The sequence below is a fragment of the Myxococcus dinghuensis genome (assembly GCF_024198235.1).
GTDB lineage: Bacteria > Myxococcota > Myxococcia > Myxococcales > Myxococcaceae > Myxococcus > Myxococcus dinghuensis.
Map to the genome: position 1 here is coordinate 1 of NZ_JAKCFB010000054.1, position 53,550 is coordinate 53,550.

The window sequence follows — 53,550 nt, forward strand, 5'->3', positions numbered from 1 at the left end:
CTCACGCGCGGGCGGTGTCGCTCCTCGTGACCGCGAGGAGCGTGGGTTGAAACTTCGTCGTCTCCGCCGCCAGCGCGGAGTTCGCCTGTCGCTCCTCGTGACCGCGAGGAGCGTGGGTTGAAACCACTGGTGGTTGTAGACCTCCAGCCACGGATAGAGGTCGCTCCTCGTGACCGCGAGGAGCGTGGGTTGAAACCGTGTGCCTGGTTCTCGGCTTCCGCTTGCGCGCGGGTCGCTCCTCGTGACCGCGAGGAGCGTGGGTTGAAACAATTCGCGGGCCGGCCCCCCCCGGCGAAAAGGTCGCTCCTCGTGACCGCGAGGAGCGTGGGTTGAAACGCCACCGTGTCGCGGGTGCGACGCGAGGACGGCGTCGCTCCTCGTGACTGCGAGGAGCGTGGGTTGAAACGCTCGCGTGGGTCGTCGTGGCGTGGGCACGGCGCGTGGTCGCTCCTCGTGACCGCGAGGAGCGTGGGTTGAAACGCCACGAAAAGGCCCCGCCCCGGCTGGCGCGGGGTGGGTCGCTCCTCGTGACCGCGAGGAGCGTGGGTTGAAACGCCTCCGCGATGATGCCCCTGGGGCGCGGAGGGCTCCTCGTAAACGCACTGATGCTGCATTGCCTTGACGACGGAGCTGGCTAGCATCGCGAGGGAACTCGTCAGGAAGGGCAGCAAGTTACGGGGCCTCATCACCAAATGAAGCGCTACTTCGACCTCAGCATCGACGTGTATGTTCCGGGGCGCTGGTATCTCGGCGCCCCTGTCCATCAAGACGGGCGGGAGATCGACGATCTCTGGCGGTTCTCCGCCGGTCGCCCGGTCGAAGTCCCTGGGCGGCTTCGCATCCCCATCTACCGCGCAGGCGTTCCATTGGACTTCTCCACCGCAGGGCCAGGTCAGGCCCCTGTGGTCAGCGAGCGGGTGGCATCCCTCCTTCGAGAGCTGGCACCCGATGACGTGCAACTGTTCCCCGTGGCCGTGGAGGGCGAGACGCAGCCCTTCTTCTTGCTCAACGTCGCGCGGGAGATTCGCTGTATCGACGATGAGGCGAGCGAGGAGGTGCAGTACTTCACCGAGGCCGATGGCCTGCCAGACAAGGTCGGTCGCTATCGTTCCGTCATCGGCCTGCGAATCGACAAGAGCAAGGTGGGTGCTGCCCGTGTCTTCCGGCTCTGGGGAAACTTCATCCCCATCGTCGTCGACGAGGACATCAAGGATGCCCTCGAAGCGAACGGCATCCGCGGAGGGCAGTTCGAGGAGGTCTGACGCCTCAACCACGAATGTGACGAGCTATGCCCCCCAGGGCCGCAAGAACGCCTCCGACTCCGACAGGATGCGCGGCAAGGACGCGGTCAGCTCGTGCCCGTCCTCCACCTCCACCAACTTCACATACCGCCGACCCTCCGCCCATTGCCTCGAGTAGCGGATGTCGCACGTGTCGTCCGAGCGCCCATGGATGAGCAGCGTGGGCACACGGACGTCGGGCCAACCTCCCAGCCGGGCATCCATCTCCTCCGCGTCATCGATGAAGCCCGAATGGATGCGCACCTTCCGCTTCTCCGCGAAGTCGTCCGTCTCGATCCACCCAGACGTCCGCCAGTGGTTCCACCCCGCCTCGCCCATCCGTCGGCGGAGCTGGCTCACCACGTGGAACGCCGGCGCGAGCAGCACCAGCGCGCCCACCCGCGCGTCCTCCGCCGCGAGCCTCGCCGCCGTCAGCCCTCCCAGGCTGGAGCCGAGCAGCACCGCCCGGTCCTCCGGTCCTCCCAGCGCCTTCCGCGTCGTCTCCAGGATCGCGCTCAGCCGCAGCTGCTCCAACGTCGGCACCCGCAGGTTCAACCGCTCGACGTGGATGCCCTGCTGCTCGAAGTGCCGTGACACCGCCACGCCCTTCGTCGAATCCGGACCCGAGGCGAAGCCGTGCAGATACAACCAACGAGGACCCACGGGCGGGGGAGGGGGCGACACAGTGCTCATGCCGCGCACTGTACCCGCCCGCCTGCTCCGCCGCCGTCACGACCCGCGACGTTTGCGCCCGCGTGACAACTTCTCCGCATGCTCGGGATTCAGCATCTTCACGTAGGCCAACATCCCGTCGATGTACGCGCTCCGCTCCGCGTCCCCACCGTCCCGGCCCTCCTGGTGGATCATCGCCCGCAGCCGCCGCCGCTCCTCCCGTGACAACCCGAGCCCCGCGTTCACCGTGACCCCCGTGACACGCTGGGCTCCTCCCCGGCGCTGCACCCGCGTCTTCTCGCGGTTCACCGTGAAGCCCTCCTCCTGGATGTACCTCGCCGCCAGCGCCCGGACCCGCTCCAGCGCCCCCAGGTCGTCCCCCGAGAACGTCAGGTCATCCGCGTACCGCGTGTACGCATAGCCATACCGCCTCGCCAATCCCGCCAGGCGCCGGTCCAGCCGCAGCAACACCGCGTTGCACACCCCCGGACTCGTCGGCGCCCCCTGCACGCAGACGCGCGCCGACACCGGGACGTGGAACACCACCCCCTCCACCTCCACCGGCTGCCGGTCCGCCTCCGTCATCAACAGCGCCAACGTCGCCGCCACCGGATAGCCATACCCCAGCGCCACCAGCAGCCCACGCACCCGCGCCATCGTCACCGTGGGAAAGAAGTCCTTCAAATCCAGCTTCAACACCACCCGCCGACCCACGTGCGGCGCCGCACCCGTCTTCACCGAGCGCCCCGTCACGAACCCGTGCGCGTGCGCACTCACCGGCAGCTTCGCCACCAGCTCCGTCAACAGCCGCCGCTGCATCGACTTGAGCCGCCGCTTCGGCGCATGCACCCACCGCACCCCGCCCGAGCGCTTCGGCACCGTGAACGTCACGTAGTGCCGCACCCGCTCCCTCGGACGGTGCGACGCGTAGTGCCGCAACTGCCCCACCGTCACCCCCAACACCCCCGCCACGTCCGCCTCGTTCCGCCACACCGGCAGCCCGTACCGCGCCAACTGCGCCTCGTCCGGCAGCAGGTCCTGCACGTCCCGGTCGCGCGTGAGCATCGACCGCGAGAAGAAGCGCCGCGCCTCCCCAGCCTCCATCCACCGCCTGCGATTGCGCGTGTAGACCCGCTGGCCCTTCGGCAGCAGCCTCGGGTCCCGGTGTATCTGCCGCAGGTGCCCGGGCTTCAACGGCCCGGACAGACGCACCGTCTCCGACACGACGTCCACCGGACGTCCGTCCGCTCCCGTGGGCGCGCTCAACCCGGACACGTCGCGTGTCACCGGCTTCGCGGTGACCCAGCGCTTGAACCAGGCGAGCGTCGAATCGAACCAGCTCATGGTGCACCGGGAGGGGCCAGGGGACGACCTGCGAGGCACTGGACCCGGGGCTCCCTGCGTTTCGTACGCTGGGACCCTGGCGAAGAAGTGGAGACAGAACACCGCCGCGGCGAAACACCACGGCACCGATGGCTCATCCGCGAGCCCCGGCCCTTCCCGGTTGCACTAGCCGTTATCGTCATCGCCGCCATCCTCGTCAAGCGCACCCTCCGCCTCGCGCCCGCGCGCCAACGCCTCCTCCGTCGCGGGCGTCGACGTGGCCAGCTCCCGCCGCCGCGCCCTCGCCACCTTCGACAGCGCCAGCAGGTGCGCGCACGGCCCCTGGTTCAACAGGTGCTCCCGGAAGAACTCACAGCCACACTTCCCGAACAGCAGCCGGTCCTCGTCGTTCAGCACCAGCTCCACCGCCGCCTGCGCCCCCACCGCCCCCTTCACCACCCAGTCGCGATACACCACCTCGCGCAACACCGACCCCTCGGGCGACGGCAGCTTGCGCACCTTGCGCGTCTCCCTCGGCAGCTCCGACTCCACCCGCACCTCGCCCGCCGCCTCCAGCCGCTCGGCCTCCTCGCGCCGCGCGTCCGGCGGGTACAACCGCCCCAGGTCCACTGGCTCCGCGAACAGCTCCCGGTGCCGCCACCGCCGCGCCTCCACGTCGAACATCACCCGCCCCGCCGCGCACTGCCCCGCCAGCGCCCCCGCCGCGCTCGCCACCGTCACGCCCAGCTCCCGCGCCACCTCCTCCGTGGACACGTGGAACCGCTCGCGCAGCACGCCGAGCACCCGCTCCCCCAACGCCGCGTCCCGCTCCGGCTCCAACAGCAGGTCCAGGCCCGCCGTCCCCGTCCACCGGTTCTCCGTCCAGCCCGACAGCCCCAACACGAAGCGCACGCCACCGCCCAGGTGCGCCACGTAGAAGTGGGGCAACGCGCGGCCCTTCAAATAGACGTCCACCGTCTCCGCATACGGCAGCAGCGGCGCCAGCAGCTTCAGCCTCCGCCGGCCCCACGTGCGAATCACTCGCCGCTCGGTGGCGCCATGCGCCGCGCCCCGCAGCTTCACCGCGTGCTCCCACGGCTCCAACACCAGCCGCGCGTCCTCGTCCGGCGTCAGCTCGTAGCGCAGCGCCCGGGGCGACAGCCTCGCCTGGGTGAAGGTCAGGAAGCGCACCGCCGCGAGCAGGTCCACCGGCTTCACCGTCAGCCGCGTACCCGGCAACGCCATGCCGCCCTGGAGCTGGAGGAAGCCGCGCACCCACGCGTCCGGCACCTCCACCTTCTCCTCGAAGCGCCCGCCCGCGCCCTCCGTGCGGACCTCGAAGCCCTCCGCGCCGATGCGCAGGTGCGTGTCCCGACTCGAGCGCATCTCCCCCAGCGCCGCCCACAACCACGCGGTGAAGTCCACGTTGGTCGTGCCGCAGCGGACCTCCCCCTCGGTCGCGAAGCACTCGCGGTCCACGATGACCAGGCCGTACGCGCTCTGGTCCTGGCTGAACGCCTCGAAGAACACGCGGTCCGGATGCACGGTGATGATGGGGTCCAGCAATCCCCCCAGCTCCTCCGGATTCCACTCGTCCGAGTGCCAGATGAGCTGCCCGAGCGCCTGGAGCGCCAGCCGGATGGGCAGCACGTCCCGCGCCACCTTCGCGTGGAAGCGCACCGGCCGCCGCTGGTCCACCGACAGCCCCAGCAGCGCGCCGTCGCGCGTGGACTCGAAGACGGACGGCGTCGCGAACGTGAAGGCCAGGGTCGTCATGCGCGCACCGCCTCATGCGACACGGTGAAGACGCGCGGTTGCTCGGACGTGGTCCTCAACGCCGGCCAGCGTCCCAGCACCTTCGCCAGCAGCTCCACCAGCGCGTCCTTCGGATAGCGCGTGTCCGGCAGCACGAAGGCGTCCCGCAGGCGCGGCATCAGCCGCCTCGCGGTGTCCTCGTCGTGCGCCGCCGCGTTGGCCACCGCCCGGAACGCGGCCAGCCGCGTGCGCCGGTGCAGGGGCCGCAGGAGCGTCGCCTGGAGCAGGTCCACGTTCGCCGCCGCCAGCGCGCGCGCCCTCGGCGTGTCACGCCCGAGCACCCGGAACGCGAGCGCCTGCGCGTGGATCTCCGGCGCCTCCAGCAGGTCCCTCACCGCGCGCGGCTCCTCCAGGTAGTGGTCGTCCGAGCGCACGAAGAACAGCCGCGCGAGCCGGTTCACCGGCAGCAGCTTGTCGACGCTCCCCACCGCGTACGCGGGGATGGCGCTCAGCGCCCCCGCGGCGCGTCGGGCGAAGCCGCCGCCCTCCCGAGGCAGGGACTCGAAGTGCGCCGCCAGCGTGTCCAACACCTGCTCCCATTCCTTCGCCGTCGCCGAGTAGGTCGGGACCACGGTGAGGGCCCGGCTGGTGAGGAAGTCCAGGAGCGTCTCGTCGCCTGTCTTCAGGAGCCGGTCGATGAGGCGCGGATAGGCCGTCCCCCGGGCGGAGGCGCCCAGGTGGAGGCGGAACGGGCCCCGCGCCAGGTCCGGGAAGCGCGCGTGCAGCGCCACCGCCACCTCGTCCGTCAGGGGGATGACCCGCGTGAGCCCGAAGCCGGGCACGTTCCACTCCGCGCCCGCGCCCGTCATCCGCCGCAACCAGCGCCGCGACGTGGCCTCGTCCCGGTCCGCCTCCCCGAGCCAGCGCTGGACCTCCGCGTTGAAGGTCTCCTCGGTCGAGCACGTGCGCACCGCCGTGCCCCACACGTCGTCCCAGCCGCGGATGCGCGCCAGTTGCAGCAGGTCCTTCAGCCCCTTCGTGTCCTGGGCCTTCCTCCCCCAGCCCCCGGCGCCCGGGAACACCGCGCGGAGGTGGCGCAGCAGATAGGGCACGACGTCGCGACCGCGGAGGTCGACCAGCTCCACGAACAGCGCCGCCGAATCCGAGGGACCCAGGCCCGGGTGACGCGCCTCCAACTCCTGGACGAGGACGTCCGCGGACAGCGTGGACCTGGCGAGCGCCAGCGCGTCCTTCCGCCACGTCTTCGCGTCCACCAACCTGCGATACATCGTCCAGGTCAGCTCCGCGTCCCCGCGCGCGAGCGCCCGCTCCTGGAGCGTGGTCCACATGGCCACGGCGGGCTCGCGGTCGTCCTGGCGGCTCCAGCGGAAGGGCAGGTGCTGGAGGATGAAGTCTCGCGAGGCCTCCGCGTCCACCGCGTCCAGCGCGAGCGCCGTCGCCTCGTCGAGGAAGGCCCCCGCCAGGTCCACCTTGGCCAGCGCCGTGAAGCGCGCCGCCCGCGTGGGCGCGGCCTGGAACCGCTGGACGACGTCCGCGCACCACTGCCGGGTGGTCTTCCAGGTCAGCGACCCGAGCCGCCACCCATACAGCCGCCGGAACACCTCCACGTCGTCGGCGCGGTCGGCGTCCTCCAGCCACGTCGTGAGCGCGGCGGCGTTCTCGCCCTTCCACGGGTCCACCGGCACGCCCTTCGCCGTGAGGCCGCCGGGCATGAAGCTGGACAGGATGAGCGGGCGGAAGAGCACCCGGTCCTTCACGTGGAGCGCCGGGCCCCACAGCCAGGTGTAGGAGCCGAAGCAGGGCCGCCGCGACAGCGTCTCCATCGCGGCGCGTAGCTCCGCGTCGGACTGCCGGCGGGCGAGGGTGCTCCGGAGGGCGCCGTCCATCTCCCTCGCTTCACGTAGGAAACGCTTCCGCCAGCTCTCGCTCACCCGCTGGTTTCTACACCGGCGCCCGCTCGGGTGGACTCAGAAGCGTACGACCGGCCCGACGATGACGGACTGAATCAGCTTGGCGCACTCGTTGATGGAGTCCTGGTTGAGCTTCACGTCGCAGAACTGGAAGGCCGTGGCCACCGAGATGCCCCACCGGTCGCTCAGCCACCCGTCCACGCCCACGCGGAAGGCCATGCTCGTCGTGTCGACCTCGCGCCGCAGGAAGTTGCCCAGCTCGTCCGGCGTGAGCGTGCTCCCCCAGCTCTTCGACAGGCGCGCGCCCACCCACGGGTTGATGGGCTTGTCCTGGAAGAAGCGCAGCCGCGCCTCGATGCCCACCGCCTTGTAATCGAGTTGCGTGCGCTCCAGCCGGTTCTCCTTCGCCGCGTCGCGCAGCTCGGTGCCCCAGGTCTCGGACACCTCCGCCAGCAGGCCCAGGGACAGCCCCGGAGGGGCTTCCACTCCCAGGTAGCCGTGCAGCGCCGGCCCCTTGGCGCGGAAGTCGCTCAGGTGGTCCAGGGAGATGCCCGCGCCCAGCGAGGCATAGCCATGCCAGCCCTCCGCCATCGCCTGGGTGCCCACACACAGCACGCCCGCCAGCGCCACCCACTTCGACCGCTTTTCCATGCGTGGCAGTCTATGCCTGAGTCGTGGCCTCGAGGCCACGCCCGACGCGGGAAGGATGTCGGGTGCCTTCGCCTGGATGGATTCGAGCGGCTAGGTTGCGCGCAGGTCCGTTACCTTCGCAACGGCGGTCTCCTCCATCCGGGCCGCGCTGTCCGAGGCGGGCAGGGGGCTGGTCGAGCGCGAGGCCATGGTGGAGCTGGTGGCCCTGTTCCTGGGGCGGTACACGGAGCCCTCGGAGCTGGTCGGCCCCGTGGACCTGCGCAAGCTGCGCGAGGGCGTGGTGGAGACGCAGACGTCCGGGATGCTGCCGGAGGCGGACGTGGCGTTCCTCGACCGAGGTGTTCCTCGGCTCCTCCGCCATCCTCAACACGCCGCTGGGCCTGCTCAACGAGCGCGTCTTCCGCCGAGGCCACACGCGGCTGCGCTGCCCCCTGCGCGTCTGCGTGGGCGCCACCAACACGCTGCCCACGGACGACGCGCTGGCCGCCTTCGCGGACCGCTTCCTCACCCGTGTCTTCGTCGGCCCCGTGCCGGACGCGCTGCTGGAGGACCTGCTCGCCGGCGGCGCGGCGCTGGCTCGCGAGGGCGAGGCGCGCACCGCGTCCCTGGAGGCGCTGGACGTGCTGGCCCAGGCGGCGAGCGCGGCGGACCTCGCCCCCGTGCGCCCCCACCTGGCCCAGGCGCTTCGCCTGCTGCGCTCCGCGGGCATCCCGTTCTCCGACCGGCGCGCGGTGAAGGTGCAGAAGCTGGTCGCCGCCGCCGTGCTGGCGGGCCGGAGCGCACCCGGGGTCGCCGACCTGTGGCCGCTCGTCTACGCGGTGCCCACGCAGGAGTCGCAGGCGCTCGCGCGCGACGTGCTGCGGGACCTGCTCGCGAGCACGGAGAACGCCTCCCTCTCCGCCGCCGCGCTGGAGGCCAGCGCCGGACCGCTCGCCCGCGCGCTGGGCTCGGCGCAGCGACGTGCCCGCGCTCCAGGTCACCGCCGGCCGCTCGGGGCCGGGGATGCTCGAGGTCCACGACGCGGTGGCGTTGCCGAACGGGCGACTGCTGGTCGCGGCGGGGGACGCGGGCGTGCTGCTGTTGGGGAAGGGCGACCGGAGGCTGGCGCATTTCGACGTGCCGACGCACGCCCTGGTGCCCTCCCTCCATGGCGACCGCGCCCATGCATGGCAGGAGGGCTCGTTCACCCGGTGGGCCCCCATCCACGCCGCCGGAGCTGACGTCGGAGGTCTGGGGCTACGAGCTGTCGGAGGGGCCCACGCTGCGCGAGCGCCTGGCGCTCCGCGAGCAGGCGGTGTTCCCCGCGGGAGACCTGCCGCTCCCCCGAGGCGTCAGCGAGAGCCGCGCCAGCCTCGGGGGCGCGGGTGGGGTGCGGGTCTGCCGCGACGTCCTGGGGCGCGTGCAGTGCGACGTCCCTGGCGAGAGGCTTCGTCCCGTCCTCACCTGCGAGAACGCCGAGCGGCTGGGGCTGTCGCCCCCGGCGGACGGATACGGCGGGTGGACGCTGATGTCGCTGAGCCACTCGAAGCGGTGGCGGGCGGAGGTGTGGGCGCGCGGCGCGTGGCAGGTTCGACTGCTCGACACTTCGCCCCCCGTCCTCGTGCGCGCGGTGTTCTCCTTCGAGGGCCGGGCGGAGCCTCGCATCCGCTTCTGTGGCGACGCGATGCTGGTGTTCGACACCCAGGGGCGGCTGTTCCTCCTGGACCTGGAGCACGGCGCCGTGCGCGACGTGCGGGTGGCCTGAGGTCGCCCGCCGCTCAGGAGCGCTCGAGCACGCCCGGGGGCACGTCGATGGTGCTCGCGGTGAGGGTGCGCGCCTCGTCGTCGACGTCCAGCACCACGCGCACGCCGTCCACCGTCACCAGCAGCGCGGGAGGCACGCCCGGCAGGGCCATGAGCCAGGTGGAGGCCATGGGCAGCTCCGTGCCCACCAGCTCCGCGGCGTGCAAGAGGTGCATGCGCAGGCCATGGGCGCGCGCGGCCGGCAGCATGCGCAGCGCCAGGGACACACCTTCGTCCAGTCGCAGCGCGTAGGCGCCGCCGGGCTCCCGCGTCGCTCCCGGGGAGAGCTGGCGCAGGCGCGCGCGCAGGGCGGACAGCATCGCCTCCGGGGTGTGGGGCTTGCGCAGATATCCCACCACGCCGCCCAGGGGCAGCTCCTGGCCGTGCAGGGCCTCGGAGAACATCAGCACGTTCAGGTGGCGCAGGCGCGCGTCCGTGCGGAGCCGTCCATACAGCTCCCAGCCATCCATCCTCGGCATCAGCAGGTCCAGGAGGATGAGGTCCGGGTGCCCTGCGCGCGGACGGGTGCGCAGCCAATCCAACGCCTCCATGCCGTCGGAGGCATGGGTGACGGCGAGCCCCTCGGCTCGCGCGGCGTCGGCCAGGCGCCCCCGCCAGGAGGCGTCGTCCTCGACGAGGAGGAGATGACGGAGGGAGTGAGGCATGGCCGAGGGAGACGGGCGGAACCCCGTCCCAGATATCGTCAGCGAGTGTTTCGCGCGCGGGTGTACCGGGGGCTCGCGTTGGCTGGTGGACAGCCCATGCCGCGGCGCGAAACGGCGGGGAGGGCAGTAACGGGTGACCCAGGCGTCGGAAGCGAACGAGTGTCTTGGACCTCTGGCACGTCTTGCCCCGGAGGGCCGAGGTGGCCAACCTGCGAGGGACCATGGCTCTGCGTCTCCAGCTCTCGCCGCCCGCGCTCCGCACGCTCGACGACTGTCCGGCGCCGGTGCGGCAGCAGCTCCAGGCGGAGCTGGCCGCGCTGGCCGCGGGGCTGCGGCTCGACGGGCCGCTCGCGCCGGAGCAGGCCGGGCTGGTGGTGCTCACCTCCGGCTTCCAGGTCCGCTACCGGCTGGAGCAGGAGCACGGCCTCTTGCGGCTGACGGACGTCATGGCCCCCGCCGCCCACTGAGGCGAAGTGTGGGCTGGACGTCGCAACCCGCATCCCCGGTTGTCCGGGCGCCAGGGCTGACCTAGACCCGTCTCGCCGTCACCCCGCGCCGGGCCGTCTCCGAGAGCCTCCCTTGCCCATCCCCCTGGCTGACTTCCTCCTCCAGAACCGCGACGCCATCATGGGCGCATGGGAGGTGGAGGTGCGCTCCATCCCCGCCGCCCGCGCGCTGGTGAGCCCCGCGCTGCGCGACGGCCTGCCCCGGCTGCTGGAGGTCGTGGCGGCGATGATGCGCCGTCAGCCGGGCTCCATGGGCTCCGACGCGCGCCTGGACGCCATCAGCGACCACCACGCGCTGGAGCGCCTGGGCGAGGGCTTCGACCTGCGCCAGGTCGTCGCCGAGTACCGGCTCCTGCGCGGCTGCGTGCTGCGCCTGTGGAACACGCGTGGCGGCGCCACGCCCCGTCCGGAGGAGGAGCTCATCTTCCACGAGGCCATGGACGAGGCCGTCGCCGCGTCCGTCAGCCGCTACACCCGCGCCCGCGAGCGCACCGTCCAGGCGCTGGACCGCATCAGCGCCGCCGCGCTGGGCAGCCCCGACGTGGCCAGCTTCCTGCCCCGCCTGTTGCAGGTGCTGCGCGAGACGGTCGCCTCCGTGGACGTGGCCGTCGTCCTGCTGCGCGACGGAGACTTCCTGCGTGTGGAGGCGGCGGCGGGCGAGGGCGTGGAGACCCGGGGCCGCGTGGCCATCGGTCGGGGGTTCGCGGGCGACGTCGCGGCCACGCGCGAGCCGGTGCTGGTGCGCGACGCCCGCTCGGACCCGCGCGCCCACTCGGACGTGGTGAGCACCTCCGACGTGCGCGCGCTGTATGGCGTGCCCCTCCTGCTCGACAATGTGCTGATGGGCGTGGCCCTGATGGGCAGCCGCTCGAGCGGGGAGCTGTCCGAGGAGGACCAGCTGCTCTTCCGCGCCATGGCCTCGCGGGCCACCGCGCTGCTCGCGCAGGCGCAGTCCCACGCCCGTGAGCGCGAGGCGCGCGCGGAGGCCGAGGCGTCGCTCGAGCGGCTGCGCGAGAGCGAGGCGGGGCTGCGGCGCTGGGAGGAGGTCTTCACGCGCATGGGCGTGGGCGTGGCGGTGGTGGACGCCGCCAACGACGTCCTGCTCGACGTCAATCCCGCCTTCGCGCGCATGCACGGGGCCATGCCCGGGGAGCTCATCGGCCAGCACCAGGAGGTGACGCTCGCCCCGGAGGCGCGAGGCATGCTGCCGCGCCACACCTCCGTCGCGCACGCCAAACCGTCGCACGAGTACGAGTCGCTCCACGTGCGCAAGGACGGCAGCCGCTTCCCCGTCTTCACCCACATCACCGCGCTGCGCGACCACCTGGGCCGCGTGGTGCGGCACGTGGTCACCGCGCTGGACATCACCCAGCGGCGCGCGGTGGAGGCGGACCGGCAGCGGCTCCTGTCGGACATCGAGGCGGAGCGCGCGCGCCTGGCGGCGGTGCTCGAGCAGCTGCCCGCCGGGGTCCTCATCGCCGAGGCCCCCAGCGGCCGGCTCGTCATGGCCAACCGCCACGTCGCGGTGCTCACCGGCCGGCCCTTCCAGCCCATGTCCACGGTGGAGGAGTCCACGCGCATCTACGCCGCGTGCCACACGGACGGGCAGCCCTACGCCCCGGCGGAGTGGCCGCTGACGCGCACCCTGCGCTCGGGCGAGGTGGTGCAGAACGAGGAGGTGCTGCTGCGGCACGAGGACGGCCGGACGCTCACGGTGCTCGTCTCCAGCGCGCCCATCCGCGACCGGGACGGGGACATCATCGCCGGCGTGGCCACGCTGGCGGACGTGACGGAGCGGCGGCGCGCGCAGGAGGCCGCGCTCCAGGCGGCGCGCTTCGGCGAGCGGCTCATCGCCATCGTCAGCCACGACCTGCGCAACCCCCTCAACGCCATCCACCTGTCCACCACGCAGCTGCTGCACAGCGAGGCGATGCCGGAGCGCGAGCGGCGGCTCGCCACGCGCATCGCCCGCTCCAGCGCGCGCATGACGCGGATGATTTCGGAGCTGCTCGACTTCACGCGCGGCCGGCTGGGCGGCGGCATCCCCATCCAGCGCGTCGCGGGGGATTTGCGCGGCGTGGTGCGCCAGGCCGTGGAGGAGCTGGAGGCGGCGTGGCCGGAGCGCACGCTGCGGCTGAACGTGGCGCAGGGGCGCTACGAGGGGCAGTGGGACAGCGACCGGCTGCTCCAGGTGGTGAGCAACCTGGGTGGCAACGCGCTCCAGTACAGCCCCTCCGACGCGCCCATCACCCTCACCCTGTCGGACGAGGGCGAGGCGGTGCGGCTGGAGGTCCACAACGCGGGCGAGCCCATCTCCGGGGACGCGCTGCCCCACCTCTTCGACCCGTTCCGTCGCGGCTCGAACACAACGCACCAGGGCAGCGGCGGCGGCCTGGGCCTGGGCCTCTACATCGTCGAGCAGGTGGTGAAGGGCCACGGCGGCCACATCGACGTCCGCTCCACCGCGGAGGCGGGCACCGCCTTCCGCGTGACGCTCCCGCGCGTCCTGGCGTCCACCCCGGCGCGCTGACGCGCTCAGCCCGCGGCCACCACCCGGGCCAGCGTCGCGCGCAGCTCGCCCAGGTCCACCGGCTTGGGCACGGTGGCGAGCACGCCCTCGGGCAGGGGCTGCGAGCTGCCCGCGCCGGACACCACCACCACGGGCAGCTCGCGCAACCGCGCGTCCTCCCGCACGTGGCGCATCAGCTCCCAGCCGCTCATCACCGGCATCATCAGGTCCAGCAGCACCGCGTCCGGACAGGGCGGCCGGCGCAGCCGCTCCCACGCGGACTGCCCGTTGCCCGCCGTCTCCACGGTGAAGCCCTCCAGCGTGAGGAACTCCTCCAGGAGCTCCCGGCTGTCGACGTGGTCTTCCACCAGCAGGACGAGGCTTGGCGTACCCATGGGCGTCAGCCTCGTACCGGCGCCCCGGAGCGGCCACTCGCGCCGCGCCGCTCCGTCCAGTCGTGGACGCATGGGGCGTCCACTGCCGCACGCTTCCCGCCCGGGCGGTGGCAGGACCTCAGCTCGCCGGGTCGTCGTCCGGCAGCAGCCTGTCCTCCAGCACCTCCTCCGGGGACTCGCCGCCCTGCACGCGCAGCGCGGCGTAGCGCAGGGCCGTCACCTCCGCGAGCGCCTCCGGACGGCCGAAGGCGTGCCCCTGGCGGCGCGCGTAGACCCGCAGCGCCCGGGCCAGCTCCGCGCCGGAGGCGAAGCGCGCCTCCCGGTCCGGCGCGAGCATCCCCAGGAGGAGGGGCCGCAGCAGCGCGGGCGCGCCGCGCAGCGCGTCCTCCAGCTCCGCGTGGTCGTACTCGAGGATGCGCCGGCCCAGCTCCCGCGCGGCGGATTGCCGGACGGCCTCCTTCAGGGCCGCGTCCAGCCCGGGCTCCAGGGGCGCTCCGGGCGCGCGCCGCCGCCGCGAGCGGTGCTCGGCCTCGAAGCGCTCCGCGCCCTCGAAGAGGTGTCGCCCGGTGAGCAGTTGCAGCAGCACGATGCCCAGGCCGAACAGGTCCGCGCGGCCGTCCAGCGCCTTGCGCGCCACGTGCTCGGGCGCCGCGTACGCCAGGCCCCCGGGAGGCTCCAGGCCCTCGTCGTCGTCGTCCCCCGCGAGCGTGGAGGCCGCGGCGCCGAAGTCGAGCAGCTTCACCGCGCCGTGCTCGGTGAGCAGGATGTTGTGCGGCCCCACGTCGCGGTGCACGACGCGCAGCGGGCGGCCGCGCTCGTCGGAGAGCGTGTGCGCGTGGTGCAGCGCCTCCGCGACCTCCGCGACGGCGTACAGCGCGAACCCCTCCGACACGGGCAGCCGCGCGCGCTCGGACGCCTCCAGCAGCGTGTCCAGCCGGTGGCCGGGCGTGTACTCGAGCACGAGCACCGGCGCGTCGTCCGGCCCCTCCAGGTCGTGCACGCTGGTGACGTTGGGGTGGCGCAGGAGCGCCGTCAGCCGGCCCTCCTCCAGCAGCCGGTGCGCCGCCTGGGGGCCGGCGCGCGAGGGCCGCTTGAGGACGACGAAGCCCCCGAAGCCGCGGCCGAAGCGCCGGCGCGCCAGGACGAGCTCGCCATGGTGCGCCAGCCCCAGCGGCCGGACGAACTCATACGAGGCGCGCCCGGAGCGCAGCAGCACGCGCTCCGGAGCCGTGGCTTCGGACAAGGGGGAGGACATGGCGACTCGACTCTCCTCGGATGGAAGGGACCCGTGGGGCCCACGCGCTCACCCGGAAAGTATGGTCGCCCCCAGGCCCGAAGTCACCTGTTGGGTAGTGTGCGCCACGACCTCCTGGCGCGGAGGGAACAGTCACGTCCCCGTGGCGGGCTCCAGCAGTCCGTCCTGCCGCGCGTGCGCGTGGACCTGCTCCACCTCGTCGAGGATGCGCAGGGAGTCCGGGAAGACCTTGCGCGCCCGCTCGGCCAGCCGCAGCGCCTTCTCCAGCGACTCCTTCGTGCGCTCGTCGGCCCACGCCCGGAGCATCCCCGCCCACGCCTGCTCCAGCGTCTTCAGCGACTGCTGCGCCGCCTCGTCCCAGAGCGCGAGCGCGTCGTCCTCCCGCCCACGGATGACGTCCAGGAAGTAGCCCAGCTCCACCAGCGCGGGCGCGCCCCGGCGCGACAACCGCACCGCCTGCTCCAACAGCCGCTGCACCTCCGTGAACGACGCCTCCGCCTCCACCCCGGGCTCGTCCGCCAGTTGCAGCAGCCGCGCCAGCTCCAGCATCGCGGGCGTGAAGGCCGGACTGTCGTGGATCAACTCCCGCAGCAGCCGCAGCTGCGTGGGGCTGGCGTGCTGCGAATCTCCCGCTTCCCGTGCCGCGAGGAAGCGCTTCAACACGTCTTCGGGGCTCAGCGGTGCCATGGCGTGTTCGCTCCTGGAGCCCGCGCCCCCCGGCCGGCCCGCGCGCATGGCGGACCCGCGAGGTGCAAAGGCTTCCTCCGTTCAACAGATTTGGGGCGGTGTCTTGATTTTCTGCTTTTGAGATGGGAGGTGTCAAGCATTGGACCGGGTCGTCCCGACCTGGGGGGATGGGTTCATGCGCCATGGAAGGTCCTGTGCCTGGTATTGAACCTTCCGCGTCCAGTGCCACCACCCGGTTGCCGCGAGCGCGGACGGGGGCGGGGGCCGGGCGGAGCCGACGTCAGGCGTCGGCCCCGAAGAAGCATGTAGGTCCGAGTGGGGAGGCCCGCCGCCCGAGCGAGGGACGGCGGGGGGGACCTCGCGCGTCGGGTGGCGTGAAGCGCAGGCGGGAGGGCGCCTGGGGGATGTTGACTACCCACCATATCGGTATTTCGCCAGAAGACGTGGCGGGTTATAAGCCCGCATGGACACGCGTCCGGGGCAGGCCTGTGGCTGCGCAGGTCGGGGCCTCGGCCCGCACTCACAAGGTTGACGCGGTGAAGACCCACCCTGAAGGTTCTGCTTCCCGACGCAGGCGGCCCCGCAAGCGCAGCGCGAGCGACCGGGCCCGGGCCTCGCGCCAGCAATTGGAGCGGCGGCTGGCGGTGAGCGTGGGCGAGGCGGCGCGCACGGCGCGGATGCGCGCGGGGCTGACGCAGGCGGACGTGGCCGAGCGCATCGGCATCGCGTCGGAGGTGTACGGGCGGATGGAGCGGGGGCGGATGATGCCCAGCGTGCCCACGCTGTTCCGGCTGTGCGTGGCGCTGCAGTTGTCCGCGGACGTGGGGCTGGGGCTCGTCACGGCGGCGTCGGTGGGGGCGGGGCTGTGGGAGGAGGACTCGCGCGACAAGGACCACCTGCCGGAGATGCGCCGGCTGCTGCGCACGCTGCGCCGGATGTCGCGCGGCCAGCTCAAGCTGGTCAACCAGGTCGCCGCGTCCATCCTGCCGCAGCGCTGAGGGCGCGCCCTCAGCGCCCGCGCGGTGGGCAGGGACAGCCGCCGCCGGTGGGGCTCGCGGCGTCTGCGCCTTCGCCGTGCTCGTGCGCCGCGGCGTCCTCCGCGGAGTCCCCGGCGAGCGCGGACGGCACCAGGCTCAGCGCCATGGCCGCCAGCAGCAACAACAGCAGTTGGAGCATCCGCCCTCGCACCACGTCGAGCGTCGGCGGAGCAATCATGGGACGCACTCCGGATGGGGCGGGGGCGACGCGCGGGACGGCACACCGGAGGCCACGCGCCCCCGCAACGACGAGACGGATGGCGCGACGGCGGCCATCCGGCACCAGGGACAGGGCGGGGCGAGGCGCATCAGGTGGGGCTCCGAACTGCGGGGGAAGGTGGGGCGCTCGCGCGTCCCTGTCCTCCCGCCTCCAGGGATGAGGCCCCTGTCGCCTCCGCGACGCGCCCCGGGCCCGCCGTCCGCCCGCGAACGGACCCGGGTTCACGAGGTTGCCCGGAGCGCTTACCGCGAGGCGTGGGTGGCCGGGGTGCTTGTCTCGCCGTCGCCTCCCTGGCGTCATGGATGGGGGCTGGGGTCATTGGAGCCACGTTGAGGGACATGCCTCGGGGACCGCGGTGGGGAGGGGGTCGCCTCCGTCCACTCCTGACGATGCTGGTGTGGGTGCTCCTCGCGCCGGCGCGAGCCATGGCCGTCCCCCCGTCCGCCCCCGCGCGGGGCGACCCCGCCGACGCGGGCGTGGCCCGGGAGGAGGACGCGCTGCGCACCGACGCGGGCTGGACGGTGGAGGGCCCGGCGGACGCGGGGCCGGTGCTGTTGCCCCCGGCGCTGCTCGGGGACTCGCCCGCCCCCTATCCCCCCGCGTTGGCGGGGGAGCGCGTGGAGGGGGTGGTCCGGCTGGAGCTGCTGGTGGACGCCGCGGGGGAGGTGGAGTCCGCCACGCTGGTGGACGGCGTGCATCCGCTGCTGGACCGCGCCGCGCTGCACGCCGCGCCGGGCCTGCGCTTCACGCCCGCCACGCTGGACGGCGTCCCCGTGGCGGTGCGGGTGTTCTTCGAGTACCGCTTCGAGGCGCCGCTCACCGCGGACGAGCGCCGCGAGCTGGCGTCGCGGCCCGTCACCCTGCGCGGGCAGGTGCGCACCAAGGGGAACCGGCGCCCCATCGTCGGCGCCACGTTGATTTCGGAGGGGGCGCCGGACGTGCCGGTGCAGACGGACGTGGAGGGCCGCTTCGAGGCGCGCTGGCCCGCGGGGGAGCACCGCGTGCGCGTGTCCTCTCCCGGACACAAGCCGGGCCACTTCCGCGAGACGCTGGAGGACGGCGAGGCGCTGGAGGTGGTGTACGGGCTGGAGCCGCTCGTCATCAACCCGTACGAGACGGTGGTGCGCGGGGACCGCGAGCGCACGGAGGTCAGCCGCGTCACGCTGCACGACGCGGAGCTGCGCGAGGTGCCGGGCACCATGGGGGACCCGTTCCGCGTCGTCATGCTGCTGCCGGGCGTGGGCAGCATGCTGTCCGGCGTGGCCTACCCGGTGGTGCGCGGCAGCCAGCCGTCCTCCACCGGCTACTTCCTGGACGGCATCCGCGTCCCGCTCCTCTTCCACCTCTTCCTCGGCCCCGCGGTCATCCACCCGGACTTCATCGACGCCATCGACTTCTTCCCGGGCTCGCCGCCGCCGCAGTACGGCCGCCTGCTGGGGGGCGCCATCGAGGGCCGGCTGACGCGCCCGCGCGACGACCGCGTGCACGGCAGCGCCTACGCGGACCTCATCAACGCGGGCTTCTTCCTGGAGACGCCGGTGAAGTCCACCGGCACCAACGTCAGCGTCGCGGGCCGCTACTCCTATACGCCGTGGCTCATCGCGCTGGCGGCCAACCGGTTGCAAGACCCGCCCGCGCCCGGACGGCTCAACCCGAAGGTGGTGCTCGACTTCTGGGACTACCAGCTCCGGGTGGAGCAGGACGTGGGGAAGGGCAAGCTGCGGCTGTTCGCGTTCGGCTCGTCGGACACCTTCGGGTCGGAGGCGCAGGACGCCTTCGCCGACACCGCGATGCAGTCCATCTCCTTCCACCGCGTGGACCTGCGCCACCGCCACCCGGTGGGCCCGGGCGAGCTGGAGCTGGCGGCCACGTGGGGGCTGGACCGCTTCGGCGTCGTGAACAGCAACCCGCCGGACGACGCGACGGAAATCTTCATCGACCAGTCCATGTGGGCCGCGCGCGCCGGCTACTCGCTGCCGCTGGGGAAGGACGTGGGCCTGCGGGCGGGCGCGGACGTGGACCACAAGCGCGCCATCGTCGACCTGTTCGAGAAGAACCCCGACGCGCAGCAGGGCGAGGTCACCCCGGTGGCGCTGGCGACGTTCGCGGGGGCGTGGGCGGAGATGGTGTGGCGGCCCGACCCCAGGTGGTCCCTGGTGCCGGGCCTGCGCGTGGACAACTACCACCTGTCGCCCGGCATCGACCGGCGCGTGGTGGAGCCGCGGCTCACCGTGCGCCACCAGCTCAACGACCGGCTCGTCCTCAAGGGCGGCATGGGGCTGTTCCACCAGCCGCCCACGTCGCTCATCAGCCTGCCGGTGGTGGACGTGGGCAGCCTGTTCCTGGGGCTCCAGCAGAGCGCCCAGTTCTCCATGGGCGCGGAGTGGAAGGCGTGGCGCCAGCTGGACGTGGGCGTGGACGTCTACTTCAACCCCATGGTGCGCACCATCGAGCTGACGCCCTTCTCGGACGAGAGCATCGGCGACGACGTGGAGGTGGACCCGCAGCTCCCCAAGCCCGGGCCCCGCCGCCGCGGGCCCCAGGTCCTGGAGGACGACGACCTGGGCATCCCCGGCCGCGACGACCTGGACCTGCCGGACTTCAAGAGCCACGGCGTGGCGTACGGCCTGGAGCTGCTCATCCGCCACCCGCTGGGGGACAACTGGTTCGGGTGGCTGTCGTACACGCTCCAGCGCAGCACGCGGCGCACGCGCTTCCACCGCTACGACGCGGAGGGCAACGTCGTGGGCGAGGCGGCGGCGGACCTGCCCTTCACCTTCGACCAGACGCACATCCTCAACCTGGTCCTCAGCTACAAGTTCTCCAACAGCGTCACCCTGGGCGGCGTGCTGCACTTCAACACCGGCCGCCCGGAGTACGGCACGCTGGGCACCCAGACGCACCGCGAGGGCATGGACAGCTCCGGCCGCCCGTCGTGGGTGAAGGTGGACCGCGACCGCGTGGACCGCCTCCCGCCCTTCCTGCGGCTGGACCTGCGGCTGTCCAAGTCGTGGGTGTACGACACCTTCAACCTGGAGGCGTACCTGGACATGCTCAACGTCACCATCAGCCAGGAGACGGTGAGCTTCGAGTACGACGGCGGCGGCGGCAGGCCCCTCTCCAAGAAGCCGGTGTCGCTGCCCATCGTCCTGCCCATCCTGGGAGTGAAGGGCCGATATTGAACCTGGCGAGTGATGGATAGCGCACGCTTGCGGGGCACCTGGCTCCTCGGTTCTCACCAGCCGATTGCCGGCACGGTGTAATCCGACCCGCGAAGCGGATGTCAGGGGGCCCTCGAGTCCCATGGACAGGCCTTCGCGCTCGACGGTGGACCGCCCGACCTCCAGGTGCACGCGACATGTTCCACGAAGGGATTGAGACGATGGCGGACAGGTCTCCGCGGCCCGGCGCCCGGCCCCGCGCGGCGGTGGGCGCGCCCCAGGCCGCCAGCCTCCTGCCGCCTCCGGAGACCGCGCCGGAGGGCGCGGCGTCGACGGGCGCGCACGTGCCCGGGGTGCTGCTGGTGGACGACAACCCGGCGAACCTGGTGTCGCTGGAGGCCATCCTCGGGCCGCTGGGCGTGCGGCTGACGAAGGCGCAGTCCGGGGAGCAGGCGCTGCGCTTCCTCCTGCGCGAGGACTACGCCGTCATCCTGCTGGACGTGCGCATGGCGGGGATGAGCGGCTTCGAGACGGCGTCGCTCATCAAGCAGCGCGAGCGCACGCGCAACGTGCCCATCATCTTCCTGACGGCCTACGGGCGCGACGACACGGAGCTGGTCAACGGCTACTCCACCGGCGCGGTGGACTTCCTGCAGAAGCCCTTCCCGCCGGAGGTGCTGCGCTCCAAGGTGTCCGTCTTCGTGGAGCTGTTCCGCGCGCAGCACCAGGTACGGCAGCAGGCGGAGCTGCTGCGGCAGAAGGAGGCGGAGGCGCGGGAGCTGGCGCAGCGCGCGGCGGGCCACATCGACCGGCTGCGCGACTTCACCGCGCGCCTGTCGGAGGCGGGCACGGTGGAGCAGGTGTGCCGCGCGCTCTTCGAGCAGGGGCTGGTGGCCGCGGGCGCGAAGGCGGGCGCGGTCAACCTGCTCGACGACGCGGGCGAGGCGCTCGAAATCGTGGACGCGGTGGGCTACCCGGAGGCGGTGCTGTCGCGCTGGCGGCGCATCCCCCTGTCCAACCCGGTGCCGCTCACGGAGGCGGTGCGCGAGCAGCGCCCCATCTGGCTGGGGTCGCTCGAGGAGTGGAGCGGGCGCTACCCGCACCTCAACGCGCACGGCATCCACGAGTCCGCCATCGCCCTGCCGCTGTTGGTGAAGGGGCGGGCGCTGGGGGCCATCGGGTTGTCGTTCGCGCGGGCGCGGCCCTTCACGGAGATGGACCGGGCCTTCTTCTCCGCGCTGGCGCACGCGTGCGCGCAGGCGCTGGAGCGGGTGCGGCTGGTCACCGAGGAGCGGCGCGTGCACGAGGAGCTGCGGCGGCGCTCGGAGTTCGAACAGCAGCTGGTGGGCATCGTCTCCCATGATTTGCGCAACCCGCTGGCGGCCATCTCCATGTCCGTGGGCCTGCTGGAGAAGAAGGGCGACCTGTCCGACGGGCAGCGCCGCGCGGTGCAGCGGATCGGCCAGGCCTCCGAGCGCGCGGCGCGGATGATTCGCGACCTGCTCGACTTCACCAAGGCGCGGCTGGGGGGCGGCATCGCGCTGCACCGCCAGCCCACGGACCTGAAGGACGTGGTGCAGCAGGTGCTGGACGAGGTGCAGCTGGCGCACCCGGGGCGCCACGTGCAGGTGGAGGTGTCCGAGGCCCGGGGGGAGTGGGACCCGGACCGCATCGCGCAGGTGGTGTCCAACCTGGTGGCCAACGCGGTGGCGTACAGCCCCCCGGACGCGCCGGTGCGGGTGCGCGCCTTCGCGGAGGGGCCCTCCGCCGTGCTGGCCGTCTACAACGGCGGCGAGCCCATCCCCGCGCAGCTGATGTCCCGCCTGTTCGAGCCCATGACGCGCGGGGCGCTGCGCGAGGGCCAGTCCACGCGCAGCATCGGCCTGGGGCTCTACATCGTCCGCGACATCATCCGGGGACACGGGGGGCGCGTGGACGTGGTGTCCTCGCGCGAGGACGGCACCACCTTCACGGTGTACCTGCCGCGCCCGCGGGAGGGCTGACGACGGGTGGGTGCCAGGCCTTCCTGCCCCAAAGGGTAGTGGCGAGGTGTCGGCCCGCGTGCTTTTCCTGGATCGTGGCAGGCGGAAGGGGGCCGCGGCCGAGGGCAGGGACACAGGGCCGCGGGGTGCGTCGTGCTCGCCGCGCAGTGCTTACGGGTGAGCACTGCGGATTTGGCTGTACCCGAGGACGAGTTCGCGACACCTCGGACATGGCACTCTCCACCAGCTCGCGTTTCCGTGCCCCGGTCGGTGCACAGGACTGGTGGGGCGCAGTTCGCCGGGGGGAAGTCGATGGTGAGCCTGTCGTCTTTGCCAGGGGCTTCCCTGGCACGGTCGCTCCATGCCGCAAATCCCGCGCCGTGCATCCGCTTCGAGCCCCTGCGGGGGCCGGTGGGAGACGTATTCGACTTCGAATGGACGTCGCTCAACGCGGCGGCGGAGCACCTCGTCCACGACTGGGATGTGCCCCCGCGTGTGTCCCGCTGGGAGGCGCAGGGCCCCCGGGGGTTGGACCTGGAGGCCTGCGTGCGCACGTGGGCCACGGGCGTACCCCTGTCCGTGCCGCTGCGGCTCTCGCGCGACGGGTTGGAGGCGCGCTTCCAGGCGGTGGGGGTGAAGGAGGGAGAGGGGCTGGCGCTGTGGTTGCTGGAGCCCTCCACGGAGGACGCGCCCGCGCTGCGCGACGCGCTGGAGCGGGAGCGGGAGGCGCGCCGGCGCGCGGAAGGGGCGCTGGAGGGCTCGCGGGACCTGCAGGCCCGCGAGGAGCTGCTGCGGCTGGCCCTGTCCAAGGCGCGCATGGTGGCGTGGGAGTGGACGGAGTCGCGCCGGGCGGTGACCTGGTCGCAGGAGGCGGACGTCTTCTTCGGCCAGCCGCCGGGGGCGCTGGGCGGGTCCTTGCCCAGCTTCCTGACGTGCGTGGTGGTGGAGGACCGCCCCCGGGTGGCGCGCGGCATCGAGCAGGCGCTGGCCGCGGACGGGGCGTACGCGCTGAAGTTCCGGTGTCGACACGCGGACGGCTCCACGCACTGGTACGAGGCGGTGGGGCAGAGCTTCCACGAGGGCGAGCGGCCCCACCGCGTGGTGGGCGTGGTGATGGACTGCACCGAGCGCGAGCTGGCGGAGGCCGCGCTGCGCGAGGCGGAGGAGCGCTACCGGCTGGCCATGCGCGCCACCCACGACGTGCTGTGGGACTGTGAGCTTTCGAGCGGTCGCGTGCGCTGGGAGGCGGGGCAGGAGGAGCTGTTCGGCTACGGCCGCGAGGCGGCGGAGCACGACCTGGACTGGTGGACCGCGCGGCTGCACCCCGACGAGCGCGAGCAGGTGGCGGAGGGGCTGCGCGAGTTCGTCACGTCCTCGCGCGACGCGTGGCAGGCCGAGTACCGCTTCCTGCGGGCGGACGGCTCCTGGGCGCACGTGCTGGACCGGGGCGTGCTGGCGCGGGACGGGGCCGGGCGGCCGGCGCGGATGATTGGCTCGATGATGGACATCACCGAGCGCAAGCGCGCGCTGGAGCGGATGGTGGAGGAGGCGGAGTTCCGCGAGCGCTTCATCGGCATCCTCGGCCACGACCTGCGCAACCCCCTCAACGCGATAACGCTGTCCGCGCGGGCGTTGCGCCGCCGCAGCGCCATCAGCTCCGCCCAGCAGCAGCTGGCCCAGCGCATCGAGGCGAGCGCGGAGCGGATGGGGACGATGATTTCGGACATCCTCGACCTCACCCGGGCCCGGCTGTCCGGGGGCATCCCCCTCCAGGTGGCGCCCGCCAACCTCACCACCGTGTGCCGGCAGGTGGTGGAGGAGCTGTCCGCGGTGCACCCGGACCGCTACATCGCGTTCGACGTGGACGGTCGCGCGGACGGACTGTGGGACGCGGACCGGCTGGCGCAGGTGCTCAGCAACCTGGTGGGCAACGCGCTGGAGCACGGCGCCCAGGACGCGCCCGTGCTGCTGCGCTGCCTGGACTTCGACACGCGCCAGGTGGTGGAGGTGCACAACCCCGGCGCGCCCATCCCCGCGCCCCAGCTGGCCACGCTGTTCGACCCCTTCCGTCAGGCGGGCACCGCCTCCGGCAAGGGCGGGCGCCGGCGCGGCGGCCTGGGGCTGGGGCTGTTCATCGTGCGGGAAATCGTCCACGCCCATGGCGGGAGCGTGGACGTGCGCTCCTCCGAACTCGACGGCACCACCTTCACCGTGACGCTGCCCCGCGACGCCCGCCGCGCGGCCCGGTGAAATGTTTCATGGCCGTCTCGCGGTGTGTCATCGCCGCGAAAGACAGTCCACCGTGAGTCGATACAGCGCGCGAGCGTTTGGCGTCTCACGGTGTCCGTGTTTTCCGCAGGACCCCCTCGGGGAAATCGGACGAAGGGACACCTGTCACAGCGAGCCGCAGGAACTACCCGTTGTCGTGACCGCGGAATTTTCGCGGTTACCCCCAACGCGGAGGCAGTTCCATGCCCCAGTCGCTCGCTGCTCGTTCGCCGTCCCGTCGCTCCTCTCTCTCCTCTGTCCTCTCCCGCCTGGCGCTGCCTGTGCTGCTCTCCGGGGCCATCGGTTGTGGCCCGGCGGACATCGGCGGCGTCGACCCGCACGAGTCGGTGGACACCCATGCGGGAGGTCTCGTGTCGGCCAATGGATTGTCGACGAATGGCCTGAGCACGAACGGGCTGAGCACGAACGGGCTCTCCACCAATGGATTGTCGACGAACGGCTTGAGCACGAATGGGCTCTCCACCAATGGTTTCAAGACATGGTTCGGCACCAACCCGGCGCAGTCGGAGATGGTGATGCGCTACGTGGTCCGCTGCGCGATGGCGGAGGGGCAGTCGCTGACCTTCACGTACGCGGGGACGACGTACACGTGGCAGGGCGCGCTGGGGTTGGCGCCGGGCTGGTCCGGGCTCGGCGGGACGGCGGTGCCGCCGACGTTGGACGAGCAGCAGGCGGTGTCCGCGTGCCTGGCGGCGCACGCGAACAAGTACGGGGTGCACGTGAACATCTCCGTGCTGGGCAAGGACGCCGCGGGCACGGCCATCCCCACCACGGCGGAGGAGCTGGCGACGTACAGCCAGAAGGAGGCGTGCTTCTTCGGGAACATCTTCAACAACCAGGGCCTCTTCGCGGCGAACGACACCAGCTACCTGTCCTATGACCAGAGCACGGTGCGCACCTGCGGCCTCTCCTCGTGGAGCGGCGACGCGGCGTGCGCGCCCACCATCGTCCACGTGGGGGCGTGCCTGGACCACTGCTCGCCGGATTCCAGCAAGCAGTTCTACGCGTATTGCACCTACAACGGCGTGAAGTACACGCGGCCCATCGTGACGCGCATCCGTCCCCAGGACATCTACCGGTGCGGCGACGGCGTCTGCCAGGTGTCGGAGAAGTGCGGCACGGGCACCACGCCGGACAGTTGCGCCGCGGACTGCGGCGCCTGCCAGTAGGCCCGCGCGCGTCAGCCTCCTCCTCGCGGCTCCCCTCGCCGCGCGGCCCGAGCCGGAGCGCGCCCCCGCGCCTTCCTGTCTCCGCATGACCCCCGCGGCTGCTCGCCCAGACTCCGAGCGGTCGTGCGCCTGACGGTGACGTCCGTGGTCCCCCGAGTCCCGTGAGGCCCCTTCCGAGCGCGCAGGTCCCGACCGGGGTGTCGCCCCGCGCCAGCCAGCGGCTCCGAGCCGGAGCGTCCCTCACGCCCGAGGTCCTCTCGCACCACCCGACAGTGGGGTGGGCTGGTCGACGTGTGTCCTCGGTGCGTGGGGCGCGATATGTGCGGGGCGTGGCGGCGTTCACGCGAGGGTCGCCAGGGGCGCGGCGGGGCTTCCCGCCGCGACAACATGCCACACGCGGGAGTCCCCCCGGCGCTGGTACCCCTGGTCCTGTCAGGGTGTACTGCCCGCACCCACCGTGTGGAGGTCGAGCCGATGAACGCCGTCTGGAAGTCCGCGAGCCTGCTGGTCCCTTGTGCCCTGCTCTCCCTGGGCTGCGGTGGGGAGGACGGTGGGGACGAAGTCGCCACGAAGACCTATACGGTCCGCTTCAGCCCCCAGGTGCGGGGGGAGGCGCTCCTCTGCGGGACGAGCTACCCCGACATCGGGACGTCGCGCGGCGTCATCGAGCTGGTGGACTTCAAGATGTTCGTGCGCGACGTGACGCTGATTCGCGCCAACGGCGAGCGCCAGGCGCTGAAGCTGGAGCAGGGGACCCATCAGTTGGAGAGCCTGGCGCTGCTGGACTTCGAGGACGCCACGGGCCTGTGCCGCGGCGGGAACGCGGCGACGCGCCGCGAGGTGGTGGGCACCGCGCCCGCGCACGACGACTACACGCGGCTGGAGTTCAAGCTGGGCGTGCCCCCGGAGGTGAACCACCTGGACGCGGAGCTGGCGGCGCCGCCCTTGAGCAACACGTCGATGTGGTGGACGTGGCAGACGGGCTACAAGTTCCTGAAGCTGGACCTCCGCTCGCAGGAGAACGAGACCTTCTTCTTCCACCTGGGCGCGGTGGGGTGCACGGGGTCGGTGGGGTCGGGCTACTCGTGCACGACGGAGAGCCAGACGACCATCACCCTGACGGACTTCGACCCGGAGCAGAGCCAGGTGGTGCTGGACGTGGCGGGGCTGCTGTCGCAGACGGACGTCAACCGCGTGCCGGACGGGCGCACGGACATGATGCCCGGCTGCATGTCCAGCGCGAGCGACCCGGAGTGCCCGGCGCTCTTCTCGCAGGTGGGGCTCTCCGTGGACGGCAGTCCGCTGACGGTGCCCACGACGTTCTTCCGCGTCCGGTGACGACGAGGTGATGGCGATGCTCCGCGCATGGAAGGCGACGGCCCTCGGGGGCGTGCTGCTGGTGGCCGGCTGTGGGGGTGGGGACGGGGAGGGCACGAAGCCTCCTCCGGCCTATGCGTGGAGCCTGCCTCCGGGGTTCCCGGAGCCCTACGTGCCCGAGGACAACCCCATGTCCGCGGAGAAGGTGGAGCTGGGGCGCCACCTCTTCTACGACAAGCGCCTGTCGGGCAACGGCACCATGGGGTGTGTCTCCTGCCACGAGCAGGCGCGGGCCTTCTCGGACGGGAAGGCCACGCCGCTGGGCTCCACGGGCGACCCCGTCGCGCGCAACGCGCCGGGGCTGGCGAACGTGGCCTACCTGGGCACGTACACCTGGGCCAACCCGCTGCTGGACACGCTGGAGGCGCAGGTGCTGGTGCCGCTGTTCAACGAGCACCCCACGGAGCTGGGCGCGCTCGAGCTGGACGGGGTGCTCCAGCGGCTGCGCGACGACGCGAAGTACCCCGCGCTGTTCCGCGCCGCCTTCCCCGGCGAGGCGGACCCGGTGGGCAAGGCGTCCGTCGTGAAGGCGCTGGCGTCGTTCCAGCGCACGCTCCTGTCCGGGAGCGCGCCCTACGACCGCTACCTCCAGGGCGACAACACGGCGCTCTCCGCCTCGGCGAAGCGGGGCATGGAGCTGTTCTTCGGGGAGCGGGCGGAGTGCTACCACTGTCACAGCGGGCGGCACCTGTCGAACTCGTTCCGGTCGAAGGACTCGACCTTCCCGAACATGCAGTTCTTCAACACGGGCCTGTATGACCTGGACGGGCGCGGCGCGTACCCGCCGGACAACACGGGCCTGTTCGAGTTCACGCAGCTCGCGGTGGACCAGGGGCGCTTCCGCGTCCCGCCGCTGCGCAACGTGGAGCTGACGCCGCCGTACATGCACGACGGCAGCATCGCCACGCTGGAGGCGGTCATCGACCACTACATGGCCGGCGGGCGCAACGTGGTGGAGGGGCCGCTGTCGGGGGACGGGCGCGCCAACCCCAACAAGGACCCGCTGGTGCGGCCGTTCGAGTTGGCGGAGTCGGAGCGCGCGGACCTGGTCGCGTTCCTGAAGAGCCTGACGGACGTGGAGTTCACGCGGGACCCGCGCTTCGCCAACCCCTGGCCGTGAGCCGGGCCCCTGCGGGCTCGTCTCGCGGGGCGAGGGGACGCACCGCCTTCTCGGAAGTTGGCCTCGGACAGCGGCGGTGGAGGGTGCCCGACACGGGCTCGTCTCGCGGGGCGGGGTGAGCGTCCATCAGCGCGCCCCGCCTCGCCGCGCGGGTGGGCCGCGGACGGGCTTTCCCTTATCTCCGGAGTGAACGCGATACCGGCGGGAGGCCTCTCGCGATGGGGAGGAGCCCGCACGGGGGCCTCTTCGGGGGTGTCGCCATGAGCCGGAGCCGTCCGCATGAGCGCGCTGATGACGTGGGGCATGAGGGGGGTGGGGCTCGTCCTGCTCTCCGAGCTGCTGACCTGCGGTGACGTGGGACGGCTGACGGGCCCGACGGTGGAGGAGGCGGCGCTGTGGCCCCGGCCCACGGAGCGGTTGTTGCTCACGTGCTCGAGCGGCGAGGCGGAGGCGCGCTACGAGCGGGGCGTGCGGAACACGCCGGGGGACAGCGTGGTGTCGTTCTCCGCGCGGATGAGCGACTGCGTGGCGGTGCTGGGCTCGGCGGTGAAGTCCGCGACGCTGGGGTCGGGAGGGCCGAGCATGGCGCGCGGCATCTCCTGCGCGGACCTGGCGCGCGCGGGCGTGGGGCGGCAGGTGGTGACGTGGAACACGGCGGAGACCTCGACGTTGTTGATGGGGCGCTCGCGGGTCTCCATCGAGGGGGCGGTGACGGTCGTCACCCAGACGGGCACGGTGCTGTCGGGCAAGTACGAGGGCGCCACCGCCGTGCGCACCGCCACCTTCCCGCGCGGCGACATCGAGGCGGGCTGTCTGTCCGAGCAGGGCCTCACCCGGCTGCGCGGGCAGGTGACCCTGAGCATGACCTATCCCTGACGCGGGACTGTCTGGAAAGGGATTGAGGAGGCGCGGTAGGTTCCCGCGCGCATGCGAAAATCCTTCGTGCTGTTGGTGTCGGTGTTGGCGTGGACCACGGGGTGTGCCCATTCCTGGGTGCCCTCGCTTCCGGCGGGGCACGGGCAGCTCTCCCGTGCGTTCGGGCATCATCTGGACCCGGAGGCGGAGCCTCGGGAGGCCTTCCAGCCAGTTCCTCCGACGCTGTTCAATCCCAAGGCGGGTGGAGGCGTGACCCAGGAGGCGGCCCGCGCCGGCTTCGAGTCGGCGGTGGCCCTGTTGAAGGGCGCGCCGACGGAGGCCCAGGTGCGGCAGGCGTCGGTGTCGCTCTCGGTCGCTTGTGTCGCGGACGTGTTCGAGGCCTGCGCGTACCTGCGCGCGAACTTCCAGAAGCCGCAGCGTATCGAGGGGCCGCGTCCCGTGGATCCTCCCCGGGAGATGTTCATGACCCGGGAGCCGCAGGTGGCCGTCATCCAGGGGCGCGTCGACACGGATGGCTTCGCGCGCGACCTCCGCGTGCTCGAGTCCCCCGTCACGGGGTATGCGGAGGCGGTCGCGAAGCAGTTGTCTGAGACGCGGTTCCAACCCGCGACGCTCGCGGGCCATCCCATTGCGTACACCTATTCGTTCCACCTCTTCCTGCGGTTCCAGCTCGACGGCATGACGACGGAAAAGGAGCTGGCGCTGGCGCGGAGGCGGGCAGACCAGTTCACGGAGAGCACCGTCGCGTGGACGCATCTGGCGAGGATGCTCGCGGACCAGACGCCGGAGGGGCCGGACTACGTGGAGGCCCTGCGCCGGCTGAACGTGTTGCTGCCGGCGTACTGGTGGTCCGCGGGGGAGCTGGCGTGGCACCACGTGCAGGCGGGGCGTTACGCGGAGGCGGAGCCGCTGGCGCGGACGGCCCGGCAGATGGCGCCGGACAACCCCTATGTGCTGGAGACCACCGCGGCGCTGTGGCGGAACACGGGGCGCTGCGCGGAGGCGCTGGTGGACCAGCAGGCGGCCGTGACGAAGCTCCACGAGGCGTGGCCCCAGGCGGAGCGGGAGCGCTTCCAGCGGACGCTCGCGGATTATCAGCGGGAGTGCGCGGCGGAGGCGAAGTCCGTGCCCTGAGGCGCTCATGTCGTCTGGAGGCCCACGACGCGCGAGGTGACGTGGGCTTCCGCGAGGCGTGATGCGGGACGTCGGCTCGCGCGGGTCGAGGCGGTGGCGCGAGGGCTGCTCTGGAGTTGGGGACGCGAACGGACCTGGCGGGGTGGTGCGTTCGTTCGGGGCGGGCCCATCCGACGGGGGGGCCGTGCCTGCGTGGCGTGTTCGCGCGGGCGGGTGGGGGATGTGACAGCGTCGGAGCTGTTGGGGATGATTCCGGGCGCACCGCGTGTGGTGGTGCGCGCTCCCGAGGTCTCCCGTCATGCACAGCTTCGCTCCACGCGTCCGTTCGTCGGGTGTCCCTTCCACGGTGCAGCGCGAGGCGCGGGGGGCGGGAGACGGTGGCGCGCTGGGGACATTGGCGGAGCGCCTCAACCAGCGTCCGGTGGTGCAGGCGCAGATGCAGCTCCAGCGCGCGTTCGACGGACGGGCCCGGGGGACGGCCGTGCAGCGGGTGGCGGCGCCCGGGCCGGCGGTGACGTGGGGGAGCGGGCCGGTCGTCCAGCGCACGAGTGACAGCGAGGACGAGGTCCCGGACGCGGACCCGTCGCGCTACGCGGAGTTCGACCGCATGGCGCACGAGGAGTTCCTGCGCAATCCCATCTATCAGCAGTGGGTGGCGCAGATCCTGTCGCAAGGGTCGGTCAACATCAGCACCGCGAACACGGACGCGGATGCGCCCCTGGCCTCGTGGAGTCCCCTGGCGCGGCAGGTCCTCATCCAGGAGCGCATCGGTCCTTCGCCCCGCCGCGCGAGCATGATGGCCTTCGAGCTGACCAATGCCTTGCAGACGCCGCGCACGGACGCGCTGAAGGCCCGGGCGATGGCGCACGAGTTCGAGGGACGGTCCGAGGCCAGCGACACGCTGTACGCTCGCGAGGCGGAGCGCTCCGAGTACGACGGCCTGTCCATGCACCACCAGATGATGGCGCACGGCATCCAGCAGCTGGGGTGGCCCGCGGCGCTCGACACCTACGGAGCGAAGCTGCAACCGGGAGGGGTGTGGGACACGTTCGAGAAGTACCTGGCCCAGCAGGAGCGGACCGGTCACACGAACAGGCATCGCTCCAACTACAACTCCTGGGTCTTCGGCTGAGCCGAGCGGAGGCGTGCTCCGCCCGGCGGTGAGTCCGACGGCTAGCAGTTCTGCGTGCATTCCGTCACGGTCGTGCTGGGACGGGTCGTCGCGCTGCTCCCGCAGACGTACTGTTCAATGCACTCCTGCCGGTACCACTGGGTGCCGGCCTTGTACTGCTTGCAGGTCCAGTACTTCCACCGGTACGTGCCGCCGGTGCAGGCCGGGTCCGAGTAGCCGCCCGAGCCCCAGTCGCGACAAGCGTACTGGTACGTGCCCACCTGGCAGACGCGCTGCTCCACATCCCCCACGGCGACTTCCGGCTCCTGCGCCTCCGTCTCGGCGCCACCACAGGCGCTCATGCAGGCCACCACCGCCCCCAGGAACAACGAACGCACGAAGTGCTTCGACATGGTTCGACTCCATCGGTTGTGTGTCTGCCCGCCGGGTACGCCCGTCCTCTCAGGAAAGACGGGGCGTGTCCGTCGGGTGGCGGACTTATCCCAGACATCTCGACGGACGGCGGATTAAGCGCAATTAAGTGCGATTAACGGCCCGGGGGCGACGCAGGTGGTCCGTTACAGATTGGGCAACGGTTGCGTCACGTACGGCATGTGGGCGAGCGCGAGGCGCTCAGGAGTCCAGATACCGGTACTCGAATCGAGTCGGAGGTTCCCTGCTTGCCTGAGCAGCAGCACGTTCTCTCCTCCGAAGAGGAGCACTGCATCACCGGACTCCTGGCGAAGGATGGTCAGCACGCCACGCAGGAGGACCGTGATGGCGGTGTGTCGCTGCTCCGCGTCCACCCAGAACTGGAGGTCCACGGATGGGGAGATGCCCAGTTCCTCCTTCATCAGGGTCTGGCTCTCACGGGCGACGGGGCCCGCGGCGAAAAGGAACCCGGGCCCTGGAATCGCCGCATCGTCCCCGGGCCTGGATGCGTCGGGCTGCTTCAGGCCAAGCGCGTCGCAGGCGACCGCGAGCACCCGCTCGGGCGTCAGCGCAGTGTCGATGCGGAAGTTGTAGTCCAGCGACATGGCGAAGCTCCCGAGCTAGGGCCAGAGCGAGAGGATAGTGCCTTCTCTCGTGACGACCAGCACCTCCTTCAGTCGCGGCATCGGCCAGTCGAGGAACTGTCGACGGAGCGCGGAGAGATCGACTCCGCTGTCCCGGAGATTGAGCACGATTCGATCTGCCTGCATGGATTTCGAAGGCGGGTTGACCTTCGTGTCGTTGATGACGGACCAGATGCTACGAGGATTCGAGGTGCTCGGAGCGTAGTTGTCGAAGATGCGCTCCTCGATGCGGAAATCGGGCCTCCGCGTGGTGCCCGTGACCTGTGGCCGCTGCTCCACCTTGAAACCTGCCTTGGCCAACAGCTCCGCGGATTCATTCTCCCGCGTCAGTGAGCGGACGGTCGCCTGGTCATCATCGGGAGAGATGCGAGGGCGGTGACCACTCGGAGTCGCGGTGGGATCTGGCGGGCTCGATGGGGTGGTAGGGGCTTCCTCAGGGGGCTGTGGAGTGCCCATGCCGCTGTGAGGGTTGCCCCGCCCTGGAGGCTGAGTGGCGGACATCGCGACCGCATCGGGGGCGACTGCAATGATGAGCGCGCCTTCCGCGGAGATGGCAACCGCTCCGACCTGCCCCACGGCTGCCAGGTTGAAGCCACCCTGTTGTGCGGCCATCTGGGAAGCCTGGGCGTAGCCAGGTAACGAGGGGGTCTTGGCGGCCAGCCCCAACGTGCTGCCTATCGCGGCGGTTGTCAGCATGACGAAGGCGCGTGCCGTGTTGACGCCGAGGATCTCGCCGTATCGTTCGCCCGCGGCACTCACCTCACCGAATGTCGTGGCGACCCGGGTCTCGTCCGACAGACGAATCCATCCACGAATGAGGCCCACCACCGCGTCCACGCCCAGCCAGGCGATGAGGCTCGCTGTCAGGACAGCGGCTGCGCCCTTGGAGAGCGGTTCGGGAAGGACCCAAAGCGACAGGTACACGGCCATGGAGATGGCGATGGTCGCCTGCACGGCGACTGGGTCCGCCATGTCCTCGAGCGCTTCGGCGGTCTCGTCCCAGACGGAGTCCAGGGCAATGGAAAGCGCCAGGGTCCGTCGGCCGTCCTCTCCCAACGAGATGTCCGGACCGAGCAGTCGCAGACAATCTCCGGGTGTCCCCTTGCTCTTGCACCACGCTCCATACGCGTTGACCAGCTCGGCTTCAGCGGCGGATGGAGGCGAGTGTCCCTGTCGCCGTGCTGGATTCTCCTCCGCTGTTGTGGATGCGAGCCTCAGTCGTTTGGAAGGGACAGCCCTCGGGTTGTCCCAGGGCGCGTTCGACAGGAGTCGATGAGCGAAGAGGCGTGGCGAGGACGCGGGCCGCACATCCTGCGCCAGCTTCGCCATGGCGTCCTCGAAGTCGTCGTCATCCACCTCCACCGGTTCCATCGGGCGTGGAATGAACGAGAGCGGGGGGCCATGTCCCGTTTCCAGACGTACGACCCTCGTGGCGCCTCCACACCCCATGACCATGCAGGCGAAGATCCACGACAACCCCCAACGCAAGAGACCTGGCACGCGCATCCCCCAGTAGGGTTGTCAGCAAAGACCGGTGCGTAGCGAGCGTCCAGGACGCCGCAGGTCTGCTGAAGCCCATCGTGCCCTGAGTCACCGCGCCCGCGTCACCTATCGCGACGGGGGATACTTCTGGAGCTTTCGCTGGAGCGAGCGTCGGTGGATGCCGAGCTTGCGTGCCGCCTCGGAGATGTTGCCGTTGCAGTCCGCGAGCACGCGGTGGATGTGCTCCCACTCGGCTCGCGCGAGCGATGGCGCCTCGAACGTCTCCGGCGCCGCCAGCGAGGGCTCCCCCGACGCGCGCTCGAAGGCCGCGAGGATGTCGTCCACGTCCGCCGGCTTGGGCAGGTAGTTCACCGCCCCCAACCGGATCGCATCCACCGTCGTCGCGATGCTCCCGTACCCCGTCAGCACGATGGCCCGCGTGGAGGCATCCACCGCCAGCAAATCCCTCACCACCTCCAGGCCACTCTTGCCCGGCATGCGCAGGTCCACCACCGCGTACTCCGGGGACTCGCGCCGCGCGGCGGTCAGGGCCTCCTCGTGGTCCCCCGCCGTCGTCACCTCCCAGCCCCGCTCGCGGAACGCCCGCGCCAGCCGCTCCCGCAACGTCGCGTCGTCGTCCACCAGCAGCAGGCTCGGGTGCTGCCCGCCACTTGCTCCCACGCTCATGGCGCTCCTCTCCCGCGAGCGACACCCCACACCCCATGGCCGGACGCCACGGCCCTCATGATGCCACGCTCCTCGGGGAAGGTGCCCCCGCCGGCAATGCCAGACACGCCGTCGTGCCCTGCCCGGACGCCGAGCTCAGCTCCAGCGACCCCCCCAACTGCTCCGCCAGCGTCCGCGCCAGGAAGAGCCCCAACCCCATGCCCTCGCCCGGCGCCTTGGTCGTGAAGAACGGCTCGCCCGCCCGCGACAACACCTCCGCCGCCATCCCCGCCCCCGAATCCCGCACCTCCAGCCGCGCCCCGCCACCCCGCGCCACCACGCGCAACTCCACCGGCTTCGACGGCGCAGACGCCTGGAGCGCGTTCTTCACCAGCCCCCGCAGCACCCGCGCCAGCGCGCGCGGAGGCCCGTGCACCTCCCACGTCCCCAGCTCCGACGGCAGCTCCACCTTCACCCGCTCCACGCCGGACAGCTCCGCCAGCGAGTCCTCCACCAGCCGCCCCAGCGACATCGCGTGGAAGGCCTCGCCCGTCGTCTGCCCCGCGTCCGCCGACATCTGCACCAGCACGTCCCGGCAGCGGTCCACCTGCTGGCGGATGAGCCGCAGGTCCTCGCGCACCGTCTCCGTCGTGCCCGCCGCCGCCAGCGCCCGCTCCACTTCCTTCGACACCACCGCGATGGTCGACAGCGGCGTGGACAGCTCGTGCGCCGCGCCCGCCGCCAGCGTCGCCAGCGAGGCCACCTTCTCCCGCCGCGCATGCAGCGCCCGCGCCTCCGCCAGCTCCTGCTCACGCGCGCCGAGCGCCCGCGTCACCCGCTGCACGAAGTACACGATGAAGCCCGCCGCCACCGCGAACGCCACCCACATGCCGTTCAGGTGCAGCCGCATCAGCGCCGCGTGGTCCGGCCGCGACAGTCCCGGCACCAGCACCACGTCCTGCGACACGAACAGCGAACCGAACGCCGTGAGCGTGAAGGCCAGCAGGCCCCATATCCAACGCGCCGGCAGCAGCACCGTCCCCAGCGCCACGTTCACCAGGTACAGCGTGGTGAAGGGGTTGTGCGTCCCACCGCTGAGCGCCAGCAGCCCCGTGAGCACCAGCGTGTCCCACAACATCAGCTTGCCGAGGGTGCCTTCCGTCACCCGCCCGCGCGGCAGCCACACGCGCACCGCCAGGTTCGTCAGCGCCTCCAGCCCCAGCAGCGCCCCCAGCACCGGCACCGGCAACGCCAGCTCCAACCCGTACGCCGCCAGCGCGATGACCAGCGCCTGTCCCAGCAGCAGCCCCCAGCGCAGGCGCAGGAGCCACTCGAGGTTGATGCGGGCGCGGGAGTCGGGTTCGGGAGCGGCGGGGAGCGTCATGGCACGGCGGAGGACTGGAGCGAGGCGGAGCGGGCCACGTTGCCCAGCAGGTCGAGGTTGCCCGGAGACCCACCGGGGGCCAGTCCATCCAGCCACAGGTCCCACGCCAGTGTGAAGACGCGCGCGGCCTGGGGCGCGTCCTCGGACAGCTCCAGCCCGTCCAGCGACACGTCCACCGACGAGCGCCCCCGGGCCTTCACGTCGAACGGCGCCGCGCCCCCCGCGCCCGCCACCGTCCCGCTCACGTGCAGGCTCAACCCCACCATGTCCGAGTCCCGCGCCGGGTCCACCAGCCCCACCGCGTCGTCGTCCGCCGGCTCGAAGGTGAGCCGCGCCCGGCAGTAGCGGCCCGGCGCGGGACGCAGCACCCCGAGCGACAGCACCTCGCCGTCCGTGTCCCCCAGGGGGATGATGTGCGGCGTGCCCAGCCGCGTGGCGCTCGACACCGTGTGCGCCCACGCCGTGCCCACCGGGGACAGCGCGTGCCACAGCCGCCGCCAGCCCGTCGCCTCGCACGGCAGCAGCTCCACGCTCCCCAACGTGACGCGCGCCCCGGACAGCGTGGCGGAGGCGCCCTCATCCGTGACCAGGGTGCGCTCGCCGCTGGGCCCCGGCGCGCCGCGCGAGCGCGCGGTGGTGATGCCGAGGCTCAGCGACATCCCCTCGATGCGCTCGCCCCCGCCACAGGCGGCGAGAATGAGGAGGGCGAGGGGCGGCGCGAGGGACTTCACGACGGAGGCCATGGCTCAGAGGTCGTACGCGACGGACATCATCGCGATGGGAGTGGGCGCCACGCGTCCGCGGAGCCGGTTGAAGAAGGGGACCCGCACCCCCGCGCCCACCACCACGTCCGTGGAGGGGCTGAAGAGCACGTCCGGCGACGCGTAGGCGATGAAGCCGCCGCCGTTGGCCTCCTCCTCGCCGTCGATGTCCGAGGCGCGCTCCAGGCGGCCGTCGAGCCCCATCCGCACCGCCCACTTCGCGGAGGGCTGGTACTGCGCGGCGGCCGTGGTGCGCACGGAGGCGCCCGCGCGGTAGCCCAGGATGCCGCGCGTGGGCAGGAAGCCCGTGGCGCTCACGAGGAAGGACCACTCCCCCCGGAAGTGCTGGTAGGCGAGCCCCGCCAACGGGTCCACGGAGCCGCTGCCCAACTGCGTGTCCAACCCCAGGAGCGCCCCGTCCTCCGCGCGCAGCTTCGGCGCGGTGGGCAGCTTCACCCCCACCAGCACGCTGAACAGGTGGTCCGCGGAGAACTCCCGGTCCTTGAAGAGGAACGCCTTGGCGGTCAGCTCGACGTCGCCCACGCCCCAGCCGCGCTCGCGCGACAGGCTCACCTCGCGAATCTCACGGGCTTGCAGGGGCAGGGTGGCGGACAGGAACAGCCAGGGGAACGGGGCGAAGGCCGCGGCCACGTCCAGGCGCGCCTCGCGCAGCCGCAGGGCGTCCACGCGGTCGTTTCCCACCGTCTGCCCCCAGGCGCGCAGCGTGGTGGACAGGCGCAGGCGCCCGGCGAAGGGCTGCTCCGTGCCCATGGACATGAGCGTCGGGTCGCCACAGGCGCAGGTGGCGCAGGCCCAGGCGCTGGAGCCGGGGAGGAGCACCAGGGCGGCGCTCAGCAGGAAGGGCAGGTGGGAGGCTCTCACGACGGACGGCAGGATACGCGCCGCCCCTCGCCCCGGTGTGCGGCGTGTTGTCGCAGCGCGGACGGTGGACCCGGCGGACGCCCTGGCCCCAGGGAGGGCGGGCGAGGGGGCGGGCCCCGGCTGTCCCTCGGGAAGTCATGGGCACCTTGTTCGTTGGGAGGTTCCACGCCCCGGCGTCCTGGGGGGAAGGAGACAGGAGGCGTCCATGGGAGTGCTCGCGCCGATTGGTCGGCTGCTCTTCTCGGCCATCTTCATCACCAGCGGCCTGAATCACTTCTTCCAGCTGGAGGCCCTGACCGCCGTCGCGCGCAACGCGGGGGTGCCCGAGCCCCAGTGGGCGGTGCTCCTGTCCGGCCTGGCCCTGGTGGTGGGCGGGCTGTGCGTGCTGCTGGGCGTCTTCGCGCGCCTGGGCGCCGCGGCCATCGCCCTGTTCCTCGTGTGCGCGGCGTTCATGGTCCACCGCTTCTGGCTGGTCACCGACCCGGTGATGGCCCAGGACCAGCTCATCCACTTCATGAAGAACCTCTCCATGGCCGGAGGCGCGCTCTTCATCGTGTACTTCGGCCCCGGCCCCTTCAGCCTGAGGCGCAAGGGCCGGGAGTCCGGCCTCGGCGGCGGGCGGCTCGGCCTGCCCATGCGCTGAGCCGCGCGCAGGGCCTCAGTCCGCGGCCACGGCCGTGGCCGGCGCGGAGGTCTCCGGAACCCAGGTGATGAACCGGGCCGCCTCCGGCACGTTGCGCTTCAGCTTGTCGCAGGGCACCGGTGACACCGCGAAGTTGGCGTTGCCACCCTGGGAGACCAGGTGGCAGGTCTCCGTGCGCGGGTCGATGAGGTAGTTGAACGTCGTGTCGATTTGAACGACGTGGAACTTGGTCTGATGGTCCAGCTGGACCCGCGTGACCTCCGCGTGCGGCATGCACGCGGGGAGGACCAGCGCGGCGAGGGCGATGAGGAGTGGGCGCATGGGCTCACCCTAACGCACTCTCACTGTCAGTGCGTGGCCGCTGTCATTCTCTGGCGCAGCGTGAAGAACGCCACCTCCGGCTCGCTGCCGCGGCGCAGGTAGGGACCGCCGAAGCCGAAGCCGAGGCCGCGGTTCACGTAGAGCTGGTTGCCGTTCACCTGGTAGTGGCCGCTGATGTAGGGCTGGCCGGCGCGGCGGAAGAGGGCCTCGGTGAGGCCCCGGACGATGAACTGCCCGCCGTGGGTGTGCCCGGAGAACTGCACGAGCCCCGCCCGCGCGGGCAGCTTCTCCACCGTGGGCGGCGTGTGCGCGAGCACCAGCCGGGTGCCCGTCTCCGGCGCGCCCCGGAACGTGGCCTCCACGTCGTCGCGGCCGGTGCGCCCGTCGTCCACGCCCAGCACCGTCACCGGCCCGCCGCGCACGTGCACCACGCGGTGCTCGTTCTGGAGGACGGTGTAGCCCAGGTGCTCGAAGCAGCCGCGCAGGTACGCCGCGTCCACCCAGTGGTCGTGGTTGCCCAGCACGACGAAGACGCGGCCGGTGAGCCCGGAGAGCACCTCGCGCACGCGCGGCAGGGGCTTGGGGCTGTGCGTGACGTAGTCGCCGGTGAGGAAGACCAGGTCGGGCCGCTCGGCGTTGACGGCCTCCACCGCGCGGCGGATGCGCAGCTCGGAGGTGGCCTGGCCCACGTGGACGTCCGACAACTGCGCCACGCGCAGGCCGTCATGACACTCCGGCAGGTGGGGCAGGTGGAGCACGTTCTCCGTGAGGGTGAAGTGGTCGCGCAGGCGCAGGCGCCGCGGCGGTCGGAGCGGATCCTCCCCACTCCAGGCCACCAGCTCGTTGCGCCCCTCGGACAGGCTCTCCAGGCCGAAGGGGCTGGAGGAGGACGGGGCGGAGCGACGGCGAGCCAGGCGTCTGAGGCGCATGCGGTGCGGGTCCTTTCCGGGCCGGGAGCTGCGAGCCCCCGATTCTACGGAGCCAGGGGAGGTGGGTTGAAGCAGGTCTCCCACGCACGCCTGGTCGCCCAGCGGCCGGCGCGCGAGGTGACGGAAAAACCCATCGGATTCAGGGAAGATTCCGGGGAGGCAGCCGGCCTTCCTTCCACCATTGGACACAGTCCGGAGGCACACGCTGTGACGGCGTCCGACGAGGTTGGTAGACACGCGGAGACGATGAGCCCGCGGCCTGGGACGGCCCCCGACATAGGTCCGGACGCGATGACGCCAGCAGGTGATGGTGGAGGACGGCAGGCGCCGAGCGAGGGGGTGCGTCCCGTCGCCCTCGCCGAACTCATGCCCACGCTGCCCCTGGGCATGGCGGTGGTGGACCGCGAGCTGCGCTTCGTGGAGGTGAGCGACGCGCTGGCCGCGCTCAACGGCCAGCCGCGCGAGGCCCACCTGGGACGTCTCATGACGGAGGTGATGAGCCCCCACTCGTCCCTGGGCGACACGGCCCGGCGGGTGCGCCGCGTGCTGGAGACGGGCGAGGCGCTGGACGGCGTGGAGATCATCCACCGCGAGCCGGGCGGGAGCGTGGACCGCACGCGCGTGTTCCGCGCCAGCTACCACCCGGTGCGCCGCGACGGGCAGGTGGTCGCCGCGTGCATCTACGTGGAGGACCTGACCGAGCGCCGCCGCGTGGAGGCCCAGCGCGACGCCGGCGCCGCCCGCGAGCGCAGCGTGCGCGAGCAGGCCCTCAAGGAGACGCAGGAGGCGGTGCGCGCCCGCGACGAGTTCCTCAGCGTCGCGGCCCACGAGCTGCGCACCCCGCTGACGAGCATGCGGCTGCACCTGCAACTGCTCCTGCGGCAGGTGACCGGCGCGGAGCCCGCCCTGGGCCAGGAGCTGGCGCCGCGCGGCCAGGTGCTGGAGCGGCAGTTGGCGCGGCTGGGCAGCCTGGTGAACACGCTGCTGGACGTGTCGCGCCTGGCGGCGGGGAAGCTGAGCCTGGAGCCGCGCGAGCTGGACCTGGTGCAGGTGGTCCGGCAGATGGTGGACGCCTTCTCCGAGGAGTTCGCCCGCGCCGGCTGCGAGCTGGCCGTGCACGTCTCCGGCTCCGTGGTGGGGCAGTGGGACCCGCTGCGCGTGGAGCAGGTGCTGGTGAACCTCCTGTCCAATGCGGCCAAGTACGGCGCGGGCCAGCCGGTGGAGGTGTCGCTGGTGGGCGAGGGCACCATGGCGGTGCTGGCCGTGAAGGACCACGGCATCGGCATCTCCGAGGACGGCATGGCGCGGCTGTTCGGCAAGTTCGAGCGCGCCGTCTCCGAACGCCACTACGGCGGCCTGGGGCTGGGGCTCTACATCACCCGTCAAATCGTCGAGGCCATGGGCGGCAGCATCACCGTGCGCTCGGCGCAGGGGCAGGGCTCCACCTTCATCCTGCGCCTGCCCACCCAGCCCCGGTCCGCGTCCGCCCTCGCCGCGCAGGCGGCGGGCAAATAGGGCGACGGGGCGCCCCCCCGACACGCGGAAGGACGCCCCGTCGTGTGTCACGCGGCGTCGGGTCAGTACCCGCGGAGCACGAACACCTTGCCGTCGACGAGCACGTACAGCGCGGAGGGCGTCACGCGCGGGTCGTAGACGAGCTGCCCGACCTTGGAGCCGCCGACGCCGGCGACCTTCTCCATCTGCTTGTCGGGCGTCAGGCGCCACAGGCCGCGGTTCACCGTGCCCACGAACAGCGAGCCGTCGTCCGTGGCGGCCAGCGCCGTGTACGCGTCGGTGCCGGCCCCCTCGACCTTCACGTAGTTGACGTCGTCGTACTTCAGCGGAGTGCCCTGGCGCTTGCGGCCCTCGAACTGCCACAGGCCGTCCTGGAGGCTGGCGACGTAGAAGTGGCCGTCCTGTGTCTGCTGGAAGCCGCGCCAGAGGTTGAAGGGGGCCTTGTCGTGGCGCGCGTCATCCGCGCCCGGGTTGACCGGGTCGACGAAGGTGTTGAGCGCGTAGAGGGCGGGCTCCACGTCGGCGGGCATGTCCGGCTCGCGGGACTCCGAATCCCACCACTCCAGCGATTCGTTGGGCGGGATGATGCCGATCTTCCACTCGTTGGCGATGAGCAGGTGGCCCTCCGGGGAGATGCCCAGCCCGTAGGTGTAGCCCATCTGCTGCGTCCTCTTGTCCCGGCCCGTGGTCGGGTCCGTCGTCACCAGGTCCCACTTGGGGTGCCGGTGGCTGTTGTACGTGTACCCGCGGATGCGCGTCACGCCGTGGTTCGTGCCGATGTAGACCTCGCCCTCGTAGGGGCCGCGCATGACGCGCACGCACGAGAAGACGGAGCGGTCCTCGTCGTAGTGGAAGTCGTTGGTGTTCTGGATGCCCAGCCGCTCGCCGCCGCCGGGGCGGCTGGTGCCGGCCGACTGGGAGAGGTGCTCGCGCAGCACGACGTCCGTGCCCGTGTCGTCGATGCGCACCACGTCCATGTCGCCCCGGAGGAACTCGGCGTAGCGCGCCTCGGAGAAGTCCGGCTCGCCGCGACTGGCGATGCGCGAGCTGGGGCCGCCGGGGACGACGTCGTCGGTGCGGTAGCCCACGTAGGCCTCGCCGGCCTTGCCACCGCAGATGACGGTGGAGCCGCTGGCGCGGCCGTTGCCGGCCTGGCCCACGGGGTGGCTCGTCCACAGCACGGACGTCGTGCCCGCGCGCAGCACGCCGATGCGGTCGCCGTCCAGCACCCAGATGTTGTGCGCGCCGTCCACCGACACCGACTGCACGCGCGGGATGCCGTACTTCGACGAGTAGTTCGTCACCGCGTCCGTGGGCCAGGGGCCCTCGGGCGGAAGCGTCGTGCCGCCATCCGTGCCCGCGTCACTCCCCGCGTCCGTCCCCGCGTCGGTGCCGGAGTCCGGGGCGTCCCCGGCGTCCGTGCCCGCGTCCGTCCCGGCGTCCTCGTCGCCGGCGTCGCCTCCGCCGTCCTCGGGCGGCTGGACGATGTCGTCATCCGCTGTCCCGGCGGGGGAATCGTTCGAGCCGCCGCAGGCCCACGCCGCCACCACCGCCACCCCGATACACGCGCCCAACAGTCGTCGAATCACCGCTTCCTCCCGTCCCCGGTCCGGAGCAAGCGGCGTACCGGGCCTTGCTCGGGGGCGGGCGAGGAAGAAGGGAAGAACCCTTCCCACGCGATGGCGGAGCGGGGGCGCGGCGTGGGAAGGATTTTGTCCACGCGGGGCGCGCGGTGGGCCACGGCGCACGAAAACGGGGCTGGACGGTGGTGCCCGTCCAGCCCCGCGTGTTCCCCCAGGTGCCCTGGAAGGGCCTCGCCCCTCCGCGCTACTTCTTCTCCTTGGGGCTGGTGGCCTTCAGCTCCACGGCGATGGGGTCGTCCCCGTCCAACTGGAACTTGGCGCGCACCGCGGAGCCCTCCGGAATCTGGTCCGCGCGAATCTTCTTCCCGTCCAGCGTCACCGCGGTCTGGGCCTTCACGTCCAGCTTCGCGTCCGGCAGGTCCGTGCGCGCGATGGTGACCTTGTCCTTGTCGGCCTTCGTCACCTTGCCCTGGATGTCCAGGGCGTGGCGCTTCTGGTACGGGTCGTTCTGTCCGTTGACCGCGGCGGCCTCCTTGGCGCCGCCGTTGAGGCCCCGGCCCACCTCGCTGGCGTCCACGCCCGTCCCGACGCGCTGCTCGGCCTTGGGGACCTGCGACTGCGACGGCGGCGGCGGCTCCTGCTGCGCGCTCTGTGCGAACGCGGCGGTCCCCAGGCCCAGGGCCAGCGTGGCGATGAGCTTCTTCATGTGTCCTGCTCCCTTCCGGCTGACTGCGTTCTGGGAGCAAGGGTGGGGAGGCTGCCGCCCGTCGCCAACCTGCCCGGTCCGGCGCCGCGGCTTCCCGGCCGGTGGGCAGGCGACCAGGGGCGCGCGCTCAGGCGCCGTGGCTCAGCCGCTTCACCGTCGACAGGAGCTCGCGCAGGTCCAACGGCTTGCGCAGGCAGCCGGCCACGTCCAGCGCGCGCGCCGCGCTCTCCAGGTGCAGGTCCGCGCTCGCCACCACCACCGGGATGTGCGCCAGCGCCAGGTCGTGGCGCAGCGCCTCCCGGAACGCGAAGCCGTCCATGCGCGGCATCATCAGGTCCAGCAGGATGAGGTGGGGCTTGGACCCCTCCTGCCGCAGGTGCGCCAGCGCCTCCAGCCCGTCCGCCGCCAGCAGCACCGCGTAGCCCTCCAGCTCGAAGGCGTCCTGCAGCGCGTCGCGGATGTCCAGGTCATCGTCGACGACCAGCAATGTCTGATGCGGTTGCACCGGTCCTCCCACGGTGGTCCGGGATGCCCCCGCTCCCAACCCGCCGCAACCATGCGTCTGCCCGCGTCACCCGGGAAGCACCCGGCGGACCCGCCGGACGCGTCAGTGCTCAGCGGTCAACGCCCGCCCGTCCCCCGGGCACGCGGCCCTCCGCTCGTGTCCGCTCCCAGATGCAGTGCAGTTGCGTTTGTTTGATTGGCTTGGATTGTATGTATTGTATGATTTACTTGTTTTGCGGGAGGGCGTAGGAGGGGGCCGGCCGTCCGTCGTCCAGGCGGGCGGTTCCACCAAGGAGCGGTCTGATGGGCACCCTACGCAGTGGCGCTGGCAGGACGCTGTTCGGAGCACTGGTGTGTGGTCTGGCGGCGGCGTGTGGTCCCGCCCCCGAGCCGAGCCCCGAGGCTCCCGAGTCGCAGCAGCAGCGGCCGGTGGTGTACGGCAACGACGACCGGACGGACGTGTACGCGCACGCGAACGCGACGCTGAGGGCGCGCGCGGCGCAGGCGACGGTGGCGCTGATGAACCCGTCCGACTACACGGTCGCGAGCAACGGCACCGTCACGTTCAACGCGCCGCTCTTGGGCAGCGCGTACAACCTGTGCGCGGGCCAGCGCTTCCTGAGCGACCCGACGCCGGCGTTCTGCTCGGGCACGCTCATCGACGACGACCTGGTGCTGACGGCGGGCCACTGCATCACCAGCGCGTCGGCGTGCTCGAGCACGCGCTTCGTGTTCAAGTTCTACCGCACGTCCGCCACGGCGCTGGAGGCGGTGACGAGCGCGGACATCTTCTCGTGCTCGGCCATCGTCGCGCGGCAGCAGGCGACGGTGGGCGGCCGCAACCTGGACTACGCCATCGTCCGGCTGGACCGGGCCGCGACGCCGCGCTTCACGCCCGCGCCCCTGCGCGCGAGCAAGGCGGCCCTGCCGGTGGGCACGAACGTGACGGTCATCGGCTCGGGCAGCGGCATCCCGTTCAAGATTGATTCGGGCGGCTCCGTGCGCGACGCGCGCGCCGGCACGCTGGACTACTTCGTCGCCAGCACGGACACGTTCGGCGGCAACTCCGGCTCCGGCGTGTACGAGAACACGGACTACACGGTGGCCGGCATCCTGGTGCGCGGCGAGACGGACTACGTCAGCCAGGGGAGCTGCAGCGTGGTGAACACCTGCGCGGAGACGGGCTGCCGCGGCGAGGACATCACCTACGTGGCGCCCGCGGTGGACCAGTACTGCGTGGTGGCCGGCAGCCTGCGGCTGTGCGGCACGGCGACCCCGCCCCCCACCACCACGTTCACGTACACGGCGACGAACACCAGCAACGCCACCGCCAACACCACCAACCGCACCGTGACGCTGGCGGTCGGGCAGACGCTCTACTTCGGCACCTGCACGCTCAACGGGGCGACCGGCACGGGGGACACCTACCTGCGCGTGGACAACGCGGCTGGGACGACGGTGGCGTCGAACGACGACTCGTGCGGCACGCTGTCGTTCGGCTCGTTCACCGCCACGGCGGCGGGCACGTACACCCTGCGCGCCGGCTGCTACTCGAGCGGCAGTTGCGGCGGCACCGTGGCCTACCTCGTCCGGTAGGGCGCGGGTGGCACCGGGCGTGGGCGGCGCGTCGAGGCGCCCGCGCCCGTGTCCTCGGGACGCGCCCTCCCGTGTGGGGCCCTGGCGGGGCCCTCACCGAGAAGCGGGTCGGATGCGGAGGCGGCGCGACGCCCGGACGTTCAGGCGCAGCGGTCGCACAGGCCGCGCAGCTGCACCTCGACGTTGCGCTGGGCCACCGTGCGCGGCACGCCCTTCGAGGCGGCGATGCGGATGGACTCCTCCGGCAGGCAGGCGACGGTGCCGCAGTCCGTGCAGGTGAAGTGCGGGTGGTTGTTGCTGTGCTCGTCGCCCGAGCGGCGAAGCTCGAAGCGCCAGACGTGGTCTCCCAGGTCCGCCCTCACCACCAGGCCGGCCTCGGTGAGGTCGGTCAGGTTGCGGTAGATGGTCACCCGGTCATAGCCCTCGTCTCCCAGGGCATCCACCAGGTCCGCGTGGCTCATCGGCGCGGTGGCGGACTCCAGCTCGCGGAGCACCGCCACGCGGGGCGCGGTGCTGCGCAGACCCGACGCGCGGATCCTCTCCTGGAAATCAGCGAGCTTCGGCTGCACGGCGACTTTTTTGGCTCCCATGATGTCTTTTCGCATAACCGATCTGCGGGACACTTTCACCTCACCCGTGATGCGACGCCGGGTGCCACTGTCTCACGAGTCCCCTCCCGCCGGGTCCCCCTCGACTCCCTGTTACCGTGGCGACAACCTGGACTTCAGGATACTGGTGCAATCCGTGTGCAGGACGAATCTTCCTGCTTCCCGGCTTCCAGACATCCGCCGGACCCATCCATTCCATGACCCGAGCGGGGGAGGGATGGCCACGGCTTCCGGGGTTCGGCGGGCGGATGTCGGGGATTGGACAATCCGCCGCTGCTCGGGTTCCAGGTGCAGATGCAACTCATGAGTCACCCGTGACGCGGTGCCAGGAAGGGCGCGAGGCGCCTTCCAGGGCGGGCCGGACGTCTCCGGGTGGGAGTGGCTTCGCCCCGTGGCCGCGCCCCCGGCTCCGGCTTCTATTGTTCACTTGTTGCTATTGATTGTTGGTTGCAGATGCGTGTCCTCCCCGAGGAGGGGGGAGGGAGCGCCGCCGGCCGGCCGACGGGCGGGACGGGTGTCGGGCGGGCCAACAGTCCCGAGCGCCCGCCTTGACTCACTGCGACGAGTGCCCACACTTGCGCCTCCCGTTCATCCAGGGTGGCGGCTCGCCCTGTTGCCCGTCTCTTCTGGATTTCCCTGCCGTGATGAAGCCCACCCTGCTGCTCGTCGAGGAACCCGGCGCGGTCCGTGAGCTCCAGGTGCTCGCCCTGGAGAGCCAGGGGTGGCGGGTGGTCGCGCTGTCGGACCTGGGTGCGGCCGCTGGCGCGCTGGAGTCGCGGCCCGCGCTGTTGCTGGTGGCCGCGGGGCTGCTGACGGTGGGCGCGCTGGGGGTGGAGGCGCTGAGAGGGGCGCTCGCCCGCTGGCCGGCGCCGCTGCACCTCCTGGCGTTCCCCGCGGAGGCGGACGCCGTGCGCCCGCTGGGGCTGCCCGTCGCCGGGGTGCTGGAGCGGCCGTCGTCGCTGGGCGGGCTGGTGGAGGGCGTGCGCCAGGTGTTGCCGGCGGAGGCGCGCGAGCCGCCGGGGACGCGACCGCTCACGGTGCTGGTGGCGGACGACGACCCGGTGTCGCGCAAGCTGTTGCAGCTCCACCTGCTGCCCCTGCGCTTCCAGGTGGTGACGGCGTCGGACGGGGAGTCCGCGCTGGAGGTGGCGCGGCGGCGGCGCCCGGACGCGGTGGTGGCGGACGCGATGATGCCGCGCCAGGACGGCTACCGGCTGTGCCTGGCGTTGCGGCAGGACCCCCGCCTGGCGCGCGTGCCGGTGGTCCTCACCCAGAGCGTGACACCGGACGAGCTGGACTGGCGCATGGCCCACAACGTGGGGGCCAACGGCTTCGTGCGCCGCACGCAGGAGGGGGACGAACTGGTGGGTACGCTCCTGCGCGCGCTGCGCGCCGGCGGGCCCGCGCCGCTGGTGCCGCCGGGCGAGGAGCCGTCCACCGAGGAGCACCTGTTCCGGACGGTGCGGCAGTTGGAGCGGCGCGTGGGGCTGTTGGAGCAGGCCGAGCGCGGCGCCCGCGAGAGCGAGGAGCGCTTCCGGCTGGTGGTCAATGGCTCCTACGACGGCATCTGGGACTGGGACCTGCGGCGGGGGACGCTCTACTGGAGCCCGCGCCTGCTGGAGATGCTCGGGCTGATGCCGGACACCTTCCCGGGCACGTACGACGCCTTCATCGAACGGGTGCACCCGGAGGACCGGCGGGAGGTGCTGTCGGCCATGTCCGCGCACCTGGAGCGCGGGGCGCCCTACGACGTGTCGCTGCGGCTGCTGCACGCCACGGGGGGCTACCGCTCGTGCGTGAGCCGGGGGCGGGCGCTGCGCGACGAGCAGGGCCGGCCGGTGCGCATGGCGGGCATCATCGGCGACGTGACGGAGCAGCTGCGGCTGTACCGCGAGACGCGCGAGGCGGTGCGCGCCCGCGACGACTTCCTCACCATGGCGGCGCACGAGCTGCGCACGCCCCTGGCCGCGCTGCGCCTGCGGGTGCAGGGCGCCCAGGGCGTGCTGCGCGCGGTGGGGCTGGCCCAGGCGCCCCAGCGGCTGGAGCGGGCGCTGGAGGCGGCGGACCGGCAGGTGCAGCGGTTGGCGGACCTGGTGGAGTCGCTGCTGGACGTGTCCCAGTTCCAGGGCGGCCCGCCCCGGCTGCACCTGGAGCAGGTGGACCTGGCGAAGGTGGTGCGGGACGCGGTGACGCGCTCGGAGGCCGCGGCGGCGCGCGCGGGCTGCCAGCTCGTGCTCCGCTCCCTGGTGTCCACGCCGGGCCGGTGGGACAGCGCGCGGATGGGGCAGGTGGTGTCGCACCTGTTGTCCAACGCGATGAAGTTCGGCCCCGGCAAGCCCGTGGAGGTGGGGTTGGAGCACGAGCCCGCCGGGGCGACGCTGGTGGTGCGCGACCACGGCATCGGCATCGCCCCGGGGCGGCTGGACGGCATCTTCCACCGCTTCGAGCGCGCGGTGCCGGTGCGCCACTACGGCGGCCTGGGGCTGGGCCTGTACCGCCTGCGGCGCATCGTGGAGGCGCACGGCGGCGAGGTGCACGTGGACAGCGTCCCGGGTGACGGGGCCACCTTCCGCGTGCGCCTGCCGCTCGACGGCCCCCCCGTCGTCTGGGCCTGACTCAGAGCGAGTCGAGGAACGCGAGCAGCGCCGCGCGCTGGTCCTTGGTGAGCTGGCGCACCGCCTCGCGCGCGCCCTCCGCTTCGCCGCCGTGCCAGAGGATGGCCTCCATGGGGGAGCGGGCGCGCCCGTCGTGCAGCAGGCGCGGGTGTCCGCTCACCGCCTCCGCGTGGCCCAGGCCCCACAGGGGCGCGGTGCGCCACTCGCGTCCGTCCGCGAGGAAGTCCTCGCGTCCGTCCGCCAGCGCGTCACCCAGGTCGTGCAGCAGCAGGTCCGAGTAGGGCCAGATGCGCTGGTCCGACAGCTCCGGGTAGCCCGCGAGCGTGCCGGTGGTGACGGAGGGCCGGTGGCACTTCGCGCACCCCACCTGGTGGAAGAGCGCCTTGCCCGCCAGCACCTGGGGCGCGTCGAAGCCCACGCGCGTGGGCACCGCCACCGTGTGCGAGTAGTAGTCGATGGCCACCATCTGCCGCTCGCTCACCTCGGGCACGCCGCCGTTGCGCGCCGCCAGGCACGCGGCCTGTCCGGGCAGGCAGTTCTCCACCTGGAACAGCGGCGTGGTGAGGCCCAGGTCTCCCAGGAACGCGGCCGCGTTCTGGTGCTCCAGGTCCGGCTGGTTGGCCTTCCACCCGAAGCGCCCCAGCACCGTCTTCCCCTCGCGCGTGGACCACACGCGGTTGGGCCGGCCGGAGACGCCGTCCTCGTCCGCGTCGTCCGGGTCCGCCCACTCCAGCAGCGTCTTCTCGCTCACCGCCGCCAGCAGGCCCAGGCCAATCATGGGCTGCGCCACGCGCGCGGAGGTGCGCGTGTCCGCCGCCAGCGGCCCGTACGCCAGGTCCGACAGCGCCAGCTCCGGCTTCATCAGCGTGTAGGGTTCGCCGTCCGCGAACGTGCCCGGCACCTCCGTCCAGGTGAGGCGCGCCTGGCCCTCCGCCGGGACGCCGCCGATGGCGCGCGGCTGGAGCTGGTCGCCGTAGGTGGGCTCGGGCTTCGGGCCCCCATGCGCGTTCGTGCCCGGCACGGACAGCCGCACGAGCAGGGTGTCCGCCACCTCCGCGCCCACGGGCGGCCGGCCGCGGCCGTTGCCCAGGTGGCACGCCAGGCACGAGACGGAGTGGAACAGCGGCCCCAGCCCGTCGCGCTCCGGCTGGGAGCCGCCCGCCGCCACCCAGTTGGCCTCGAAGACGGCCTCGCCCACGAAGAACTCCGCGCGCTGCGCGAGCGCGAGGTTGGCCGCGGGTTGGGTGAAGGCGATGGCGCCCGTCACCGCGAGGCTGGTGTCTCCGCCGGGCCGCTCCTCTCCCGCCTCCACCACGTCGTGGCGCGGCGGGTCGACCGGAGGGTCCACCGGCGGGTCCACGGGAGGATCCACCGGTGGGTTCGTCGAGGGCGGCGTGGCGTCGTCACACGCGGCGACGCCGAGCAGGGCCAGCAGGCTGGCCAGGACGCGCAGGGAGGCGGTGGACTTCAAGGCAGGGGCACCGGGATGGGGTCCGTGTAGGACCAGCGGTCGATGACGGCGTCGGGGCCGAGCGAGCCCTCCAGGTTCCAGCCCCACGCGTAGACGGTGCCGTCCGCGCGCACGGCGATGACGTGCGTGGCGCCCATGCCCATGCCGGACAGCGGCTTGACGGCGGACGTGGCGGCCACGGGCTGGGCGCGCTGCGTCTGCGTGCCGTCACCCAGCTGGCCGTTGCCGTTCTGGCCCCAGCCCATCAGCGAGCCGTCCGACAGGCGGGCGAAGCCGTAGTTGCCGTTGGCGAAGACGGCGCGCGCGTCGGTGATGCCGGGCACCTTCTCCGGCGTGGCGCTGGTGGTGGTGGTGCCCCGGCCGAGCTGGCCGCTGGCGCCCAGGCCCCACGCGGACACGGTGCCGTCCGCGTGCACCGCGAGCACGTGGTCGCGGCCGTTGGCGATGTCCACCACGTCCGTCAGCCCCGGCACCGGCTCCGCCGACGGGCGGCCCGCGGTGGTCGTGGTGCCCGTGCCCAGGTTGCCGTAGCTGTTGCGGCCCCAGGCCCACACGGTGCCGTCGGCCTTGAGCGCCAGCGAGTGCGCGGAGCCCGCCATCACCTTCACCACGTCCGTCAGGCCCGCCACCGTCACCGGGTAGTCGCGCGTCTCGAGCGTGCCGTCACCCAGCTGTCCCTGCGCGTTGTTGCCGAAGGCGCGCACCGTGCCGTCGTCCATCAGCACCAGCGCGTGCTGGAAGCCCGGCGCCACCGCCACCGCGCCCGTCAGGCCCTGGATGCGCTCGGCCGAGTCGCGCTGCGTGGTGTCCGGCGTGTGCGCCTCTCCCTCCTTCGGAGGCGTGCCCAGGCCCAGCTGCGCCTGGTCGTTGTCGCCCCACGTCCACACCGAGCCGTCGGAGCCCAGCGCCATGGAGAAGCTCTGGTTGAAGGCGATGGCGGCCATGCCCTCCAGGCCGGGCACCGGCTGCGGCGTCTTCTGGCCGGTGGGCACGCCCGGGCCCAGGCCCAGCTGGCCGCTCAGGTTGCGGCCCCACACGTAGACGCGGCCGTCGCGCAGCGTGCCGCTGTGCAGGCCACCGGCGGTGGCGATGTTGCCGAAGTGGAAGTCCACCGCGCTCTCGGCCTCGTTGCCCAGCGCGTCCCGCGCGCGCAGCACCACGTGGTTGGCGCCGGGGCGGGGCGTCACGTCGAAGGCGAAGGCCCCCTCCGCGCCGGCGGGGACCTCCAGCGTCCGCGCCTCGCCGTCATTGAGCGTGTACGTCAGCGCCACCACGCCCACGTTGTCCGTCGCCGTCGCCTCCACCCGCACCCGGCGCACCGTGAAGGCCAGCCCGGACGCGGGCGACAGCACCTTCACCTCCGGCGGCGTGGCGTACGTCAGCGCCACCACGCGGCGGGACACGGTGCCGCTCTGGTCCACCGCCACCAGCTCCACCTCGTTGGCGCCGTCCGCCAGCGTCACCTCCACCTCGAACGCCGTCTCCACCGGGGAGCGCGTGGCGAGCGTCGCCTCGCGCGCCTCGCCCGCGCCGGTTCGCGCCGTCAGGCTCGCGAGCCCCCCGGGCGCGTTCACCGTCCCGGTCAGCTTCACGTTCGCGTCGCGCGTCACCGTGCCCGGCGCGGGCGTGAGGACCTGCAGGTACGGCGAGGCCGGGACACCGGCCGTGTTGGCGACGTCCGAGTCGCCACAGGCGCTCAGCCATGCGGCGGCCACGAGCGCCAGGGCGCTGTTGCGGGACTTCATCGGGGGGACTCCTGAGGGCGAGGGGGGGGGCTTTGATGAAAATGAAACTGATTCGCAGAGTCAGTGACTGGCCCGGCCTCATATCGCCCGCCGCGCGCGAGGCGCAAGCGACGGCCCGCGTAAAGGAGCGTCTGTGTTCAGGGAATCCTGGAAGGCTCCGCGCGAGTGGAAGTCTCCGACGGGGACGGGGCTTCGACCGCTCGCGCGGGGCCGTGGGGGGCCTGGGGCGTCAGGCCTTGGGCTTGTCGCCGGGGGCGCGCGTGCCGACCTGGATGCGGCGGGCCTTCACCTCGGAGCGCTTGGGCAGGGCCAGGTGGAGCACGCCGTCCTGGAGCTCGGCGGAGATGTGGTCGGGGTCCACGCCCTCGGGGAGGGTGAAGGCGCGGCTGAAGGAGCCGAAGCTGCGCTCGTAGGAGAAGAAGTGCTCGCCGTCCGCGCTCTTCTCCGCCTCGCGCTTGCCGCTGATGACCAGGCGGTCACCCGTCAGCGCGATGTCCAGGTCCTTCTCCTGCACGCCGGGCAGGTCGGCCTTGAAGATGAACGCGTCCTTCGTCTCCTTGACCTCGAAGGCGGGCGAGAACCCCGAGGGCCCCGGCCCGGCGCCCCGCTGCCCGCCCCAGAGCTGGCCCATCGCCTCCAGCGGATCCCACCCCATCCACTCCTGCATGCGGGAGAACGGGTCGCGCTCGCGGCGCGGAATTCTGCCTTCTCGACGGGTGATGTCGGCCATGGCTGTTCCTCCTGGTGTCGCGTGTGGGAATGGGAGGGGCCGCCGGCGCTCACCCCGGGCGTCGTCGCCCCTCCTCCTGGACCGTAAGGCCGGGCCGGAGCGACGAGGAGGGGAGGCGACCCGTACGACCCGCATGGGTCCGCGCCAGCCGCTCCCTCGCCAGGCCCCTGTACTGACGTACGATTGTCATCCACTGGAAGGTGGCCGCGGGTCCCCCGCGACGTCCACTTTCCTCACCAGGGATTCGCTCTAGGTTCGGCGCTCGTCGCCAGGGGAAGCCATGCCAGAAGTGCTCGTCGTCGATGACAGCAAGGTGATGCGCGACATGGTCGTCGCGTGCCTGCGTCCCTACCCGGGGCTGGGGTTCACCCATGCCTCCAGTGGCCTGGAGGCCATCGAGCGGCTGTCCCTGAACCCGTATGACCTGCTGGTGCTGGACCTGAACATGCCGGACATCGGCGGCATCGAGGTCGTCGAGTTCGTGCGCGGGCAGGACCGGCTGCGCCACCTGCCCATCATCATCGTCACCACCCGGGGAGACGAGGCGTCGCGCGCGCGGGCGCTCGCCGCCGGCGCCGACCGGTTCATGACCAAGCCCTTCACCCCCGACGCCATCCTCTCCGAGGCGAAGCGGCTGTTGGAGGAGAAGCGGGCTTGACCGCCTCGGTGGACCTCGCGGACTTCCTCCCCGCCTACCTGGCGGAGGTGGAGGAGCTGCTCGACACGGCGCACCGCCACCTGCTGGCGGTGGAGGCCAGCGCCCGCCGTGGCGCGGCCCACCCCAGGTCCGTGCGCGAGCTGTTCCGCGCCCTGCACACCATCAAGGGCCTGTCCGCCATGGTGGACGTGGAGCCCATCGTCTCCATCGCCCACTGGATGGAGACGTCGCTGCGGCAGGCGGACCAGGCCGGGGGCCGGCTGCCGGAGCGCAGCGTGGAGCCGCTGCTGGAGGGCCTGCGCGCGGTGGAGCAGCGCATCCGCCAGCTCGCCGCGGGCAAGCCCGCCGCGCCCGTGCCCGCCGGGCTGCTGGAGCGGTTGGAGACGCTGGAGCCGACCGGGGCCTCCCAGGGCGCCCCCGCTCCGACGCCCCCGGCGCTCGACGAGGAGAAGGCGCTCGCCGCCCGGCTCAGCCCCACCGAGCGCGAGCAGCTCGCGGGCGCCGCGGAGGGCCGCCGCGCCGTGCGCCTGGACTTCATCCCCGGCGCGGACCGGGCCTCGCGGGGCCTGACCATCAACACCGTGCGCGAGCGCGTGGCGGCGCTGGGCGACATCGTCAAGGTCATCCCCGTGGCGGGGCCCACGCCGGGTGGTGGCTCGCTCACCTTCGCGCTGCTCCTGGTGACCGACGCCGCGGACGCCGCGCTGCTGGACGCGGCCGGGGGCGCGCCCGCGAGCGTGGTGGCGCTGGCCGGGCCCCGGCCCGCGCCCGTCGCCGCCGCGGCGGCC

47 protein-coding genes, 1 pseudogene and 1 CRISPR repeat array are annotated in these 53,550 nt (G+C 72.3%); of the genes and pseudogenes, 22 read left to right on the forward strand and 26 right to left on the reverse strand.

Going from position 1 to position 53,550, the window contains the following annotated elements; translation table 11 throughout:
• Positions 1–15: 15 nt before the first annotated feature.
• A CRISPR array of direct repeats spans positions 16–554; the repeat unit is 38 nt; unit sequence GGTCGCTCCTCGTGACCGCGAGGAGCGTGGGTTGAAAC.
• 138 nt (positions 555–692) lie between these two features.
• Positions 693–1,262, forward strand: a complete 570-nt coding sequence (locus LZ198_RS38385; protein WP_253977124.1) for an imm11 family protein — start codon at positions 693–695, stop codon at positions 1,260–1,262.
• Positions 1,263–1,286: 24 nt separating this feature from the next.
• On the opposite strand, the gene LZ198_RS38390 is transcribed toward LZ198_RS38385, so the two are convergent.
• From LZ198_RS38390 to LZ198_RS38410, 5 genes are all read right to left on the reverse strand, one after another.
• Positions 1,287–1,973, reverse strand: a complete 687-nt coding sequence (locus LZ198_RS38390; RefSeq protein ID WP_253977125.1) for a YqiA/YcfP family alpha/beta fold hydrolase — start codon at positions 1,971–1,973, stop codon at positions 1,287–1,289.
• Between the two features lie 36 nt (positions 1,974–2,009).
• A complete protein-coding gene (locus LZ198_RS38395) occupies positions 2,010–3,296 on the reverse strand; it encodes a reverse transcriptase family protein (RefSeq protein WP_253977126.1) in 1,287 nt (428 codons plus the stop codon).
• A 165-nt stretch (positions 3,297–3,461) separates the two neighbouring features.
• On the reverse strand, positions 3,462–5,051 hold the full coding sequence (locus LZ198_RS38400; protein ID WP_253977127.1) for a hypothetical protein: 1,590 nt from the start codon (positions 5,049–5,051) through the stop codon (positions 3,462–3,464).
• Complete coding sequence (locus LZ198_RS38405; protein ID WP_253977128.1) at positions 5,048–6,937, reverse strand: gliding motility protein; 1,890 nt, start codon at positions 6,935–6,937, stop codon at positions 5,048–5,050. Before LZ198_RS38405 ends, LZ198_RS38400 begins: the two co-directional genes overlap by 4 nt.
• A gap of 81 nt (positions 6,938–7,018) precedes the next feature.
• Entirely contained in the window at positions 7,019–7,612 is a 594-nt protein-coding gene (locus LZ198_RS38410; RefSeq protein ID WP_253977129.1) for a porin family protein, read from the reverse strand.
• Between the two features lie 187 nt (positions 7,613–7,799).
• Between LZ198_RS38410 and LZ198_RS38415 the strand changes: the two are divergent.
• The 3 genes and pseudogenes from LZ198_RS38415 to LZ198_RS38425 all read left to right on the forward strand — a co-directional run.
• A pseudogene (locus LZ198_RS38415) lies at positions 7,800–7,886 on the forward strand (hypothetical protein); the annotation flags it as partial.
• Between the two features lie 64 nt (positions 7,887–7,950).
• Positions 7,951–8,832 (forward strand): hypothetical protein, encoded by an 882-nt coding sequence (locus tag LZ198_RS38420; RefSeq protein ID WP_253977130.1) that lies wholly within the window; start codon positions 7,951–7,953, stop codon positions 8,830–8,832.
• Positions 8,775–9,356, forward strand: coding sequence for a hypothetical protein (locus LZ198_RS38425; RefSeq protein WP_253977169.1), 582 nt, complete (start codon positions 8,775–8,777; stop codon positions 9,354–9,356). Before LZ198_RS38420 ends, LZ198_RS38425 begins: the two co-directional genes overlap by 58 nt.
• Positions 9,357–9,369: 13 nt before the next feature.
• On the opposite strand, the gene LZ198_RS38430 is transcribed toward LZ198_RS38425, so the two are convergent.
• Complete coding sequence (locus tag LZ198_RS38430; protein ID WP_253977131.1) at positions 9,370–10,059, reverse strand: response regulator; 690 nt, start codon at positions 10,057–10,059, stop codon at positions 9,370–9,372.
• Between the two features lie 221 nt (positions 10,060–10,280).
• Between LZ198_RS38430 and LZ198_RS38435 the strand changes: the two genes are divergently transcribed.
• Together LZ198_RS38435 and LZ198_RS38440 are read left to right on the forward strand one after the other, a co-directional pair.
• Entirely contained in the window at positions 10,281–10,526 is a 246-nt protein-coding gene (locus LZ198_RS38435) for a hypothetical protein (RefSeq protein ID WP_253977132.1), read from the forward strand.
• A 112-nt stretch (positions 10,527–10,638) separates the two neighbouring features.
• Positions 10,639–13,095: an ATP-binding protein gene (locus LZ198_RS38440; RefSeq protein ID WP_256560291.1), complete on the forward strand. Its 2,457-nt coding sequence runs from the start codon at positions 10,639–10,641 to the stop codon at positions 13,093–13,095.
• Positions 13,096–13,100: 5 nt separating this feature from the next.
• On the opposite strand, the gene LZ198_RS38445 is transcribed toward LZ198_RS38440, so the two are convergent.
• From LZ198_RS38445 to LZ198_RS38455, 3 genes are all read right to left on the reverse strand, one after another.
• A complete protein-coding gene (locus LZ198_RS38445) occupies positions 13,101–13,469 on the reverse strand; it encodes a response regulator (RefSeq protein WP_253977133.1) in 369 nt (122 codons plus the stop codon).
• A gap of 118 nt (positions 13,470–13,587) precedes the next feature.
• A complete protein-coding gene (locus LZ198_RS38450; protein ID WP_253977134.1) occupies positions 13,588–14,724 on the reverse strand; it encodes a serine/threonine-protein kinase in 1,137 nt (378 codons plus the stop codon).
• Positions 14,725–14,856: 132 nt separating this feature from the next.
• Positions 14,857–15,411, reverse strand: coding sequence for a hypothetical protein (locus LZ198_RS38455; protein WP_253977135.1), 555 nt, complete (start codon positions 15,409–15,411; stop codon positions 14,857–14,859).
• A 626-nt stretch (positions 15,412–16,037) separates the two neighbouring features.
• Between LZ198_RS38455 and LZ198_RS38460 the strand changes: the two genes are divergently transcribed.
• Positions 16,038–16,409, forward strand: a complete 372-nt coding sequence (locus LZ198_RS38460; protein ID WP_253977166.1) for a helix-turn-helix domain-containing protein — start codon at positions 16,038–16,040, stop codon at positions 16,407–16,409.
• A 10-nt stretch (positions 16,410–16,419) separates the two neighbouring features.
• On the opposite strand, the gene LZ198_RS38465 is transcribed toward LZ198_RS38460, so the two are convergent.
• A complete protein-coding gene (locus LZ198_RS38465) occupies positions 16,420–16,626 on the reverse strand; it encodes a hypothetical protein (RefSeq protein ID WP_253977136.1) in 207 nt (68 codons plus the stop codon).
• 467 nt (positions 16,627–17,093) lie between these two features.
• Between LZ198_RS38465 and LZ198_RS38470 the strand changes: the two genes are divergently transcribed.
• The 9 genes from LZ198_RS38470 to LZ198_RS38510 all read left to right on the forward strand — a co-directional run bounded on the left by LZ198_RS38470 (position 17,094) and on the right by LZ198_RS38510 (position 30,908).
• Positions 17,094–19,850 carry a TonB family protein gene (locus tag LZ198_RS38470; RefSeq protein ID WP_253977137.1) on the forward strand — a complete coding sequence of 919 codons (2,757 nt, stop codon included), beginning with the start codon at positions 17,094–17,096 and terminating at the stop codon, positions 19,848–19,850.
• 200 nt (positions 19,851–20,050) lie between these two features.
• A complete protein-coding gene (locus tag LZ198_RS38475) occupies positions 20,051–21,832 on the forward strand; it encodes a hybrid sensor histidine kinase/response regulator (RefSeq protein WP_253977138.1) in 1,782 nt (593 codons plus the stop codon).
• Positions 21,833–22,222: 390 nt separating this feature from the next.
• Positions 22,223–24,061 (forward strand): sensor histidine kinase, encoded by a 1,839-nt coding sequence (locus LZ198_RS38480; protein WP_253977139.1) that lies wholly within the window; start codon positions 22,223–22,225, stop codon positions 24,059–24,061.
• A 221-nt stretch (positions 24,062–24,282) separates the two neighbouring features.
• A complete protein-coding gene (locus tag LZ198_RS38485) occupies positions 24,283–25,269 on the forward strand; it encodes a hypothetical protein (RefSeq protein WP_253977140.1) in 987 nt (328 codons plus the stop codon).
• A 474-nt stretch (positions 25,270–25,743) separates the two neighbouring features.
• Positions 25,744–26,607 carry an MbnP family copper-binding protein gene (locus LZ198_RS38490; protein WP_253977141.1) on the forward strand — a complete coding sequence of 288 codons (864 nt, stop codon included), beginning with the start codon at positions 25,744–25,746 and terminating at the stop codon, positions 26,605–26,607.
• A 16-nt stretch (positions 26,608–26,623) separates the two neighbouring features.
• A complete protein-coding gene (locus tag LZ198_RS38495) occupies positions 26,624–27,766 on the forward strand; it encodes a methanobactin export MATE transporter MbnM (RefSeq protein WP_253977142.1) in 1,143 nt (380 codons plus the stop codon).
• 279 nt (positions 27,767–28,045) lie between these two features.
• On the forward strand, positions 28,046–28,642 hold the full coding sequence (locus tag LZ198_RS38500) for a hypothetical protein (RefSeq protein ID WP_253977143.1): 597 nt from the start codon (positions 28,046–28,048) through the stop codon (positions 28,640–28,642).
• 51 nt (positions 28,643–28,693) lie between these two features.
• Positions 28,694–29,776: a tetratricopeptide repeat protein gene (locus tag LZ198_RS38505; RefSeq protein WP_253977144.1), complete on the forward strand. Its 1,083-nt coding sequence runs from the start codon at positions 28,694–28,696 to the stop codon at positions 29,774–29,776.
• A 298-nt stretch (positions 29,777–30,074) separates the two neighbouring features.
• Positions 30,075–30,908 carry a hypothetical protein gene (locus LZ198_RS38510; protein ID WP_253977145.1) on the forward strand — a complete coding sequence of 278 codons (834 nt, stop codon included), beginning with the start codon at positions 30,075–30,077 and terminating at the stop codon, positions 30,906–30,908.
• Positions 30,909–30,949: 41 nt separating this feature from the next.
• Here the strand turns inward: LZ198_RS38510 and LZ198_RS38515 are convergent, their stop codons facing one another.
• From LZ198_RS38515 to LZ198_RS38545, 7 genes are all read right to left on the reverse strand, one after another.
• The gene (locus LZ198_RS38515; protein ID WP_253977146.1) at positions 30,950–31,300 is read right to left on the reverse strand and encodes a hypothetical protein; all 351 of its coding nucleotides are present in this window, start codon (positions 31,298–31,300) and stop codon (positions 30,950–30,952) included.
• A gap of 165 nt (positions 31,301–31,465) precedes the next feature.
• Positions 31,466–31,924 carry a SitI3 family protein gene (locus LZ198_RS38520; RefSeq protein ID WP_253977147.1) on the reverse strand — a complete coding sequence of 153 codons (459 nt, stop codon included), beginning with the start codon at positions 31,922–31,924 and terminating at the stop codon, positions 31,466–31,468.
• A gap of 15 nt (positions 31,925–31,939) precedes the next feature.
• Positions 31,940–33,469 (reverse strand): SitA5 family polymorphic toxin, encoded by a 1,530-nt coding sequence (gene sitA5, locus LZ198_RS43550; RefSeq protein ID WP_456094080.1) that lies wholly within the window; start codon positions 33,467–33,469, stop codon positions 31,940–31,942.
• A 102-nt stretch (positions 33,470–33,571) separates the two neighbouring features.
• Complete coding sequence (locus LZ198_RS38530; protein ID WP_253977149.1) at positions 33,572–34,132, reverse strand: response regulator transcription factor; 561 nt, start codon at positions 34,130–34,132, stop codon at positions 33,572–33,574.
• A 55-nt stretch (positions 34,133–34,187) separates the two neighbouring features.
• Entirely contained in the window at positions 34,188–35,495 is a 1,308-nt protein-coding gene (locus LZ198_RS38535) for an ATP-binding protein (protein ID WP_253977167.1), read from the reverse strand.
• Positions 35,492–36,238 carry a hypothetical protein gene (locus LZ198_RS43330; protein WP_267145511.1) on the reverse strand — a complete coding sequence of 249 codons (747 nt, stop codon included), beginning with the start codon at positions 36,236–36,238 and terminating at the stop codon, positions 35,492–35,494. Before LZ198_RS43330 ends, LZ198_RS38535 begins: the two co-directional genes overlap by 4 nt.
• Before the next feature lie 3 nt (positions 36,239–36,241).
• Positions 36,242–37,138, reverse strand: coding sequence for a transporter (locus LZ198_RS38545; RefSeq protein WP_253977150.1), 897 nt, complete (start codon positions 37,136–37,138; stop codon positions 36,242–36,244).
• A 205-nt stretch (positions 37,139–37,343) separates the two neighbouring features.
• Between LZ198_RS38545 and LZ198_RS38550 the strand changes: the two genes are divergently transcribed.
• Complete coding sequence (locus LZ198_RS38550; protein ID WP_253977151.1) at positions 37,344–37,781, forward strand: DoxX family protein; 438 nt, start codon at positions 37,344–37,346, stop codon at positions 37,779–37,781.
• A 15-nt stretch (positions 37,782–37,796) separates the two neighbouring features.
• On the opposite strand, the gene LZ198_RS38555 is transcribed toward LZ198_RS38550, so the two are convergent.
• Positions 37,797–38,102 (reverse strand): hypothetical protein, encoded by a 306-nt coding sequence (locus tag LZ198_RS38555; protein ID WP_253977152.1) that lies wholly within the window; start codon positions 38,100–38,102, stop codon positions 37,797–37,799.
• Positions 38,103–38,128: 26 nt separating this feature from the next.
• Positions 38,129–39,031 (reverse strand): metallophosphoesterase, encoded by a 903-nt coding sequence (locus tag LZ198_RS38560; RefSeq protein ID WP_253977153.1) that lies wholly within the window; start codon positions 39,029–39,031, stop codon positions 38,129–38,131.
• 339 nt (positions 39,032–39,370) lie between these two features.
• Here LZ198_RS38560 and LZ198_RS38565 point away from each other — a divergent pair, with 339 nt between their 5' ends.
• Positions 39,371–40,546, forward strand: a complete 1,176-nt coding sequence (locus LZ198_RS38565) for a sensor histidine kinase (protein ID WP_253977154.1) — start codon at positions 39,371–39,373, stop codon at positions 40,544–40,546.
• A gap of 62 nt (positions 40,547–40,608) precedes the next feature.
• Here LZ198_RS38565 and LZ198_RS38570 read toward each other — a convergent pair whose 3' ends face one another.
• From LZ198_RS38570 to LZ198_RS38580, 3 genes are all read right to left on the reverse strand, one after another.
• Positions 40,609–42,135, reverse strand: a complete 1,527-nt coding sequence (locus tag LZ198_RS38570) for a hypothetical protein (RefSeq protein ID WP_253977155.1) — start codon at positions 42,133–42,135, stop codon at positions 40,609–40,611.
• 238 nt (positions 42,136–42,373) lie between these two features.
• Positions 42,374–42,835: a hypothetical protein gene (locus tag LZ198_RS38575; RefSeq protein ID WP_253977156.1), complete on the reverse strand. Its 462-nt coding sequence runs from the start codon at positions 42,833–42,835 to the stop codon at positions 42,374–42,376.
• Between the two features lie 127 nt (positions 42,836–42,962).
• Positions 42,963–43,340 (reverse strand): response regulator, encoded by a 378-nt coding sequence (locus LZ198_RS38580; protein WP_253977157.1) that lies wholly within the window; start codon positions 43,338–43,340, stop codon positions 42,963–42,965.
• Between the two features lie 302 nt (positions 43,341–43,642).
• On the opposite strand from LZ198_RS38580, the gene LZ198_RS38585 reads away from it, so the two are divergent.
• Positions 43,643–44,935, forward strand: coding sequence for a serine protease (locus tag LZ198_RS38585; protein ID WP_253977158.1), 1,293 nt, complete (start codon positions 43,643–43,645; stop codon positions 44,933–44,935).
• A gap of 140 nt (positions 44,936–45,075) precedes the next feature.
• Here LZ198_RS38585 and LZ198_RS38590 read toward each other — a convergent pair whose 3' ends face one another.
• On the reverse strand, positions 45,076–45,525 hold the full coding sequence (locus LZ198_RS38590) for a Fur family transcriptional regulator (protein WP_253977159.1): 450 nt from the start codon (positions 45,523–45,525) through the stop codon (positions 45,076–45,078).
• A gap of 662 nt (positions 45,526–46,187) precedes the next feature.
• On the opposite strand from LZ198_RS38590, the gene LZ198_RS38595 reads away from it, so the two are divergent.
• Positions 46,188–48,158 carry a sensor histidine kinase gene (locus LZ198_RS38595; RefSeq protein WP_253977168.1) on the forward strand — a complete coding sequence of 657 codons (1,971 nt, stop codon included), beginning with the start codon at positions 46,188–46,190 and terminating at the stop codon, positions 48,156–48,158.
• Position 48,159: 1 nt separating this feature from the next.
• On the opposite strand, the gene LZ198_RS38600 is transcribed toward LZ198_RS38595, so the two are convergent.
• The 3 genes from LZ198_RS38600 to LZ198_RS38610 form a co-directional block, all read right to left on the reverse strand.
• Positions 48,160–49,629 carry a di-heme oxidoreductase family protein gene (locus tag LZ198_RS38600; protein WP_253977160.1) on the reverse strand — a complete coding sequence of 490 codons (1,470 nt, stop codon included), beginning with the start codon at positions 49,627–49,629 and terminating at the stop codon, positions 48,160–48,162.
• Entirely contained in the window at positions 49,626–51,374 is a 1,749-nt protein-coding gene (locus LZ198_RS38605; RefSeq protein WP_253977161.1) for an RCC1 domain-containing protein, read from the reverse strand. Before LZ198_RS38605 ends, LZ198_RS38600 begins: the two co-directional genes overlap by 4 nt.
• A 229-nt stretch (positions 51,375–51,603) precedes the next feature.
• Positions 51,604–52,104, reverse strand: coding sequence for an Hsp20/alpha crystallin family protein (locus LZ198_RS38610; RefSeq protein ID WP_253977162.1), 501 nt, complete (start codon positions 52,102–52,104; stop codon positions 51,604–51,606).
• 280 nt (positions 52,105–52,384) lie between these two features.
• Between LZ198_RS38610 and LZ198_RS38615 the strand changes: the two genes are divergently transcribed.
• A complete protein-coding gene (locus LZ198_RS38615; RefSeq protein WP_253977163.1) occupies positions 52,385–52,762 on the forward strand; it encodes a response regulator in 378 nt (125 codons plus the stop codon).
• Positions 52,759–53,550: Hpt domain-containing protein (locus LZ198_RS38620; RefSeq protein WP_253977164.1), on the forward strand; the 792-nt coding region annotated here is incomplete at its 3' end. The genes LZ198_RS38615 and LZ198_RS38620, both read left to right, overlap by 4 nt.

Excerpts from the sequence above, each read along its gene's own strand:
- sitA5 (WP_456094080.1), bottom strand. The coding sequence starts at position 33,469 with ATGCGCGTGCCAGGTCTCTTGCGTTGGGGGTTGTCGTGGATCTTCGCC.
- LZ198_RS38445 (WP_253977133.1), bottom strand. The coding sequence starts at position 13,469 with ATGGGTACGCCAAGCCTCGTCCTGCTGGTGGAAGACCACGTCGACAGC.
- LZ198_RS38610 (WP_253977162.1), bottom strand. The coding sequence starts at position 52,104 with ATGGCCGACATCACCCGTCGAGAAGGCAGAATTCCGCGCCGCGAGCGC.
- LZ198_RS38500 (WP_253977143.1), top strand. The coding sequence starts at position 28,046 with ATGAGCGCGCTGATGACGTGGGGCATGAGGGGGGTGGGGCTCGTCCTG.
- LZ198_RS38515 (WP_253977146.1), bottom strand. The coding sequence starts at position 31,300 with ATGTCGAAGCACTTCGTGCGTTCGTTGTTCCTGGGGGCGGTGGTGGCC.
- LZ198_RS38425 (WP_253977169.1), top strand. The coding sequence starts at position 8,775 with ATGCATGGCAGGAGGGCTCGTTCACCCGGTGGGCCCCCATCCACGCCG.
- LZ198_RS38530 (WP_253977149.1), bottom strand. The coding sequence starts at position 34,132 with ATGAGCGTGGGAGCAAGTGGCGGGCAGCACCCGAGCCTGCTGCTGGTG.
- LZ198_RS38505 (WP_253977144.1), top strand. The coding sequence starts at position 28,694 with ATGCGAAAATCCTTCGTGCTGTTGGTGTCGGTGTTGGCGTGGACCACG.
- LZ198_RS43330 (WP_267145511.1), bottom strand. The coding sequence starts at position 36,238 with ATGGCCTCCGTCGTGAAGTCCCTCGCGCCGCCCCTCGCCCTCCTCATT.
- LZ198_RS38615 (WP_253977163.1), top strand. The coding sequence starts at position 52,385 with ATGCCAGAAGTGCTCGTCGTCGATGACAGCAAGGTGATGCGCGACATG.
- LZ198_RS38575 (WP_253977156.1), bottom strand. The coding sequence starts at position 42,835 with ATGAAGAAGCTCATCGCCACGCTGGCCCTGGGCCTGGGGACCGCCGCG.
- LZ198_RS38585 (WP_253977158.1), top strand. The coding sequence starts at position 43,643 with ATGGGCACCCTACGCAGTGGCGCTGGCAGGACGCTGTTCGGAGCACTG.
- LZ198_RS38385 (WP_253977124.1), top strand. The coding sequence starts at position 693 with ATGAAGCGCTACTTCGACCTCAGCATCGACGTGTATGTTCCGGGGCGC.
- LZ198_RS38395 (WP_253977126.1), bottom strand. The coding sequence starts at position 3,296 with ATGAGCTGGTTCGATTCGACGCTCGCCTGGTTCAAGCGCTGGGTCACC.
- LZ198_RS38410 (WP_253977129.1), bottom strand. The coding sequence starts at position 7,612 with ATGGAAAAGCGGTCGAAGTGGGTGGCGCTGGCGGGCGTGCTGTGTGTG.
- LZ198_RS38535 (WP_253977167.1), bottom strand. The coding sequence starts at position 35,495 with ATGACGCTCCCCGCCGCTCCCGAACCCGACTCCCGCGCCCGCATCAAC.
- LZ198_RS38485 (WP_253977140.1), top strand. The coding sequence starts at position 24,283 with ATGCCCCAGTCGCTCGCTGCTCGTTCGCCGTCCCGTCGCTCCTCTCTC.
- LZ198_RS38590 (WP_253977159.1), bottom strand. The coding sequence starts at position 45,525 with ATGGGAGCCAAAAAAGTCGCCGTGCAGCCGAAGCTCGCTGATTTCCAG.
- LZ198_RS38495 (WP_253977142.1), top strand. The coding sequence starts at position 26,624 with ATGCTCCGCGCATGGAAGGCGACGGCCCTCGGGGGCGTGCTGCTGGTG.
- LZ198_RS38605 (WP_253977161.1), bottom strand. The coding sequence starts at position 51,374 with ATGAAGTCCCGCAACAGCGCCCTGGCGCTCGTGGCCGCCGCATGGCTG.
- LZ198_RS38465 (WP_253977136.1), bottom strand. The coding sequence starts at position 16,626 with ATGATTGCTCCGCCGACGCTCGACGTGGTGCGAGGGCGGATGCTCCAA.
- LZ198_RS38520 (WP_253977147.1), bottom strand. The coding sequence starts at position 31,924 with ATGTCGCTGGACTACAACTTCCGCATCGACACTGCGCTGACGCCCGAG.
- LZ198_RS38550 (WP_253977151.1), top strand. The coding sequence starts at position 37,344 with ATGGGAGTGCTCGCGCCGATTGGTCGGCTGCTCTTCTCGGCCATCTTC.
- LZ198_RS38560 (WP_253977153.1), bottom strand. The coding sequence starts at position 39,031 with ATGCGCCTCAGACGCCTGGCTCGCCGTCGCTCCGCCCCGTCCTCCTCC.
- LZ198_RS38390 (WP_253977125.1), bottom strand. The coding sequence starts at position 1,973 with ATGAGCACTGTGTCGCCCCCTCCCCCGCCCGTGGGTCCTCGTTGGTTG.
- LZ198_RS38430 (WP_253977131.1), bottom strand. The coding sequence starts at position 10,059 with ATGCCTCACTCCCTCCGTCATCTCCTCCTCGTCGAGGACGACGCCTCC.
- LZ198_RS38475 (WP_253977138.1), top strand. The coding sequence starts at position 20,051 with ATGGCGGACAGGTCTCCGCGGCCCGGCGCCCGGCCCCGCGCGGCGGTG.
- LZ198_RS38470 (WP_253977137.1), top strand. The coding sequence starts at position 17,094 with ATGGCCGTCCCCCCGTCCGCCCCCGCGCGGGGCGACCCCGCCGACGCG.
- LZ198_RS38595 (WP_253977168.1), top strand. The coding sequence starts at position 46,188 with ATGAAGCCCACCCTGCTGCTCGTCGAGGAACCCGGCGCGGTCCGTGAG.
- LZ198_RS38405 (WP_253977128.1), bottom strand. The coding sequence starts at position 6,937 with ATGGACGGCGCCCTCCGGAGCACCCTCGCCCGCCGGCAGTCCGACGCG.
- LZ198_RS38555 (WP_253977152.1), bottom strand. The coding sequence starts at position 38,102 with ATGCGCCCACTCCTCATCGCCCTCGCCGCGCTGGTCCTCCCCGCGTGC.
- LZ198_RS38435 (WP_253977132.1), top strand. The coding sequence starts at position 10,281 with ATGGCTCTGCGTCTCCAGCTCTCGCCGCCCGCGCTCCGCACGCTCGAC.
- LZ198_RS38510 (WP_253977145.1), top strand. The coding sequence starts at position 30,075 with ATGCACAGCTTCGCTCCACGCGTCCGTTCGTCGGGTGTCCCTTCCACG.
- LZ198_RS38450 (WP_253977134.1), bottom strand. The coding sequence starts at position 14,724 with ATGTCCTCCCCCTTGTCCGAAGCCACGGCTCCGGAGCGCGTGCTGCTG.
- LZ198_RS38400 (WP_253977127.1), bottom strand. The coding sequence starts at position 5,051 with ATGACGACCCTGGCCTTCACGTTCGCGACGCCGTCCGTCTTCGAGTCC.
- LZ198_RS38490 (WP_253977141.1), top strand. The coding sequence starts at position 25,744 with ATGAACGCCGTCTGGAAGTCCGCGAGCCTGCTGGTCCCTTGTGCCCTG.
- LZ198_RS38455 (WP_253977135.1), bottom strand. The coding sequence starts at position 15,411 with ATGGCACCGCTGAGCCCCGAAGACGTGTTGAAGCGCTTCCTCGCGGCA.